Annotated in this window: 39 protein-coding genes, 1 pseudogene, 1 riboswitch and 1 other annotated feature (1 of these 42 cut by a window edge); of the genes and pseudogenes, 20 read left to right on the top strand and 20 right to left on the bottom strand. The window is 38.7% G+C overall.

Annotation, left to right across the window (positions count from 1 at the left end):
• The 3 genes and pseudogenes from QV04_RS11730 to QV04_RS02265 all read right to left on the bottom strand — a co-directional run.
• Positions 1-109: pseudogene (locus tag QV04_RS11730) on the bottom strand (TRAP transporter small permease); the annotation flags it as partial.
• A gap of 52 nt (positions 110-161) precedes the next feature.
• Entirely contained in the window at positions 162-1,145 is a 984-nt protein-coding gene (locus QV04_RS02270; RefSeq protein WP_065230682.1) for a TRAP transporter substrate-binding protein, read from the bottom strand.
• A 27-nt stretch (positions 1,146-1,172) separates the two neighbouring features.
• Positions 1,173-2,201: a zinc-binding alcohol dehydrogenase family protein gene (locus QV04_RS02265; protein ID WP_065230683.1), complete on the bottom strand. Its 1,029-nt coding sequence runs from the start codon at positions 2,199-2,201 to the stop codon at positions 1,173-1,175.
• Positions 2,202-2,363: 162 nt separating this feature from the next.
• Between QV04_RS02265 and QV04_RS02260 the strand changes: the two genes are divergently transcribed.
• Positions 2,364-3,116 carry a GntR family transcriptional regulator gene (locus QV04_RS02260; RefSeq protein ID WP_065230684.1) on the top strand — a complete coding sequence of 251 codons (753 nt, stop codon included), beginning with the start codon at positions 2,364-2,366 and terminating at the stop codon, positions 3,114-3,116.
• 24 nt (positions 3,117-3,140) lie between these two features.
• Positions 3,141-4,325, top strand: a complete 1,185-nt coding sequence (gene uxuA, locus QV04_RS02255; RefSeq protein WP_065230685.1) for a mannonate dehydratase — start codon at positions 3,141-3,143, stop codon at positions 4,323-4,325.
• A gap of 70 nt (positions 4,326-4,395) precedes the next feature.
• Here the strand turns inward: uxuA and QV04_RS02250 are convergent, their stop codons facing one another.
• The 3 genes from QV04_RS02250 to suhB form a co-directional block, all read right to left on the bottom strand.
• Positions 4,396-4,857 carry a toxin-activating lysine-acyltransferase gene (locus tag QV04_RS02250; protein WP_080733615.1) on the bottom strand — a complete coding sequence of 154 codons (462 nt, stop codon included), beginning with the start codon at positions 4,855-4,857 and terminating at the stop codon, positions 4,396-4,398.
• A gap of 35 nt (positions 4,858-4,892) precedes the next feature.
• On the bottom strand, positions 4,893-11,009 hold the full coding sequence (locus QV04_RS02245; RefSeq protein WP_065233135.1) for an RTX toxin: 6,117 nt from the start codon (positions 11,007-11,009) through the stop codon (positions 4,893-4,895).
• 308 nt (positions 11,010-11,317) lie between these two features.
• Positions 11,318-12,118 carry an inositol-1-monophosphatase gene (gene suhB, locus QV04_RS02240; RefSeq protein ID WP_065233134.1) on the bottom strand — a complete coding sequence of 267 codons (801 nt, stop codon included), beginning with the start codon at positions 12,116-12,118 and terminating at the stop codon, positions 11,318-11,320.
• A gap of 145 nt (positions 12,119-12,263) precedes the next feature.
• Here suhB and trmJ point away from each other — a divergent pair, with 145 nt between their 5' ends.
• The 9 genes from trmJ (at position 12,264) to iscX (ending at position 18,575) form a co-directional block, all read left to right on the top strand.
• Positions 12,264-13,010 (top strand): tRNA (cytosine(32)/uridine(32)-2'-O)-methyltransferase TrmJ, encoded by a 747-nt coding sequence (gene trmJ / locus QV04_RS02235; RefSeq protein WP_065230688.1) that lies wholly within the window; start codon positions 12,264-12,266, stop codon positions 13,008-13,010.
• An 89-nt stretch (positions 13,011-13,099) separates the two neighbouring features.
• Complete coding sequence (gene iscR / locus QV04_RS02230) at positions 13,100-13,576, top strand: Fe-S cluster assembly transcriptional regulator IscR (RefSeq protein ID WP_039172910.1); 477 nt, start codon at positions 13,100-13,102, stop codon at positions 13,574-13,576.
• A gap of 33 nt (positions 13,577-13,609) precedes the next feature.
• Positions 13,610-14,824, top strand: a complete 1,215-nt coding sequence (locus QV04_RS02225; protein WP_065230689.1) for an IscS subfamily cysteine desulfurase — start codon at positions 13,610-13,612, stop codon at positions 14,822-14,824.
• A 12-nt stretch (positions 14,825-14,836) separates the two neighbouring features.
• Positions 14,837-15,220, top strand: coding sequence for a Fe-S cluster assembly scaffold IscU (gene iscU / locus QV04_RS02220; protein ID WP_013746572.1), 384 nt, complete (start codon positions 14,837-14,839; stop codon positions 15,218-15,220).
• A 49-nt stretch (positions 15,221-15,269) separates the two neighbouring features.
• Positions 15,270-15,593, top strand: coding sequence for an iron-sulfur cluster assembly protein IscA (iscA, locus tag QV04_RS02215; RefSeq protein WP_039094099.1), 324 nt, complete (start codon positions 15,270-15,272; stop codon positions 15,591-15,593).
• A 32-nt stretch (positions 15,594-15,625) separates the two neighbouring features.
• Positions 15,626-16,144: a Fe-S protein assembly co-chaperone HscB gene (gene hscB / locus QV04_RS02210; RefSeq protein ID WP_065230710.1), complete on the top strand. Its 519-nt coding sequence runs from the start codon at positions 15,626-15,628 to the stop codon at positions 16,142-16,144.
• Positions 16,145-16,162: 18 nt separating this feature from the next.
• Positions 16,163-18,016 (top strand): Fe-S protein assembly chaperone HscA, encoded by a 1,854-nt coding sequence (hscA, locus tag QV04_RS02205; RefSeq protein ID WP_065230690.1) that lies wholly within the window; start codon positions 16,163-16,165, stop codon positions 18,014-18,016.
• A 24-nt stretch (positions 18,017-18,040) separates the two neighbouring features.
• Positions 18,041-18,379 (top strand): ISC system 2Fe-2S type ferredoxin, encoded by a 339-nt coding sequence (fdx, locus tag QV04_RS02200; RefSeq protein WP_065230691.1) that lies wholly within the window; start codon positions 18,041-18,043, stop codon positions 18,377-18,379.
• 1 nt (position 18,380) lies between these two features.
• Positions 18,381-18,575: a Fe-S cluster assembly protein IscX gene (gene iscX, locus QV04_RS02195; protein WP_155275162.1), complete on the top strand. Its 195-nt coding sequence runs from the start codon at positions 18,381-18,383 to the stop codon at positions 18,573-18,575.
• Positions 18,576-18,647: 72 nt separating this feature from the next.
• Here the strand turns inward: iscX and QV04_RS02190 are convergent, their stop codons facing one another.
• The 6 genes from QV04_RS02190 to typA all read right to left on the bottom strand — a co-directional run bounded on the left by QV04_RS02190 (position 18,648) and on the right by typA (position 26,349).
• A complete protein-coding gene (locus QV04_RS02190) occupies positions 18,648-20,003 on the bottom strand; it encodes a sulfatase-like hydrolase/transferase (RefSeq protein ID WP_065230692.1) in 1,356 nt (451 codons plus the stop codon).
• Positions 20,000-21,535 carry a tripartite tricarboxylate transporter permease gene (locus QV04_RS02185; RefSeq protein WP_039133962.1) on the bottom strand — a complete coding sequence of 512 codons (1,536 nt, stop codon included), beginning with the start codon at positions 21,533-21,535 and terminating at the stop codon, positions 20,000-20,002. Before QV04_RS02185 ends, QV04_RS02190 begins: the two co-directional genes overlap by 4 nt.
• 10 nt (positions 21,536-21,545) lie before the next feature.
• Entirely contained in the window at positions 21,546-22,001 is a 456-nt protein-coding gene (locus tag QV04_RS02180; protein WP_065230693.1) for a tripartite tricarboxylate transporter TctB family protein, read from the bottom strand.
• A gap of 20 nt (positions 22,002-22,021) precedes the next feature.
• Positions 22,022-22,996 carry a tripartite tricarboxylate transporter substrate binding protein gene (locus QV04_RS02175; RefSeq protein ID WP_039089720.1) on the bottom strand — a complete coding sequence of 325 codons (975 nt, stop codon included), beginning with the start codon at positions 22,994-22,996 and terminating at the stop codon, positions 22,022-22,024.
• Between the two features lie 293 nt (positions 22,997-23,289).
• Positions 23,290-24,291, bottom strand: coding sequence for a gluconate operon transcriptional repressor GntR (gene gntR, locus QV04_RS02170; RefSeq protein ID WP_039172900.1), 1,002 nt, complete (start codon positions 24,289-24,291; stop codon positions 23,290-23,292).
• 204 nt (positions 24,292-24,495) lie between these two features.
• The gene (gene typA / locus QV04_RS02165; protein WP_039145505.1) at positions 24,496-26,349 is read right to left on the bottom strand and encodes a translational GTPase TypA; all 1,854 of its coding nucleotides are present in this window, start codon (positions 26,347-26,349) and stop codon (positions 24,496-24,498) included.
• A 291-nt stretch (positions 26,350-26,640) separates the two neighbouring features.
• Here typA and glnA point away from each other — a divergent pair, with 291 nt between their 5' ends.
• The 9 genes from glnA to hisIE all read left to right on the top strand — a co-directional run bounded on the left by glnA (position 26,641) and on the right by hisIE (position 35,210).
• Complete coding sequence (glnA, locus tag QV04_RS02160; protein WP_065230694.1) at positions 26,641-28,062, top strand: glutamate--ammonia ligase; 1,422 nt, start codon at positions 26,641-26,643, stop codon at positions 28,060-28,062.
• Positions 28,063-28,210: 148 nt separating this feature from the next.
• Positions 28,211-28,858 (top strand): glutaredoxin 2, encoded by a 648-nt coding sequence (gene grxB, locus QV04_RS02155; protein ID WP_018345893.1) that lies wholly within the window; start codon positions 28,211-28,213, stop codon positions 28,856-28,858.
• Between the two features lie 107 nt (positions 28,859-28,965).
• Positions 28,966-29,085, top strand: a sequence feature (His leader region).
• A gap of 22 nt (positions 29,086-29,107) precedes the next feature.
• Positions 29,108-30,178: a histidinol-phosphate transaminase gene (gene hisC, locus QV04_RS02150; RefSeq protein ID WP_065230695.1), complete on the top strand. Its 1,071-nt coding sequence runs from the start codon at positions 29,108-29,110 to the stop codon at positions 30,176-30,178.
• Position 30,179: 1 nt separating this feature from the next.
• Positions 30,180-31,277: a bifunctional histidinol-phosphatase/imidazoleglycerol-phosphate dehydratase HisB gene (gene hisB, locus QV04_RS02145; RefSeq protein ID WP_065230696.1), complete on the top strand. Its 1,098-nt coding sequence runs from the start codon at positions 30,180-30,182 to the stop codon at positions 31,275-31,277.
• A gap of 76 nt (positions 31,278-31,353) precedes the next feature.
• Complete coding sequence (locus QV04_RS02140) at positions 31,354-32,367, top strand: PDDEXK nuclease domain-containing protein (protein WP_065230697.1); 1,014 nt, start codon at positions 31,354-31,356, stop codon at positions 32,365-32,367.
• A 15-nt stretch (positions 32,368-32,382) separates the two neighbouring features.
• Positions 32,383-32,976 carry an imidazole glycerol phosphate synthase subunit HisH gene (hisH, locus tag QV04_RS02135; protein WP_039133941.1) on the top strand — a complete coding sequence of 198 codons (594 nt, stop codon included), beginning with the start codon at positions 32,383-32,385 and terminating at the stop codon, positions 32,974-32,976.
• A gap of 104 nt (positions 32,977-33,080) precedes the next feature.
• On the top strand, positions 33,081-33,830 hold the full coding sequence (gene hisA, locus QV04_RS02130; RefSeq protein ID WP_065230698.1) for a 1-(5-phosphoribosyl)-5-[(5-phosphoribosylamino)methylideneamino]imidazole-4-carboxamide isomerase: 750 nt from the start codon (positions 33,081-33,083) through the stop codon (positions 33,828-33,830).
• On the top strand, positions 33,812-34,585 hold the full coding sequence (hisF, locus tag QV04_RS02125; protein WP_039133938.1) for an imidazole glycerol phosphate synthase subunit HisF: 774 nt from the start codon (positions 33,812-33,814) through the stop codon (positions 34,583-34,585). The genes hisA and hisF overlap by 19 nt, the downstream gene beginning before the upstream one ends.
• 7 nt (positions 34,586-34,592) lie before the next feature.
• Positions 34,593-35,210: a bifunctional phosphoribosyl-AMP cyclohydrolase/phosphoribosyl-ATP diphosphatase HisIE gene (gene hisIE, locus QV04_RS02120; RefSeq protein WP_065230699.1), complete on the top strand. Its 618-nt coding sequence runs from the start codon at positions 34,593-34,595 to the stop codon at positions 35,208-35,210.
• Between the two features lie 42 nt (positions 35,211-35,252).
• Here hisIE and thiE read toward each other — a convergent pair whose 3' ends face one another.
• The 8 genes from thiE to tkt form a co-directional block, all read right to left on the bottom strand.
• Positions 35,253-35,918: a thiamine phosphate synthase gene (gene thiE, locus QV04_RS02115; protein WP_065233133.1), complete on the bottom strand. Its 666-nt coding sequence runs from the start codon at positions 35,916-35,918 to the stop codon at positions 35,253-35,255.
• Entirely contained in the window at positions 35,911-36,729 is an 819-nt protein-coding gene (thiD, locus tag QV04_RS02110) for a bifunctional hydroxymethylpyrimidine kinase/phosphomethylpyrimidine kinase (RefSeq protein ID WP_065233132.1), read from the bottom strand. The genes thiE and thiD overlap by 8 nt, the downstream gene beginning before the upstream one ends.
• A 9-nt stretch (positions 36,730-36,738) precedes the next feature.
• A complete protein-coding gene (gene thiM, locus QV04_RS02105) occupies positions 36,739-37,539 on the bottom strand; it encodes a hydroxyethylthiazole kinase (RefSeq protein WP_065233131.1) in 801 nt (266 codons plus the stop codon).
• A gap of 12 nt (positions 37,540-37,551) precedes the next feature.
• Positions 37,552-38,502 (bottom strand): ABC transporter substrate-binding protein, encoded by a 951-nt coding sequence (locus tag QV04_RS02100; protein ID WP_065233130.1) that lies wholly within the window; start codon positions 38,500-38,502, stop codon positions 37,552-37,554.
• A gap of 20 nt (positions 38,503-38,522) precedes the next feature.
• Entirely contained in the window at positions 38,523-39,173 is a 651-nt protein-coding gene (gene tenA, locus QV04_RS02095; RefSeq protein ID WP_065233129.1) for a thiaminase II, read from the bottom strand.
• Between the two features lie 9 nt (positions 39,174-39,182).
• On the bottom strand, positions 39,183-39,938 hold the full coding sequence (locus tag QV04_RS02090) for an ABC transporter permease (RefSeq protein WP_065233128.1): 756 nt from the start codon (positions 39,936-39,938) through the stop codon (positions 39,183-39,185).
• Positions 39,938-40,666 carry an ABC transporter ATP-binding protein gene (locus QV04_RS02085; protein ID WP_065233127.1) on the bottom strand — a complete coding sequence of 243 codons (729 nt, stop codon included), beginning with the start codon at positions 40,664-40,666 and terminating at the stop codon, positions 39,938-39,940. Before QV04_RS02085 ends, QV04_RS02090 begins: the two co-directional genes overlap by 1 nt.
• A gap of 87 nt (positions 40,667-40,753) precedes the next feature.
• Positions 40,754-40,846: riboswitch (TPP riboswitch) on the bottom strand.
• 214 nt (positions 40,847-41,060) lie between these two features.
• Positions 41,061-41,735: the 3' portion of a transketolase gene (gene tkt, locus QV04_RS02080; RefSeq protein ID WP_039081653.1), read on the bottom strand. Its footprint extends 1,320 nt past the window's final position; only the last 675 of its 1,995 coding nucleotides appear in the window; its start codon lies off the right edge, out of view; its stop codon occupies positions 41,061-41,063.

Raw genomic sequence — 41,735 nt, 5'->3', positions numbered from 1 at the left:
CAAAAAAATAACGTAATACTGCGTTAAAAAACACTAGAGATATCATAGTAACTAATGCTAGTATAGATAAATATTTTAAAGTTTTATCCAGTATCTTTGATAATTTCATACTGCCTCCTAAAATATTCCGCTATTAATATAATATTAATAGCGGAAATTATTTATTTAGATTCGTTTATACGTTGAATGACATCTTTAGACCAGTCATACTTTTTATAGAATTTTTCATATAAGGTTTGAGATGCGCTTGTCATATCTTGTCGTAACTGCTCATTTGGAATAACTATAGAGATACCACTTTTAGATAAGAACTCTTTTACTTCTTGTTCTGTTTTTATAGCTAATTCCCATTCTTTTTCTTGATATACTTTAGCAGCTTCAAGGAAGATTTCTTGATCTTCTTTTGACATTTTATTCCATGTTTTTAGACTAATTTGCAATAGTCCAGGAGAAAAAATATGGTTTGTTTGTATTATATATTTTTGTACTTCATATAAACCAGAATCTTTAATAAGCATATATGGATTTTCTTGACCATCTATGACTTTTTGTTCTAAAGCAGTAAATACTTCACTTAGAGGCATACTTTGAGGATTCATTCCCATAGCATTAGCCCAATCTACAAATAGAGAATTTAATGGTACTCTTAATCGTAATCCTTTAAAGTCACTAAATTTTTCTATATTTTTATTTGAAGAAATTACTCTGAATCCATTCATTCCATAAGCTAATAATTTAATACCATAGTTTTCCATTTTATTTCCTATTTCTATGGCAATAGGAGACTCAAGAACTTTTTTTGCTTCTAGATTGTCTTTAAATAGATATGGCCATTCCCATACTCCAAAAATAGGATCAACATTTTGAAGAAGCAATCCTGTTATTCCCATTTCTATAGTTCCATTTCTTAATCCATTGACTATCTGATCTTCTCCTCCTAATTGATTATTTGGATAGATTCTAATTTCATATTTATTATTAGTCTTTTCTTCGACTATTTTTTTAAAATATTCTTTTAATATAATGTTTGAAGGATGGGTATCAGAATTATAATGTCCTAATTTAATGATGGTTTTTGCCCATACGGAACTGCTCATTAACATAGTAGGGATTAATAGTAATTTAGCGAATTTAGTTAATTTCATATTGAACTCCTTGAGTTAAGTTGTTAATTACAGTACAGCATTTATTTTTAGATAATTATCTGGTTCATTCGATAACTTCCTTATGTATTCAGGAATTTCATCAAATGAAATAGTTTTAGTGACAATATCTTTAGCATCAAATTTTCCAGATGAAATAATATTAAGAGCTTCTTCGAATTCCCCCTTGCTTGTTCTTGAACCATAAATATTTAATTCTTTAAAAGTAATGATGTTTGTTGGTAATAGAGTTTCTTTTTTAGGCCAACCGGTCAAAGCTATTCTTCCTGCAAAAGAAGCATACTTTAATGTGTTTTGAATAGATTCATTGGCACCAGAAGCTTCAATAACTACTTGTGATAAGAGAGAATCAGTAATTTTATTAATTTTTTCTTGAGGTTCTTCTTTTAGCGAATTTATAGTATATGTAATACCAATAGACTTTGCATATTCTAATCTTTTATCTAAGATATCTATTAATATAGGAGTTGCTCCGTATAATTTGCTTATTAAAGCTGCCATCAATCCTATTGCTCCAGCACCTATAATGGTGACAAATTCTCCTTGTTTTACTTTTGTTCTATGGATTGCATGTAAAGCTATTGTAAGAGGTTCTGCTAATGGTAATAAGTTAATAGGGATATTCTCAGGTACTTTTGTTATAAGGTGTGCTGGATGAGAAATTATTTCTTGCATACCTCCATCTATATGTACACCAATAACTTTAAGATTGGAACAACAATTAGTTCTACCTATTGAACAAGGATAGCAACTCCCACAATAAATATAAGGATCTACTATGACACGATCTCCAATTTTTATATTTGATGGCATTCCTATACCTGGTTCTATAATGCGGCCAACAACTTCGTGTCCTAAAATTCTAGGGTATGTAACTAATGGATTGGTTCCTCTATAAGCACCTATATCAGAGCCACAAATACCAACAGATTCAACCTTAATTAAGACTTCATTTTTGTTTTTTATTGGAAATTGTGTATTTTGTATGGATACCTGATTTGGTTTGTCTAATTTTACTGCTTTGATAAATTGTTTCATTATAATTCACCTTAATTTATTTAAGAAAAATAGTTCGACAGTAATTTGTCCAAGTGATACGCTAAATATTAATCTAATATTATTCACATTGGTATGCCAAAATTTTGAATTTGTGATCTAGATCTTATTTTTAATATTTTGGTATTCCAAAATGGAGGTTTTATGTATACCATTATCAATAGAACATATAGTAAAGTTGGAGAGTTACTTAAAAAAGAGATTTCTCAAGGTGTGTATAAAATAGGTGATAAATTACCAACAGAAAGAGAAATTTCCGAAAGGCTTGGTATTAGTCGAACAATAGTTAGAGAAGCTATTGTGATGCTAGAAGTTGAAAAATTAGTAGAAGTTAAGAAAGGTTCGGGGGTTTATGTAATAAATACACCTAGTAATATCAAGGGAGATGATAGGTTTGTATTACCAGATGTGGGACCCTTTGAATTATTACAGGCTAGACAATTAGTGGAAAGTAGTATCGCTGAATTTGCAGCTCATGTGGCAACTAAAAGAGATATTCAAAATCTTAAAGAAATTTTAACAGAAGAAAAGGCAATGTTATCTAAAAATATAGATGACTATACGGCAGATAGAAATTTTCATTTAGCATTGGCTGAAATAACGCAAAACGATGTATTAATAAAGTTTCAAGAACAGTTATGGGAATATCGTTTTAATAGTGCTATGTGGGCGCAATTGCATACTCGTATTTTAGAAAAAAATTATCATCATTTATGGTTGAAAGATCATCATGAAATATTTGTAAGTATTCAAAAAAAGAATGGTCTTCTTGCTAGACAGGCAATGTGGCAGCATTTAGAAAATGTAAAACAGAAATTGTTTGAACTTTCTGATGTAGAGGATCCTAATTTTGATGGATATTTATTTAATGTAGCACCGATGGGTATAAAAACGTAATATTTTAATTTAAAAGGAGTCCTTATGGAACAAACTTGGCGTTGGTACGGACCGAATGACCCGGTATCATTGGCGGATATTAGACAGGCGGGAGCGACCGGTATTGTGACTGCTTTGCATCATATTCCGAATGGTCAAATCTGGAGTATTGATGAAATTAATCAGCGTAAACAGTTAATTGAACAGGCTGGCTTAACTTGGTCTGTGGTGGAAAGTGTGCCGGTACACGAAGAAATTAAAACTCAAACAGGGAATTACAAGCAGTGGATTGAAAATTATAAGCAGACTTTGCGTAATCTGGCACAATGCGGTATTGATACAGTTTGTTACAATTTTATGCCGGTTTTGGATTGGACACGGACTGATTTGGCATACCAATTGCCGGATGGTTCTAAAGCACTTCGTTTCGATCAAATTGCATTTGCAGCGTTTGAATTACATATCTTAAAAAGACCGGGAGCAGAAACGGTTTATACCGAAGAAGAACGTCAAGCGGCAAAAGCCTATTATGACAAGATGTCAAAAGAGGAGATTGAGCAACTTACCCGTAATATTATTGCCGGATTACCGGGGGCAGAAGAGGGGTATACATTAGAGGAATTTCAGGCGCAATTGGATCGCTATAAGGATATTTCTCCAGAAAAATTTCGCACTCATTTGGCTTATTTCTTGCACGAAGTTGTGCCGGTTGCGCAGGAAGTTGGCATTAAAATGGCGATTCATCCGGATGATCCTCCACGTCCGATTTTAGGTTTGCCTCGTATTGTATCAACCATAGAAGATATGCAGTGGTTTGTGGAAACTGAACCTCTTCAAGCGAACGGCTTTACAATGTGTACCGGTTCTTATGGGGTACGTTCTGATAATGATCTTGTTAAAATGACGAAACAATTTGCTGATCGTATTTATTTTGCTCATTTGCGTTCAACTTGTCGTGAAGAGAATCCTTTGAGCTTCCACGAGGCGGCGCATTTAGAGGGCGATGTCGATATGTTTAATGTGGTAAAAGCATTATTAGATGAAGAATATCGCCGCTTGGGTAATGGTGAAAAACGTCTAATTCCGATGCGTCCGGATCACGGTCATCAAATGTTGGATGATCTGAAAAAGAAAACTAATCCAGGTTATTCTGCGATTGGGCGGTTACGTGGTTTAGCAGAATTTAGAGGGTTAGAGTTGGCACTGAAGAAAATTTATTTTCAAAAATAACATTATTTTTTGTTAATATGAAAAAAGACTAATTTGCTAAATGGCAAATTAGTCTTTTACTATCAAGTGGTTATGAATTTTCTTCCATAAAAGCAGCCTTGATTTCTTGATAAAAAGCTTCTTTCATTCTCCTGCTTTCATTCACATCAACACTTCCGCCCATATGCTCGAATACCTCTGCTTTATTGTTTTTTCGCAAACGTATTGAGCGAGCAAGATAGCTGTTGCCGTGAATTTTCCCCATCAATCGGCGTAATTTAATCGTATCACGAAAACTGAATGGCGCGATGAAGTCAATAAACCATAGTCGCTCTCCACTTTGCCAATCTTGGTAGCGTAATGAGTTAGGATCTAAGATATAGCGTTTTTCAGCTTCCGCACTTAACCACGCCCAACTGGCATAACCGATAGGCATTCCTTCCTTATTGACCAGCAGTCTACATTGCTGCTTTTCTATCGCCGGAATAATGTAATGTATCGCTGACTCAATTGGCCAGCGACGATGTAGCGTTGAATGGCTCCATAGCCACATTACTTTTCCTAAAGTTGAGAAGTTATCCATAATAATTAAACAAGATACATAGTGACCAGTTCATTAAATGTTTTGCTCGCATAATCTGTATGCCCCGCACCGGACAACGTAATATAGGTATTGCCGGAAGTAATATTAACATCTCCTCCTTCAACATCATAACCATTGAATCTTAATGTGGTGTCTGAGCTTAAATCGTTGCTGAGCAGTGATAATTGTAGCTTATCTTTACCAACTTCAAAGCCTTTAATATTAGTCTGCGTATTACTATAAATATTAATGTAATGCTGATGTTCGTGATCTAATATAATTTGGTTATCCTTGGCAGTAGCATGAACTTGAAGTTCTTCACCTTTATTAAAATGTAATGTATTTTGAGCTAAATCGGCATTGGAGCTTTCTCCGGATAAAATATACTTAAATTTGCCATCATTAAGATCTAAGTAATATCCATCACCTATTGAGAATGTGCCAAATTGGCTCGCTTTTTCTATAATGGTTTTACCGATAGTATTGCCATCTTTGTTGAAAGATAAGGTAACATTGTCATCGCTATCTTTAGTGAATTGAAGGTTAAGATCTTCTGAATTCTCTAATTTTGCTAAATTATTTTTTGTCAGATCGAAGATATAATTTGTGGCGTTGGTGGATAAGAGATAAATATCTGCTCCCTGTCCGCCATAAAGTTTATTTATGCCACTTCCTCCGGCAAGTACATCATTACCGCTATAGCCTTCTAAAATATCATCGCCATCATTACCGATTAAGATATTATCTTTATGATTTCCAATAAGGTTATCATTTCCTGATGTACCTATAATATTCTCTATATCATAGATATGATCAAAGATGGTTCCTTTATAAAGCTTCTCGGACTGGAGATCAGCAACAACACCGAGTCCTTCATCATTAATCACTAAATGACGAAGATCTAATGTATCAATCCCTTCATCGCCGAAGATAGTGTCGGAACTAAGAGCATCATCTTGAATAATGGTATCATTTCCTTCGCCACCATAAATTAAATCTTTGCCTAAACCGCCATTTAAGGTGTCGTTACCAGTTTCTCCATAAAGTTTATCATCACCAGCACCACCGAAAATAATGTCATCACCCTCTTTACCATAAACAAGATCATTACCATTTTGTGCGAGGAAGTAATCATTACCTTTACTACCATACATAACATCATCATAGTCACTGGCACTGATAACTTCGACGTTGTAAAGCATATCGCTTGCATCATAAGATTTTGTTTCAATATGTAACTCTCTATACTCAACTCGTTCTTGTCGTTTACCGTATTGATGATTTTTCACTTTAATATTTTCAACAGTTACTTCTGCATCAGCAATATGTTTTGTTACAGAATAAGTACCGGCATCTCGCCCATGAACAACAATGCCGTGAATATGTTCATTATTATAACTTACGCTATCGGTGCCATTGCCGCCATTAAATAGAGAATGGCCGTTATCCGCAATATAGGTATCATTTCCATCGCCGGCATTGATATTGAGGTTAATATGCTTCAATAATTTTCCATTTTCGTCATATAAAACAGAGGCATATTTATCATTAGAAATAAAAATATTATTACCTGCACCATCATTAATAGTATGTTCATTTGGACCGTTAATAATAAGATCGGTATAAAAATTATTTTTGCCAACCGCTTTTCTACGAGCTTCTTCAACACCCGGTGCAAACAAAGGACTATTAAATTTTATTAATGAGTTGCCGGGAGCAGTAATTTCTAATACGCCAGTTTTAGCGTCCATACTCAAATATTGAGCGCTGAGAGCTTTATCTATTTCACCGTTACGAATAAGTTGAGCATAATTATTTGCTTTATTCATTTGCTCAACTAATTTGGTAATAGCGGCTAATTCAATAGCACTATTTGAACTGGAAACGCCATCCAGAGTAATAATGTTATCAACATTATATAATTTGTGTAATTGCTTAAATGATTGAATCACTTCTTGGTTAGCATAGAATTTATTTAATGTCGCCTCAGTATTTTGATCAAAGTATTTTTGAATATCACCATACTTTTCAATTTGATCGACATAACGTTTAGCAATATGTTCCAATGCCGGTTGTTTGATCGCCGACATAATACCGCCGATAGCACCTCTGACTACACCTGCAATGGCTGCGATCGGTGCGCCAATTACACTTGCGGTTGCGGCTACGGAGATTGCTGTGGTAGCTAAATTTAATGCAATATCTGTGGCGGCATATGCGGTATTAAGCGCAAATTTCTCATTTAAAAGGCTGGCTAATAATTCATCGCCCTGATAACCATAGGTTTTTGTTTCTGATGCAAGAGAATCAATTTGTTTTACATATTTATGTTCGTCAACTAAGCCTTTTATCTCTAACGGACTTGCTGCCAGAGCGATTCCTGATACAGCAGCACCAATTTGTGGCAACATCGTGGTAGTGCCAATTATTTTGGCAATGGATTGTGCTGTTGTACCAACGCCGGTTGCAATCGTGCTTACCGCTTTCAATCCAATATCAAACCCCACTGCAATTTGATCGGCTTGGGTCATATTAGACCAATTATGAAGTTTAATTGATGAACCTATCAAAGAAGATAAATTAGTTAAAATACCTCCCGCAGAAGAACTTATAGCTTCAGAAACAGCAGTAGAGGCATTAGAAAGGCTTAACACATCGCTGACTAAGCCATTAATATTGCCAATTAATTTAATTGATCCTTCTGCAATAGCCGCTTTCCCGCTACTTGTATTAACATCCGATTGAATTAGGTTTGCGATAGAATGTCCCATATCAATAATGGAGTTGGATAATGATAGGGCTGACCCCACTTTAGGATTGCCGTCTTTGCCTACTGTTTTCACCACATCAGTGATAAAGCCATTTACATCGCTGGTGATGGCAAATGAACTGTCTACAATAATTTTCACGCCTTCTTTTGTGAGTTTATCGGCATTTGCCAATGCAGAAATATTATTTCCAATGCTTAATAGTCTGTCTTGGGATATAGACAAGATTTGATGAGCCGTATTCGCAATATTATGGCTTAATTCGCTTGAGCTACCGGATAAATCCATAATATATGAGACAATCTGGTTAGCGGATTTTGCCAATTCAAATGAGCTATCTGCGATAGAAAGCTTACCTTTATCTGTTGTTGGGTCAATTTGTACAACATAAGTTAAGGTTTTGGCAGTATCTAAAATAGAATTAGATAAACCTTGGATTGGTTTGGTTAACTCTTCTTTTATGCCAATTTGATTTAAGAAATCGGTCATTATGCCATTGGTTTTTGAGATTAAATTGAAAGATTCAATAGCAATCTCTGTTTTGCCCTCCGCTGTTGAAGCATTTGCGGCAGCGAGTTTCATCGCGATACTTTCTACTTGATCTAAATGATTTTTTAAAGATTGATATGCTGCATTACCAACTTTTGTTTCTGAATTGGTTATTGTAGTGATCGATTTTACAATCTCATTAATTTGTCCGATTAAATGTGTAGAAGCAGAGGCAATTTGCTGTTTGCCATCTACTTTATTAGTGTCAGCAGATGCTAATGCAGTTATCGTTTTCGCAGTATCTAATACTAAATCAGTTAAATTGTGAGCGAATGTAGTCTTAGCATTATCTAAGTTAGCCTCTTTCAACACCTCTTCAATTAAATGATTACTTTGTGCAATTAATGTTAATGAGTTTAACGCAATAGCAACTTTTCCATCACTGCTTGAGTTATCGGTATTCGCAAGGTTAATCGCTATTTTCTCAATCGGCGCTAAATGCTTAGCTGTTACATCGTGTACTGCCGTGGAGAGTGCGTTTTGTTTTCCAGATAAGGTTAAGATATTTGAAACAATTTCATTAGCATTATTAACTAATGAAACGGATAAACTGGCGGTATTCGCTGGGTTATCACTAACAATAATATTAGTTACTGATTTTGCTGCATCTAAGACAGAATGAGAAAGACTATTAACGTTATTCAGTAGTGTTGTATCTAATCCGGTATTAGCTGTTGTTAAGGTGTTGGTCGCTAAATCGCTTACTTGACTAATAAAATCAAAAGAGAGTTTTGCAATCTCAGCTTTATCAGAAGCAGAAGACGCGGTAGCTAATTGAGCTGCTACCTCTTTAATTTGAGAAACTGAAGCATCAAATGATTGATGAAAAGCTTTACTTAAAGAAGAATCAACGTTAGCCAACGTTAATACGTTATTGAGGATAATCGTTGCGCTTTGCACCAAATCAACACTAGCTTTAGCAATGTTTTCTGAAGATTTTGCGTCAGCTAATTGAACGATATTTTGAGCTGTCGCAAATAGTGAGTTAAATAATTCTAATGTTTTCGGAGCAATGACATTATTAGGGCTCATTCCTTGCATAATATCTTTCAACATATTACTTGCATCGGATAACAGACTTAATGAATGCGTTGCAATTTCAGCGCTATTATTTTCAGATGAAGCAAGTGCTATTGCTACCGCACTATCTTTCATTTCTGTTAATGTTTTATTTACTGCATTATGAATTATATCAATATGTTGTGTTGAAATAGATGTGCTTTTTAACACAGTAGACACAATATCACTTGCTGTTTTAGAAAGTTCTAATGAACTATTGGCAATCACGACCTTTCCTTGATTGTTATTAGCATCTACTTGTACTACGTTTGTGAGAATTTTGGCTGCATCTAGCGCTGAATTAGTCAAACTATGAACCGATTTACTCACATTAGTACTTAAACTCATATTATCCAAGAATTTATTGATAATATTATTTGCTTGTGCAATCAGCCCGAAAGAAGTAATGGCTATCGCAGTTTTACCTTGAGAAGAATCAAGATCACTATTTGATAATGCAATAGCAAGCTGTTTGATTTGAGATAATTGCCCATCAACTGCACTATGTAAGGCGTTACCAATATCCTCTTTACCGTTAAAAGTTGTAATGGATTGAATAAGATCATTCACATTGCCAATAAGATTTGTTGATGCAACGGCAAGTTGTTCCTTTCCTAACGGTGTTGAATTATTGCCAGTGGCTAACAATGTAATACTTTTTGCTGTATTTAATAATACATCTGTTAATTCACCAACAAACTGGGTTTTTGAGGTGCTTAAATTAGCTTCATTTAGCACTTGAGCGACAATTTTGTTGGTTTGCGATATTAATGTTAAAGAGTTAATGGCAATACTCACTTTTCCTTCTTGAGACAGTACATCAGCATTTGCAAGATTGACAGCACTTTCTTCTATATTCTGTAGATTTTTAGCAGTAACATTATGAATTGCATTTAATAATTCGGTGTCTTTATCCGTCATTACTAGAATATCGGAAATAACATCATTCACATTGGCTATTAATGAAATGCTATTTTTAGCGATTGAGGTTTTATCATTCATATCCATAGTAGCTATATCAGTAACTGTTTTAGCTGTGTTCAAAATAGAATGAGAAAACTGATTAATATCGGCTAAGAGTTGTGATTCGATACCTATATCACCTGAGTTTTTTAAGGCATTACTGATAACATCACTAACTTGAGATAACAGCTCAAAAGAGGCTTTAGCAATTTCAGCTTTATCTTCATTATGTGAATGTGTAGCAATATTGATAGCTGTTTTTTGAATATTTTGTAATGAGTTGTTAATAGAATGATAAACAGCTTCACTAATTGTATTATCTTTATTTGCTAATATGATACTTTTATCAACAATTAATGCCGCTTTTGCCGCTAATTCTGTCGCAGACTTAGTAATTTCGACACCACCTTTTGAATAGGCAATGTTTACAATATCTTTGGCAGCCTCAAAAAGAGAATCCAGCAAATCTAATGACTTATTAGAAATTTCGCTAATTGATGACATTTGATTGGTAATCTTTCTGAGTGTATTTGTAGCATCAGTAAGTAAGTCTAAAGAGTCTTTGAATAACACCGGTTTATTTTTAAAATCTGATGCAGCGATGGATAAAGCATTACTTTTTAAAGAGGATATATCTTCTTTTACTAGATTAAAATCAATGGTCGAAACAGTGTTTTTTAATGAAATCACTTTATCTTTGATTGAATTAAAATCTATTCCAGTAATTTTTTCTTTTAGTGAAAGCACTGTTTCTTTTACAGTTTCGACTCCTGAATCGAACATTAATACCTCCCAAGGTGAAAATAGTAAAAATAAAATGAATTTTACTTAAGTTATTGAAGTTTTGCGGTTAAAGAGATAAAAATTAAATTAGTGAAAAATGAATTTTTATATACTACCTATAAAGGGTGTGAAATAGTAACGTAACTATATCAGTAAATTGATTAATTTTCTACATTATTATATAGAGGGTGGTTTCTGGTCTAACCTCTAATAAGAAGGTAACTTTATGAGGTAGAAAGGTAGAGTGGAAAGCACTATGAATGGGAAAAGGCGTATTTTGGGAAATACGCCTTTATTGCGTGTTTAAATTATTTTTTTAATTCAGGGATTAAACAAGGCTGTAATTTAGTGAGGATTTGTTTTGTGATACGTGAACCTCCGGCGACAATGTTGCCTGATTTGAGGTAGCTATGTCCACCGATAAAATCGGTAACTAAACCGCCAGCTTCACGAACAATTAATTCACCTGCTGCACAATCCCAAGGTTTTAATCCCATTTCAAAGTAGCCGTCAACACGACCTGATGCTACATAACAGAGATCCAATGCTGCTGAGCCAGTACGACGGAAATCGGCACATTCTTTGATTAATGAACTGATCATTTCAAGATGAACAGGGATATAGCGTTTAATTTTGAATGGGAAGCCGGTGGCAATAATTGAGCCGTTTAATTCGGTACGGCTGTCCAAACGTAAGCGGTATTCGTTTAATTTTGCTCCTTCACCACGAACCGCAGTGAATAATTCATTGCGAATTGGATCATATACGACGCCGATTTCAGTGCGTCCTTTGACGAGAACTGCAATTGAAATGGAAAAATGAGGCAAACCTTTTACAAAGTTAGTAGTACCATCCAGCGGATCAATAACCCATTGTACTTCATTATCGCCTTCTAGCGCACCACTTTCTTCTCCAATAATAGTGTGGGTTGGATAAGATTTACGAATAATATCAATAATGGCAGCTTCAGAGGCGCGATCTATATTGGTGACATAATCATTAGCACTTTTTTCTCTGGTTTCGATTTCATCTCGACGCTCAAAACCTTTGGCAACAATGTTGCCTGCCTTTCGTGCAGCACGAATGGCAATATTTAACATTGGATTCATTATTTTCTCCACTGGATTTTAAAGAACGGATTTAAGTTTGATAAATTTCGGCGTGCATTATAGGGAATGTTGGTTTAAATTGCGAGTCATTTTCTTAAGGAAAATATGTTAAAATCCGCCATTATTTTTATCCAATCGTTTCATTATGTCATTAGATCAGATCAAAATTGTATTAGTTGAAACATCTCATCCGGGGAATATCGGCTCTGCGGCGAGAGCAATGAAAACAATGGGATTGTCCCAACTCTATTTAGTTTCACCGAAAGTCCTGCCTAATGAAGAGAGCATTGCTTTGTCCGCCGGTGCGGATGATGTGGTTAAACAGGCACATATTGTTTCTTCTTTTGAAGAGGCCATTGCTGATTGTTCCTTGGTGATTGGCACCAGTGCAAGAGCCAGACACTTGACCACTACTGCCGTAACACCGCGGGATTGCGGAGAGTTGGCGATTGTACGTTCAGCGCACGGAAAAGTGGCAATTGTTTTTGGTCGTGAACGGATCGGTTTAACCAATGAGGAACTGTTGAAATGTCATTACCATCTTAATATTCCAGCAAATCCTGAATATTCTTCATTAAATTTAGCGATGGCGGTGCAATTAGTCAGTTATGAAGTAAGAATGGCGTATTTGCAAAAACAGCAAGGTTATCAATTACGTCATTCACAAGTTGCAGAGATACCGGCAAAAGGCGTGGTAGTAGAGGAGTTAGAATATTTCTTTAATAAAACGGAGCAGGTTTATCAGCAACTTGGTTTTATTCAAAACAGTGCGGTAATGAAAAAATTACGCCGTTTGTATTTGAGAACAGCAATTCAACGTAATGAACTGAATATTCTGCAAGGAATGTTGACAGCAGTAGAAAAAGTGCTAACGGAAAGTCATCGGAAATAACAATAGCTAAAAACGGCGTGATAATACTTGACTGTTTTAGTAGGTTATGTGAGAATTTCCCCTGTTTTAACAAGGTTAGGGAATTTGCGATGAAACTTACTTCAAAAGGGCGTTATGCGGTAACTGCAATTTTAGATATTGCATTAAATGCAGGCAATGGCCCTGTTACTTTAGCGGATATCTCTGAACGTCAAAAAATATCACTTTCTTATTTAGAACAATTATTTGCGAAATTACGTCGCCACGGTTTGGTTAAAAGTACTCGTGGGCCTGGTGGTGGCTATCAATTGGGCTATGCTTGCGAGAATATTTCTATCGGTATGATCATTTCAGCAGTAAATGAAAATGTTCAAGCCACAAAATGTAAGAGCAAAGGAAATTGTCAGGATGGCGTTCAATGTTTAACCCATTCATTATGGCAAAAGTTAAGTGATCGTATCGAAGATTTTTTAAATGAAATTACTGTCGCTGAGTTAGTCAGTTCTCAACAAGAAAAAATGCAACAGCGTTATCGTGCTGAGATCAGCGTACAGCAACATCTCGAAAATGAAAATATAGATAGTTAAGTGGCTGGCTTAACGAATTAAATCGGAGTGAAAATGAAATTACCTATTTATTTAGACTATGCGGCAACTTGCCCTGTAGATGAACGTGTTGCAAAAAAAATGATGGATTATTTAACCATTGACGGAGCATTCGGTAATCCAGCATCTCGTTCGCATAAGTTTGGCTGGCAGGCTGAGGAAGCGGTTGATATCGCTCGTAATCATATTGCAGATTTAATTGGTGCGGATGCTCGTGAGATTGTATTTACTTCCGGCGCAACCGAATCTGATAATTTGGCAATTAAAGGTGCAGCACATTTTTATCAAACCAAAGGCAAACACATTATTACCTCAAAAACTGAGCATAAAGCAGTTTTGGATACCTGTCGCCAGTTAGAACGTGAAGGTTTTGAAGTAACTTATTTATCTCCGAAATCAGATGGTTTAATTGATTTAGATGAACTGAAAGCAGCAATGCGTGATGACACAATTTTAGTATCAATTATGCACGTAAATAATGAAATCGGAGTGATTCAGGATATTGAAAAAATTGGTGAAATTTGTCGAGAACGTAAGATTATTTTTCACGTTGATGCTACACAATCAGTTGGTAAGTTACCGATTGATTTATCAAAATTAAAAGTAGATTTGATGTCTATGTCTGGGCATAAGGTTTATGGACCGAAAGGTATTGGTGCACTATATGTGCGTCGTAAGCCACGTGTGCGTTTAGAGGCGATTATTCACGGTGGTGGTCACGAAAGAGGTATGCGTTCAGGCACATTACCGGTTCACCAAATTGTCGGTATGGGTGAAGCTTATCGTATCTGTAAAGAAGAAATGGCAACTGAAATGCCTCGTTTGACTGCGTTACGTGATCGTTTATACAACGGTTTGAAAGATATTGAAGAAGTTTATGTCAATGGTTCAATGGAACATCGTGTTGGTACAAATTTAAATATGAGTTTTAACTATGTTGAAGGTGAATCTTTAATGATGTCATTGTGTGATATCGCTGTGTCATCTGGTTCAGCTTGTACCTCTGCTAGCTTAGAACCTTCTTATGTATTACGTGCTTTAGGTTTAAATGATGAACTAGCACATAGCTCAATTCGTTTTACTGTTGGGCGTTATACTACAGAAGAAGAAATTGATTACACCATTAATTTAGTGAAAAAAGCAGTAGCTAAATTACGTGAACTTTCGCCACTTTGGGATATGTATAAAGAAGGCGTGGATTTTAGCACTGTTGAATGGTCTGCACATTAATAGGAGAAAATTATGGCATATAGTGAAAAAGTAATCGATCATTATGAAAATCCACGTAATGTCGGATCATTTGATAAAAAAGATCCGGCAGTCGGTAGCGGTATGGTTGGCGCGCCGGCGTGTGGTGATGTGATGCAGTTACAAATTAAAGTGAATGATAACGGCATTATCGAAGATGCTAAATTCAAAACTTACGGTTGTGGTTCTGCGATCGCTTCCAGCTCATTAATCACCGAATGGGTAAAAGGTAAATCATTGGATGAAGCGCAAGCAATTAAAAATAGTGATATTGCCGCCGAACTTGAATTACCGCCGGTAAAAGTACATTGCTCAATTCTTGCAGAAGATGCGATTAAAGCAGCAATTGCTGATTATAAAGCAAAAAATAGTAAATAAAATGTAGGTGCTATCGTTAGATAGCACTTTGCTCATTTGGGAGATTACGATGGGAATTTCATTAACCGAAAGCGCAGCACAACGTGTAAAAGATTTTTTAGTTAATCGAGGTAAAGGAATTGGGTTGCGTTTAGGTATCAAAACGTCTGGTTGTTCTGGTTTGGCCTATGTTTTAGAGTTTGTTGATACGTTGAATGATGATGATCAGGTTTTTGAAGATCACGGCGTAAAAATTATTGTCGATAATAAAAGTTTGGTCTATTTGGATGGAACACAACTTGATTTTGTGAAAGAAGGGTTAAATGAGGGCTTTAAATTCACTAATCCTAATGTCAAAGAGCAGTGCGGTTGTGGTGAAAGTTTTCACGTGTAAGTATTGATAGAATTCTAAGTTATTAAAATATGATGTTTAATCCATTTGAACTATTTTCATTGCCGGTAAGTTTTCAGGTTGATCTGACACAACTATCTCAACAATATTTGCAATTGCAAAAACAACTACATCCAGATAATTTTTCAACTGCAAGTGAACAAGAACAACGTTTAGCACTTCAGAAGTCAACACAAGTGAATGATGCTTATCAGATTTTAAAAGATCCTATTTTACGAGCAGAAGCAATTCTGGCATTAGCTTTAGATAAGTCGGTGGATAGTGAGAATACTACCCACGATCTTGAGTTTTTAATGCAACAAATGGAATTACGTGAACAACTTGAACAAGCACAACAAGAGCATAATCAGGAGTTGTTGGAACAACTTAATTCACAAGTGGAGCAAAGTTATCAAGAAAATATCGAGGTTTTATCGGACAGTATTGAACAACAGGATTGGAATAGTACTAAACAGACTATCGATAGATTAAAGTTTATCCGAAAATTACAACAAGAAATTGAACGTTTAGAAGAAAAATTTTTTGATTTTTAACAGTGGGAAACAAGGTAAATGGCATTATTACAAATTGCAGAACCAGGACAAAGTGCTGCACCTCATCAGGCTCGTTTAGCCGTTGGTATTGATCTTGGTACAACCAATTCATTAGTAGCGACTGTGCGTAGCGGTAAAGCTGATATTTTATTAGATGAGCAAGATCGAGCATTAATTCCCTCCGTTGTTTATTATGGAGCGAAAGAACCGATAGTCGGTTATGAAGCCAAAGCAAATGCAGGACAAGATCCACACAATACGATTATTTCCGTCAAACGTTTAATTGGTCGCAGTTTAGCGGATGTACAGAGCCGTTACCCGAATTTACCTTATCGTTTTCAAGCGAGTGAAAACGGCTTGCCAATGATCGTTACTCAAAAGGGAGCTATTAGCCCAATTGAAGTATCAGCCGATATTTTACGTCGCTTGAGTTCATTGGCTGAAAAACGTTTAGCAGGTGAATTAGTCGGTTGTGTCATCACTGTGCCAGCCTATTTTGATGATGCTCAGCGTCAGGGAACGAAAGATGCGGCGCGTTTAGCTGGTTTAAATGTACTTCGTTTATTAAATGAGCCGACAGCCGCAGCAATTGCTTATGGTTTAGATAGTGGACAGGAAGGCATTATTGCGGTTTATGATCTTGGGGGTGGAACTTTTGATATATCTATTCTTCGTCTAAGTAGAGGTGTTTTTGAAGTTCTAGCAACCGGTGGTGATACTGCGCTAGGCGGTGATGATTTTGATCATCTGTTAGCGGATTATTTAGCACAACAGACTAAATTTGTGGCGTCAACCGATCAAGAAAAACGCCGTTTATTAGAGCTTGCTACTCAAGTAAAAATCGAATTAACCCAAGCGGAACAAGTTGAAGTTAATCTAAATAATCATTCCATAATAGTGGAAAGAGCAACATTTAATAGCCTTATCCAACCATTAGTAAAACGTACTTTATTAGCGTGTCGTCGTGCATTGAAGGATGCTGGAGTTTCTGTTAATGAAGTGATTGAAACGGTAATGGTGGGTGGTTCAACTCGTGTACCGTTTGTTCGTGAACAGGTTGCCGAATTTTTTGGAAAAGCACCTCTAACTTCTATTGATCCGGATAAAGTAGTGGCATTGGGTGCAGCTATTCAAGCGGATATTCTAGTCGGTAATAAGCCAGATAGTGAAATGTTGTTGCTGGATGTAATTCCTTTATCGCTCGGGATTGAAACAATGGGAGGATTGGTGGAGAAAATTATTCCACGCAATACTACAATCCCAGTTGCTAGGGCTCAGGAATTTACCACATTTAAAGATGGACAAACCGCAATGTCGGTGCACGTTGTGCAAGGTGAACGTGAACTGGTACAGGATTGCCGTTCTTTAGCCAGATTCAGTTTAAAAGGTATCCCACCGATGGTTGCAGGTGCAGCACACGTACGGGTCACTTATCAAGTGGATGCCGACGGTTTGCTGAGTGTAACGGCGATGGAAAAATCTACCGGCGTTCACTCTTCAATTCAAGTGAAGCCGTCTTATGGTTTAACTGATGAAGAAATTACACAAATGATTAAGTCTTCGCACGAAAACGCTAAAGCGGATATGCAAGCGCGTGAATTGGCAGAGCAGCGTGTTGAGGCGGCACGTGTATTAGAAAATGTGTATAGTGCTTTGGCGGAAGATGCATCATTATTAGATGAGCAGGAGTTGGCGGAGGTCAGGATAGCTATAGAAAATTTGGAACAGTTGCAACAGCAGGATGATAGTCAAAAAATTGCGGAAGGTATCAAGCAATTGGATCGAGCTACTCGAAATTTTGCAGCTAAAAGAATGGATAATTCTATTAAACAAGCGTTGGCCGGTCATTCGGTTGAACAATTTACTGAATAAAATAATAAATAAAAGGAAAACAGTATGCCAAAAATTGTATTTTTACCTAATGAAGAACATTGTCCAGAAGGAATGGTTATCAATGCTGAAACTGGTGAAAGCATTTTAGATGCCGCATTGCGTTCTGGAATAGAGATTGAACACGCTTGTGAGAAATCGTGTGCCTGTACAACTTGCCACGTGATTGTGCGTGAGGGTTTTGATTCATTGAATGAAAGTTCAGATTTGGAAGATGATATGTTAGATAAGGCGTGGGGGTTAGAAATGGATAGCCGCTTAAGTTGCCAGGCAATTGTCGGTGATGAGGATTTAGTGGTTGAAATTCCTCGTTATACAATTAACCACGCAAAAGAGGAGCATTAAAATGAAATGGCAGGATTCACAACAAATTGCAGAAGCACTGTATGATCGTTTTCCTGACCTTGATCCGAGAACAGTTCGTTTCACAGATTTGCATCGTTGGATCTGTGAGCTGGAAGAGTTTAATGATGATCCGAAGAAATCAAATGAAAAAATCCTCGAAGCGATTTTTTTATGTTGGTTAGATGAATTTGAGTAGTTTGTTCTGACACAAACTGGAAAGTGTTTGGCATAGTAGAAAATATTATCTACTATGCCGATATTTTTGCGATTAATCTTCTATCACAGGGCGTTTTTCTCCCGCTTCTTCCATTAATTCACACAACCGCTCTCGTAAGTCTGCTTTAATTTCCGTATAAACAGGATCAGCGACAACATTAGTAAGTTCAAATGGATCTTTATCTAAATCATAAAGAAAATCATCGCGATAGTAATCGCTGCTAGCTTGTTCGCCGCCTTGCACATTAGGAGCATAGACGCTGTAGAGATATTTATCGGTGCGGATACAACGTCCGATGCGGCTTTCACTAATCTGAGCGAAAATTTCATTTGGGCGCTGTGGATCAGTATGTTCTACAACATCGTGTAAGTTTTCACCAATCATTTTATCGCCGACATTAATTCCAGCCATTGCAAGGAATGTTTTTGGCAGGCTTGCGGTGCTGACCAAATCTTTTATGCGCAAACCGCCGCGATAGCCGGGGCCGGCAATGATAAGCGGAACGTGTAATGCAGAAGAATGACAAGTACGCTTGTAATCATCATAACCGTTAAGATGTTCATCTTTATTACGCGTCATAAAATGCGAGCCGTGATCAGAGGCATAAATAATGATGGTGTTATCGAACAGATCTTTTTCTTTCAGTTTGTCAATGACGCGTCCTAAATTATCATCAAGGCTACGGCAGCAACCTAAATAATCAGGATACATTTCATCTGCATTGCCTTTTAGCACTTTGAGATCGTGTGGTAATTGATATTGGCTAAAACGCGTTTTCGATCCTTCAGGGCCTTCATAGGTTTGACGATCGTTTTGATGATGCGGTTCGATATGGGAAATCGTCATAAAGAAAGGTTTATCACCATTATATTGATCTAAATATTCCAAGGCAAAATCAGTAATACAATCAACACGATAGCCTTTGAATTCACATTTATTCATATTTTCGTCAAAAACAAAGCCATCATAGCCGTGAGAAGTAAATTCTAACACGTCCGCTGCTCGCCAAAAGCCTTTATAGCCACCACGGCGTTCAGGAGGAATGGCAGTGATAGTGTAATCTACTGTTGGAGCTTGCTCCAATTCGCCATCACTCGCTAAATGCCATTTGCCGATATAGGCGGTGTCGTAGCCGTTTTCAGTAAAGTAATCGGCTAAAGTTTTGGTATTTTTCGGCAGCGCAATATTATTGCGGAAACAACCTGTTTGGGTTGGATAAAGCCCTGTTTGGAAAATTGCACGGCACGGGCCGCAAACTGGTTGTGGGGAATAGGCTTCTTCAAACAGTACCCCTTGTTTAGCGAGTTCATCAAGGTGTGGGGTAACATCAAGCGGCTGACCATAAGCGCCTATGGTGTCCCAGCGTTGTTGATCAGAAAAGAAAAAGAGAATATTTGGACGGGTCATTTTACAAGCTCCTTGACCACTTTATAAGTGCGGTCGGTTTGTTTAGATTTTTTATAGTTAGTGTAAATAATCATTACTAATGCCAAAATGAGCAGAATAAGGAAAGCAAGGGCATAAGGACGAGTAACGAAAATATCCCAGTTACCGTCTGAAATCATCAGTGAACGGCGGAAATTCTTTTCTGTTAATGCCCCAAGCACTAAGCCGAGTAATACTGGAATGGCGGAAAATCCGAGTTTACTAATCACATAAGAGATGATGCCGAAAGCAATGATAGTACCTACATCAAACATTGAATTTTTGATGGAATAAGCACCAGCAAAGCAGAAAACCGCAATAATTGGCACAAGGATCACACTTGGAATTTTCACCACTTTGGCAAAAACACGGGTGAGATATTTGCCTTGGATAAGCATAAATAAATTCACAAAAATGAGCCCAATCATAATGGCATAGACTGTGCTGCCGTGATTTTGGAATAAATTAGGCCCAGGTGTTAAGCCATTAATCATTAAAGCACCAAGCATAATTGCCACGGCACCATCACCGGGAATACCTAGGGTTAAAAGTGGGATCAAGGTTGCCCCTGTCACCGCATTATTGGCTGATTCTGCTGCAGCAATACCTTCAATAGAACCTTTACCAAATAATTGTGGTTTTTTAGAGATTTTCTTTGCCACATCATAACTTAAGAAAGATGCCATTGACGCCCCTGTACCCGGGATAATCCCAATAATTGAGCCGATAATAGAAGAAAGTGTGAGTGGCTTACTAATGCTTTTCCATTCTTCACGGCTCATTTTTTCATTTTCAAAGGTAATTTTTTGCTCGGAATCTGACCGCACTTTTTCTTTTAAGAATAAAGCGCTTTTATTGATGATTTCCACCAAAGCAAACAAGCCAATAAGAACAATGACTAAATCGAAACCGCCATAGAGATACACATTATCAAAGGTGAAACGCATTGTGCCACCGCTGATTTGATCTTGTCCTACCGTTGCGATGAATAATCCTAAACAACCAGAAATAATACCTTTAAGCAAGCTATCACCACTGACGCCCGCAATAATTGTTAAGCCAAAGGCGCAAATAAGGAAATATTCAGGCGATCCCATTTTCATTGCCACCTTGGCAACTTCTGGCGCAAGGAAAAGTAGCACTAAGGCGCTAAATGTTCCCCCAATGAAAGAGGCATAAAGGGCAATATTCAAGGCTTTTTGCGAATGTCCTTGCACGGAAAGCGGATTACCATCCATCATTGTTGCCGTTGCGTGAGGCGTTCCGGGGGTACGGATTAAAATGGCTGAGATTGAGCCACCGTAGCTGCCTGCACAATAAATGCCAAGCAGAAACATAAAAGAATCGATAGCGCCTAAGTTATAAGTAAGAGGCAGAAGTAGCACAAGACAAAGCATTACAGTTAGTCCCGGCACAGCACCAAAAATAATCCCAAGGAACAGCCCGAGGTTCATATAAAAGAAGCTACTCCAAGAAAAGAAAGCTTCAAAGCCATTGACAAAATGTTCTAACATCAATGCCTCCTTAAGGCAGAGAAACCCCTAACACATATTCAAAAACCAAGCTAATCGCTAAAATTGTTAGCACAACAATGAGATAATAAAGCCATTTTCGACAATGACTTAAATAGAGGAAAATTAACGCGAAAATCAGTGATGCGCCTAAGAATGGTAATACATAGAGCAGTCCCCAATATAAAATCAGCAAACCAATGATTAAGAGTGAACGACTTTCTTCTTGTAGATCTAAGAGCATTACTTTGACAGATTTTTGGCGCACCATTCGCCATATTTCACGGACTAATAAAATCAGACTAGCAATCCACATTAGCCCAACAATCATTTTAGGGAAGGTTTGTGAATTAATAGCTTCTGCATTTTTACTTAATTCAATTTGAGAAGGGATAAGCCACCATAAGACGGTGGAAACACCTAAAAATAACACCGCACCAACAAATTCTTTATAAATTTTCATTTTCATTGCTTACCCCTTATTTGTGTTTATTTCACCAACTCAGCGTATTTTTTCGCTTTCACCATAGTGGAATCAATATAGCTTTTCACCCATTGACTATCTTGAATATCAATGTTCACGCCAATATTTTTTGCCACTTGTTGGAATTTCGGCTCCTGCATAATATTTTTTAGGGCGTTGTAGGCTTTTTCCACATTGGCAGGATCGGTACCGGCACGCATAAATACCGCACAGATATTGGTCATCCAAGTATCGTGCCCAAATTGGGTCACACTCGGCAAATCATACACATCATCTTTCAGCGGTTTATTATCGAAAGCAATGACCGGAATAATATTACCCGCTTTAGCAAATTCTTTCGCAAGAGAGGCGTGGGTAACCGCAAAATCAATTTCGCCAGAAACAACAGCTGCAAGGGCTTGGTTTGCGCCTTCATAAGGGATAATTTTGAATTTGCCACCCATTTCATCAATTAACGCCGCAGATTGTAATGCTTCTGAAGAATTGACACCATTTGCCCCAATTTTGATTTCCTTGCCTTCTTTAATGGCTTGGGCTAAATCTTGATAGCTTTTCACGCCAGTTCTCGGATTAGTCAGCAAGATGAAGGTAGAAGAATACACGTTAATAACAGGAACAAAATCTTCAAATTTGTAAGCTACTTTCATTGTCAATGGCGCAATGGCGAAGCTACCTTCACCACCAAAAATCATTTTCGTGGAATTTGGTTTTTCTTTGAGATATTCCGTCAGTGCCACCGCACCGCCAGACCCTAAAATATTATCCGCTAATAAAGGCTGACCAAATTGAGCCTTACCAAATTCAGACATCGCACGATTGACTTGATCCGCTAAACCGCCCACCGCCCAAGGGGTGATAATAGTCACAGGGCCTGAAGGCCATTCTTGCTGTGCTTTTTTATCTTCTTTACAGCCTGTTAATAGAGACAGACCAAGCACACCAGCTAAACTCACAGCTAATAGTTTTTTCAATGATTTCATCGTTTCCTCCTAGAAATGAACAAGATGAGTTGAAACTTAAGATTAGCTTAATTAAGAACAATACGCCTTGTTATGATGATTGTCATAAAAACAGAATGATCGGGATCACAAAATTGACAATTTTGTTAAAAATATTTAATGGAGCGATGAAATGCTGTGGGGCTTAGTTCCTTTAAACTACAGCGATGCTTAAATATATTTAATCATATACTTGGCTTATTTCTATGAGCATTTAATTACGGTTTTGTAACAAATAATTTATATGTATGGCAGGCACTTTCGGTGACTTACCGCTAAATACTTTCCCCAATATGAATATGATAGCCTAAATCAATAATACTACTTTGTTGTGGAATACCATTAATGCGATTAAGTAACTCTTCTGCTGCACGTTTACCTATTTCCAGACGAGGGGTGATAACGGTAGCCAGTTGAGGTGTCATTGATTGACCAACATCGTGTCCGTGGAAACCGGCAATACCAATCTGTTCCGGTACTTTAATTCCTAAACGTTGGCACTCAAATAATGCACCAACAGCAAGGTCATCATTAGTACAGATAATGCCGTCAATCTGAGGATACTGTTTTAATGCTTGGTGAAGCAGTTCTGCTCCTAATGAGAATGATGATGGCTGCTCAGTGATTAAGCTATGAGGCACTAAATTGTGTTTTTTCATTGCTATTTCATAGCCTTGCATTTTGAGATGGGTTCGTTTGTCCATTCGTGCAGTAAAATAGACAATATGCTGATGCCCACGTTGAATCATTGTTTCTACCATTGCTTGGGAAGCAACGTTATTATCAAAACCAATAACTTGTTGAATACCTAACTGATGGCTATCCATAATCTCAATTACTGGAATATTAGCTACTTCAATCATTTTTAAGGTTTTTTCGGAGTGGTGATTTTCTGAAAGGATTAATCCATCAACATTATAAGAAAGTAGTGATTCTACACGCTGTTCTTCTTTTCCCAGACTATATCCATAGTGAGCAAGCATTGTTTGATAACCGGCTTTATCGGTGATAGTTTCAATTCCTTTAATTACATCAGCAAAAACTTGGTTGGTTAATGAAGGAACTAAAACACCAATAGCCCGACTTTTAGCATTAGAGAGCATACTTGGTGCCCGATTCGGAATATAGCCGAATTGTTCTATCGCCGCCGCAATTTTTTTGCGAGTTTCTTCAGCAACGGAATCTGGATTGCGTAAATAACGACTGATAGTCATTTTAGTTAGACCTAAATGATCGGCTATATGTTGTAATGTCGGGCGTTTATGCGAAGTATTCATCAATAACTCTTTAATGGTTAAGATTTCACTGCTCACAGTGGTAGATTTCTCTTAATTTGGCAAGGTGTTTTTTCCAAATTAAGCTCAATTCATTGAGTAACATATTGCGTATTATATGTCGTTCTGTGAATTGGAACATTATGAAAATAAAGATAAAAAACTCCCGTTATTTTAGGGAAAATAACAGGAGGATAACAACAAAAATTAACGAGTACTGGTGCTGGTTGTAGTACGATTCGCTCTTCTGCGATCTATTTCTGTTAAGAAACGTTTACGAATGCGGATAGAACTTGGTGTAACTTCAACCAACTCATCATCGTCAATAAACTCTAGAGCCTGTTCAAGCGTGAATTTTACTGGCGGAACTAATACTATGGCATCATCTTTACCGGCTGCACGCATATTGGTTAATTTTTTCCCCTGCAAACAGTTAACAGTAAGGTCATTTGAACGGCTATGAATTCCGATAATCTGACCTTCATAGACTTCAGCACCGTGTTCAATCATCAATTTTCCACGCTCCTGCAAGCCGAATAGAGCGTAAGCTAATGCTTTACCGGTGGCATTAGAAATCAATACGCCATTTTGACGCTGACCAATATCACCAGGTTTAACATCATCATAGTGGCTGAAACTTGAGTAAAGTAACCCTGTTCCGGAAGTCATTGTCATAAATTCATTACGAAAACCGATCAAACCTCGGCTTGGAATAATATATTCTAGACGGGTACGACCTTTACCATCTGGTACCATATCACGCACTTCACCTTTACGAATCCCTAACGCCTCCATTACGGCACCTTGATGCTGATCTTCAATATCAATAGTAACTTGCTCAAATGGCTCCTGTTTACGACCATCAATTTCACGGAAAATTACTTTTGGACGAGAAACAGCTAGTTCGTAACCTTCACGGCGCATATTTTCGATTAAAACGGAAAGATGCAACTCACCACGACCGGACACTTTGAAAGCATCAGGATCTTCAGTTTCTTCAACGCGTAATGCTACGTTATGTACTAACTCTTTGTTCAAACGTTCTAAGATTTGACGAGAGGTAACATATTTACCTTCACGCCCACAGAATGGAGATGTATTTACACAGAAAAACATTGTTACGGTTGGTTCATCAACGGTTAATGCCGGCAATGCCTCCACATTATTGATATCACAAATGGTATCAGAAATGTTTAATTCGCCTAAACCTGTCAATGCAATAATATCGCCAGCATTAGCGACATCTTCTTCGTAACGTTGTAAACCTAAGTGACCTAGCACTTGACCAACACGAGCATTACGAGTTTTACCTTCACTATCAATAATAGTAACGGCTTGGTTCGGTTTAATTGAACCTCGTTTGATACGACCAATACCGATAACGCCGACGTAATTGTTATAGTCCAATTGAGAAATTTGCATTTGGAATGGTTGATCCAAATGTACTTCTGGTGGTGCTACATATTTTACAATCGCTTCAAACAGAGGTGTCATATCATCCGCTAATTGGTCGTGATCTAAACCGGCAACGCCGTTCAATGCAGAGGCATAAATAATCGGGAAATCGAGCTGTTCATCAGTTGCACCTAAATTGACAAAAAGATCGAACACTTGATCAACAACCCAATCTGGTCTTGCGCCTGGACGATCCACTTTATTAATCACCACAATCGGTTTTAATCCGTGCGCAAAGGCTTTTTGGGTAACGAAACGAGTTTGCGGCATCGGACCGTCAAATGCATCAACTAATAATAAAACGCTATCAACCATAGAGAGAACACGTTCTACTTCACCTCCGAAGTCGGCATGTCCTGGAGTATCTACAATATTAATGCGGTAATCATTCCAATTAATGGCGGTATTTTTGGCAAGAATAGTGATACCACGCTCTTTTTCTAACGCATTAGAGTCCATAACTCGTTCATCTGTTTCACCGGAACGAGATGATTCCAGTGTGCCTGATTGTTGTAATAGTTTATCAACGAGTGTAGTCTTTCCGTGGTCTACGTGAGCGATAATCGCAATATTACGCAATTTACTAATATCTAAATCGTTTTTCATGTAAAAATTATCTTGTAGTATTTTGAAATAGTTTGGCTATACTGAATATACTTGTTGCCTTTGAAGCCTTGTCATTTCAGTATAGCGAGTGAAAAGGTGGCAAATTATACAGCGTTTTAATGAAGACGGCTATTAAATAATGTAGTGTTACAATTTTTTGATTTAGATATTTTTTTATTAAAAATGAAAAAAATTGTTTTATTTTTAATAAAAATAGGATATTGTTTATCTGAATCTAAAAAACCAACATTATATTTATAAATTAACTAGTCAAATACGAGAGGATTGATTATGGCAAACACTCAAGCAATTGCAAAAGTCTTTGAACTTATTGAAGAACACGGAATTCGTTTTGTTGATCTTCGTTTTACAGATATCAAAGGGAAGGAACAACACGTTTCTGTGCCGGTCAGTGCTGTTGATGAAGATTTTTTTGAAGATGGAAAAATGTTTGATGGATCTTCTATTGCCGGTTGGAAAACTATCAATAAATCCGATATGGTATTGATGCCGATTCCAGAAAGTGCATTAGTCGACCCTTTCTTTAGCGTTCCGACACTCTCTATTCGTTGTGATGTTTATGAACCAACTACAATGCAAGGTTACGATCGCGATCCGCGTTCAATTGCAATTCGAGCAGAAGAATACCTTAAAGCATCTGGTATTGCAGATACTGTATTAGTTGGACCGGAACCTGAATTTTTTATCTTTGATGATGTACGTTTCAAAACAGGAATGTCAGGTTCTTTCTATGAAATTGATGATATCGAAGCGAGCTGGAATAGCGACAAAGAGTATGAAGGTGGAAACAAAGGTCATCGTCCGGCAACTAAAGGCGGTTATTTCCCTGTTCCACCGGTTGATTCTTCACAAGATTTACGTTCTGAAATGTGCTTAGTAATGGAAGATATGGGCTTAGTGATTGAAGCTCATCACCACGAAGTAGCAACAGCCGGACAAAACGAAATTGCTTGTCGTTTTAATACGTTAACTTTAAAAGCGGATGAAACACAAATTTATAAATATGTTGTTCATAATGTTGCGTTTGAACACGGTAAAACCGCTTGTTTTATGCCAAAACCACTTTTTGGCGATAACGGTTCAGGTATGCACTGCCATATCTCTTTAGGTAAAGATGGTGTGAATTTATTCTCCGGTGATAAATATGCTGGATTATCTGAACTTTCTCTCTTCTTTATTGGGGGTGTAATTAAACACGCTAAAGCATTGAATGCGTTTACCAACCCGACAACCAACTCTTATAAACGTTTGGTACCTGGCTATGAAGCACCAGTATTGTTGGCTTATTCAGCAAGTAACCGTTCTGCATCAATTAGGATTCCTACAGTATCAAGTCCTAAAGCGCGTCGTATTGAAGTTCGTTTCCCAGATCCAGGTGCAAACCCATATTTGGCATTTTCTGCAATTTTAATGGCAGGTTTAGATGGTATTATCAATAAGATCCATCCAGGGGATGCAATGGATAAAAACTTATACGACTTACCGCCTGAAGAGTTAAAAGAGATCCCGACTGTAGCAGGTTCTTTAGATGAAGCGCTTGCTTCATTGGCAGCAGATCACGAATTCTTAACTCGTGGTGGCGTATTCAGCAGCGACTTTATTGAAGCCTATATCGAATTGAAAAATAAAGAAGTTGATCGTATTCGTTTATTGCCACATCCGGCAGAATTTGAATTATATTATTCACTCTAATTGTTGCTAAAAATGAGCTAAGTCCAGCCCCGAGAATACGCAGTTTTCGGGGCTTGTTTTTTTAGATAAAAGCTGTCTAATCCTTGATAAAACAGCTGATTTGTATTAAAACTAACTAAAGTTACCAAACACAACTGAGGAGCAAATAATGAGACTTTATACTTATGAACATTGTCCATATTGTGTACGTGCCAGAATGATTTTCGGTTTAAAAAATATCCCGGTTGATGTCATTGTGTTGGCAAATCATCACGAAGACACCCCGATGCAACTAGTGGGGCGTAAAGTTGTGCCAATCCTTGCTGACAGTGATGGAATGGTAATGCCGGAAAGTTTGGATATCGTCCGTTATGTTGATAAAAAATATGGCGAGCCTTGCTTAAAAGAAAATGTTCGTGAGGAAGTGAGTCAATGGCTGCAAAAAGTAGGCAGTTATTACAATCATTTAGTGATTCCTCGATTTACACAAATCGGCTTAAAAGAGTTTGCAATGCCGGAATCAGTGGAATATTTCACTATGAAAAAAAGTAAAATGATTGGTAATTTTGCTGAAAATTTAGCACAAACCCCACAATATTTAGCAAAAATTAATCAAGATCTTAAAGAGTTGAACGATTTGATCGTCAGCCCGAAAGCGAGCTCCGGAGAGTTGTCAATCGAAGATATCGTGTTATTCCCGGTTTTGCGTAATTTAACAATTGTGAAAGGAATCGAATTTCCGAATAAAGTTGCCGCCTATGTGAAAAAAATGTCATTGATGTCGGGCGTAGAGCTTTATACGGAGAGAGCGGTTTGATAAATTTTTTATCAAAAAACCTATTGCATTTTTGTAGATGATCCAGTAGTGTAAATAACAGTTTTGACATTAAGGATACAACAAATGAAATTTTCTCGAATTGCTCATCATCACCATCATCAACCTGATTAATCTTTCAGGCGATGGTGCGTGGAAGATTAATAATCTTCCGAGCATTCGATATGAATCACAATCCTCTCGGAAGATAATTTCGAGAGGATTTTTTATTTTCAGTTATAGGAAAAAATTATGAGCATTACACAACTTTCTCGTAAAAATATTCAGGCATTAACCCCTTATCAATCTGCACGTCGGTTGGGGGGAAAAGGAGATATTTGGCTAAATGCCAATGAATACCCAATCTCACCGGATTTCTCATTAAGCGTTCAAAATTTTAATCGTTATCCTGAAGCACAACCACAGGCAGTGATCCAGTCTTATGCAAATTATGCTGGTGTGATTATGAACAATGTGTTAGTGAGTCGTGGTGGAGACGAAAGTATTGAATTAATTATCAGAGCTTTTTGTGAGCCGAGTCAGGATGCTATTTTGTATTGTCCTCCAACATATGGGATGTATTCAGTTAGTGCAGAAACTTGCGGAATTGCTTGCAAAAAAGTGCCATTGACTAAAGACTTTCAACTAAATTTAGCTGAAATTGAGTGTCAATTGGATAATGTGAAAGTTGTGTTTGTTTGCAGTCCGAATAATCCTACTGGGAATTTATTAAAACGTGAGGATTTAATTTCTTTGCTAGAGATGACAAAAAATCGTGTAATTGTGGTGGTTGATGAAGCTTATATCGAATTTTGTCCAGATGCAACAATGGTTTCTGAGTTAAAAAATTATCCACACCTAGCTATTATCCGTACTTTGTCGAAGGCTTTTGCTTTAGCTGGCTTGCGTTGTGGTTTTACTCTTGCTAATGAAGAGTTAATAGGTGTATTGCAAAAAGTTATCGCTCCTTATCCATTGCCTAGTCCGGTCGTTGATATTGCAGCCCAAGCACTTTCTACACAAGGAGTGGCATTAATGCGGCAACGTGTTAATGAGGTGTTGAATAATCGTGTTAAATTAAGTGAAGCGTTGGTTCAATTCCCAATTATTGATACTGTTTATCCAAGTGAATCTAATTATATTCTGTTTAAAGCACAAGACGGACAAAAATTATTTCAATATTTATGGGATAACGGCATTATTTTGCGTAATCAAAATAGTCAATTATTTTTAGAAAATTGTATTCGTATTACTGTCGGTACGGCAACAGAAAACAGCCGTACATTAGAAGCCATTAATCAATTTGTACAGCAAGGAAAATAATATGAAAAAACAACAATCTATCTTATTTATCGACCGTGATGGCACATTAATTGACGAACCGAAAACCGATTTTCAAATTGATAGTTTAGAGAAATTAAAATTTGAAAAAAATGTGATTCCCGCGTTGTTGAAACTGCAAAAGAAATATCGCTTTGTAATGGTTTCTAACCAAGATGGGCTTGGAACGGCTTCATTTCCGCAGGAGGATTTTGACAAACCGCATAATGCGATGTTGGAAGTTTTTCGCTCACAAGGCATTGAATTTGATGACATTTTAATTTGCCCGCATAAGCCTGAAGACAACTGCCAATGCCGTAAGCCAAAAACTAAATTGCTGAAAAAATATATTGAAAAACAGCTTTTTGATCCTGCCACCAGCTTTGTAATTGGCGATCGTGCCACTGATGTACAATTAGCTGAAAATCTGGGTATTCAAGCCCTGCAATATCACCCAGAAAAGTTGAATTGGGATTTGATCGCAGAAAAATTATTGACTGAACCCGTTACCAATATTGGCGAACGCACGCCACGTTATGCCGAAGTGGAACGCAACACCAAAGAAACAGACATCAAAGTGCAAGTGTGGTTAGACGAAACGGGCGTAAACCACATTCACACGGGCGTGGGCTTTTTCGATCATATGCTTGATCAAATTGCCACCCACGGCGGTTTTAGAATGAACATCAGCTGTAAAGGGGATTTGCATATTGACGAACACCACACGGTGGAAGACACCGCTCTTGCACTCGGCACAGCATTAAAACAAGCTATCGGTGATAAACGTGGTATCGCCCGCTTTGGCTTTGTGTTGCCAATGGACAAATGCAAAGCGGAATGTGCGTTGGATCTTTCTGGTCGCCCTTACTTTAAATTTAAAGCGAAATTCAAACGGGAAAAAGTAGGCGATTTCAGCACGGAAATGACCGAACATTTCTTCCAATCCCTTGCCTTTACAATGCTTGCCACCTTGCATTTAAAAGCCAGTGGCGACAACGATCACCACAAAATCGAAAGCCTGTTTAAAGTGTTCGGACGCACCTTAAGACAAGCCATTCGTATTGAAGGCAATGAAATGCCGAGTAGTAAGGGTGTGTTGTAATCACAGTATTTAAAAGTGCGGTGTGATTTTTGAATGTTTTTAATACATCGAAATCAAATTTAACAAGGAAGATAAAATGCTAACTGATACTCATATCATCACCGACATCAAACAAATCATCGCCCAATCCCGTGAAAATGCGGTAAGAGCGGTGGATTTTCAGCGTGTGCTGATGTATTGGCACATTGGCAAGCGTATTTTTGAAGAAGAACAGCAAGGGCAAGAGAGGGCGGATTATGGGGCTTATTTAATCAAATATCTTGCTCAGCAACTTGAACCTGAATTTGGCAGTAGCTTTTCTCATCGAAATCTGAATTGGTATCGCCAATTTTATCGCACGTTTCCAATTGTGAACGCACTGCGTTCACAATTAAACTGGACGCAATATCGCTTGCTTTTACGCCTCAACGATCCTGATAAACGCGAGTTTTATATTGGTGAAAGTATCAAAAATAATTGGAGTTCTCGCCAGTTAGAACGCCAAATCAACAGCAGTTTATACGAACGTTTATTATTGAGTAACGATAAAGAAACCGTGCTTGCAATGGCGAATAATCAGCTTGTTCCCAGTGATCCAAAACATATTATTAAAGATCCGATGGTGTTGGAATTTCTTGGTCTGCAACGTGAAAGTGCTTATTACGAAAAAGATCTTGAACAAGCCATTATTACTCACTTACAAGAATTTTTACTTGAATTAGGCAACGGCTTTTCTTTTGTGGCTCGTCAGAAACGTTTACATCTTGATGGCGATGATTTTTTTGTCGATCTCGTTTTATACAACCGACTGCTGCAATGCTTTGTGATTATCGAAATCAAAACCCACAAATTAACTCATCAGGATTTGGGGCAGTTGCAAATGTATGTGAATTATTTTGATCGCGTTGAAAAACTGCCACGAGAAAATCCAACCATTGGCATCTTATTATGTGCAGATAAAAACGATAGCGTGGTGAAATTTTCTTTACCCGAAAATCAACAGCAAATTTTCGCCAGCCAATATCAACTTTATCTGCCGTCAGAAGAATTATTGCTGACAGAAATACGCAAAGAAATCGAAAATTTTGAACAAAAACAACAAGAAAGCTAGGAAATTCAGAAAACAATGCAAACCATTACTATCATCAACACAGGCTGTGCTAATCTCTCTTCAGTGAAATTTGCGTTTGACCGTTTGGGCTATCAGGCGGAGATTACCGATGATTTAGCCAAAATCCAAAGTGCAAAAAAACTTATTTTGCCGGGGGTGGGAACGGCGTCAGCCGCAATGCAAAATATGCAATCTCGACAATTAACTGAAACAATTCAACAGCTCACTCAGCCTGTATTAGGCATTTGTTTGGGAATGCAGCTAATGACCGATTATTCCGCTGAAGGTGAAATAAAAACCCTTAGACTGATTAACGGCAACACGCAACGCTTGCCAAATAAAGGGCTGCCATTGCCGCATATGGGCTGGAATAAGGTGCATTATCAGGATCTCCACCCGCTATTTGAACATATCCCACAAGATAGCTATTTCTATTTTGTGCATAGCTATGCGGTGTTGCCGAATGAAAATACCATTGCAGCCTGTGATTATGGCGTGCCATTTTCTGCAGCGATTGCAAAAAATAATTTTTACGGCGTGCAGTTTCACCCCGAGCGTTCAGGCAAGGTGGGCGAGCAATTATTGCGGAATTTTATTGAAAATCTGTAATTTAAAAACGGTAAAATCGTTCATACCACCACAGGATTAAGCAGCCCATGGGGGTTGAAATTACGTTTATGGCTTAGTTAATAAAAACAAAAGAGAACACAACAATGAAAAAAACATCACAAATTATCCCCGCACTTGATCTAATTGATGGCAAGGTTGTGCGGTTGTATCAAGGGGATTACGCCCAGCAAACCCAATATAGCGACAATCCTATCGCCCAATTTCAGCATTATTTATCGCAAGGGGCGAAACAACTCCATTTGGTGGATTTAACGGGGGCGAAAGATCCGAGCCAACGCCAAACTAAACTTATTGGCGAAATCATTGCCACCACACAAGCCAATATTCAGGTGGGCGGGGGCATTCGTACAGAACAAGATGTGGCGGATCTATTTCGTGTTGGGGCAAACCGTGTAGTCATTGGTTCAACGGCGGTTAAGCAGCCTGAAATGGTGAAGCAATGGTTTCAAAAATACGGTGCGGAAAAATTCGTTTTAGCCTTAGATATTCATATCGTGGACGGTGAAAAACGCATCGCCATTCACGGTTGGCAAGAAACTAGCTCGCTCACTTTAGAGCAAGTGATTGAAGATTTCAGCCAAGTGGGCTTACAGCACGTGCTATGCACTGACATTTCTCGTGATGGCACATTGCAAGGCTCGAATGTGGCGTTATATCAAGAAATCTGCACCGCCTTTCCACAGATTGAATTTCAATCCTCAGGTGGTATCGGCTCATTAGCAGACATCGCTGCTTTAAAAAATACAGGCGTGGCTGGCGTGATTGTTGGTCGTGCATTACTAGAAGGAAAATTTGACGTGGCGGAGGCAATCCAATGTTGGCAAAACGCATAATTCCTTGCTTAGATGTTCGTGATGGGCAGGTTGTGAAAGGCGTGCAATTCCGCAACCACGAGATTATCGGCGATATTGTGCCGCTAGCAAAACGTTATGCGGAAGAAGGGGCGGACGAGTTGGTGTTTTATGACATTACCGCCTCGTCAGACGGTCGCACCGTAGATAAAAGCTGGGTGGAGCGGGTCGCCAAAGAGATCAATATTCCATTCTGTGTGGCTGGGGGAATCAAGACTATTGCCGATGCCGAGCAAATTTTCACCTTTGGCGCGGATAAAATTTCTATAAATTCCCCCGCACTTGCCGATCCTGATTTAATCTCTCGCTTGGCGGATCGCTTTGGCGTGCAAGCCATTGTGGTGGGGATCGACACTTGGTATGATGCCAAACAAGATAAATATTGGGTCAATCAATACACAGGCGATGAAAAATGCACCCGCCAAACAAACTGGCAAACCCTCGATTGGGTGCAAGAAGTGCAAAAACGCGGGGCAGGTGAAATCGTGCTAAATATGATGAATCAAGACGGCGTGCGTCAAGGCTATGATTTAGTTCAATTGAAAAAGGTACGGGAAGTCTGCAACGTACCACTGATCGCTTCAGGAGGAGCGGGCGAAATGGTGCATTTCCGTGATGCCTTTATTGAAGCCAATGTGGACGGTGCATTAGCCGCAAGCGTATTTCATAAGCGGATTATTGATATTGGGGAGTTGAAAAAGTATTTATGCAATGAAAAAATTGAAGTGAGAGGTTAGGAATAAAATGAGCAATAAATTATTAACAGAACAAATTAATTGGCAAAAAGTAGGCGGTTTGCTCCCTGTTATCGTACAAAATGCAATCACCTGCGAAGTGTTAATGCTGGGCTATATGAATGCGGAAGCTCTTGAGAAAACCCTTGCAGAGCGGAAAGTTACCTTTTATTCACGCACCAAGCAACGCTTATGGACAAAGGGGGAAACTTCTGGCAACTTTTTAAATGTTGTTGATTATACATTAGATTGTGATTGTGATACTTTGTTGATCTTGGCAAATCCGATTGGTGCAACCTGTCACGAAGGTACTGATAGCTGTTTTTCACCGGTTTCTGAAACACCGAATTGGATTTTCTTGAGTAAATTGGAAAAACTGTTGAATGCGCGTAAAAATGCTGATCCGAAGAGTTCTTATACCGCTTCACTTTATGCACGAGGCACAAAACGTATTGCACAAAAAGTCGGCGAAGAGGGGGTAGAAACTGCATTGGCGGCAACCGTGAAAGATCGCGAAGAAACCATTTGCGAGGCGGCGGATCTAGTTTACCATTTGACTGTATTATTGCAGGATGCCGATTTAGACTGGAGTGATGTTATTGAAAAATTAAAAGAACGTCATAAATAAACATCTGCAAACTAGTATTTATGGGGCGGTAAGCCCCATTTTTTATGCGTTTAAAATCTGTTTGACAGTCGCTGTTATATTGGCTGACTGCATAATGGTGGAAATCACCGCAACGCCGTCTGCACCGGCTTGTAAAAGCGCAGCAACGTGTTCGGTTCTAATGCCGCCAATAGCTACCAAAGGCTTATTGATGCCTTGTTCACGCAAAAATTGCACAAAGTTGATCCCCACATCTGGCGCAGCGTCCGCTTTGGAAAACGTCGGGAAAATCGGGCCGCAGCCATAATAATCCACGCCATTGAAAGCATTATGTTGCTGCGCTTGTTGCAAGGTATTTACGGATAAACCGATGAGCATTTTGCCTTGAATTTGTTGAGTGAGCTTATCCACGGCAAAATCTTTTTGCCCAACGTGAATGCCGTCTGCGTGCAATTTTTCTGCGAGTTGAACATCATTATTGATAATAAAAGGCACATTATATTGTTTACATAAATGTTGGCATTGGCGGGCAAGTTGCTCAATTTGTTGTGGATCTTGCAAGGAAAATTGCCCTTTTTCACGAAATTGATAACAAGTAATGCCAGCCTTTAACGCCTGTTCTAAACGAGCTAATAAGGTTTGTTGTGGCTGACTTGCATCATATTGTGGTAGATGACGACAATCTTGCGTACCTGCCACTAAATAACAGCGTAAAATTGATTTATCCATTTTTTTGCTCCTGTGAATAAGCCCAGTGATTGGTTGGGCCGTGTCCGTGTCCGATATTTAAAGGGTGCGTGATGGCGCTGGTAATAAAGGCTTTGGCAGTTTTGCAGGCTTGCTCCAACGATTGCCCTTTGGCAAGTTCAGCTGTTAAGCAAGCGGAAAAAGTGCAGCCTGTGCCGTGGGTATGCGGCGTGTTAAAACGTGGGCTTTCCAAGACAAAAGATGCTGTCGGCGTGAAAATAAAATCTTGGCATACCGCACTTTCGCTATTTTGCTGATGGCCACCTTTTATAATCACGGTTTTTGCGCCCATTTGTTGTAAATGTTCAGCAATTTGCGTAATACTGTGCTGATCTTCAGCTTTCAATCCTGTTAAGGCTTCTGCTTCAGGCAGATTTGGCGTTAGTACATCGGCTAAAGGCAATAGTTGCTCACGCATCGCTTGAATTGCCGATTGCTCCAATAAACTTGCGCCCCCTTTGGCGATCATCACCGGATCGATAACCACATTCGCAAATGGGTGCTGACGCAAAAAAGTGGCCACGGTTTGGATAATTTCAGCCGTGCCGAGCATACCAATTTTTACCGCATTGGGCGTGAAATCTGCCACAATTGCCTTGAGTTGCGCTTCAATAGTACTAAGGGGGATTAAATGAATATCCGTTACGCCTAAGGTGTTTTGTGCGGTGACGGCGGTGATCACGCTCATTCCAAATACATTACGCATTTGAAAGGTTTTCAGATCTGCTTGAATACCCGCACCGCCGCCGCTGTCTGAGCCGGCAATAGTCAGGGCTTGTGCAATATGAGTCATTGTTGCTCCTTATTTTTCTATGTGAACCTGTGCGAATTGTGCCACTTGTTGATCGCTCAGTTCGCCAAGTTGATCTAAAAGTGCGGTGTAAAATTGTCCATATTTTGTGCTTCCTAAATCTTTCGCAGCCAGTTGCCCTGCCACCGCATAGGCCGTACTGGCTTGCACTACTGCATTAAAAGGTTGGTTCGGGTCGACCGCTAAAAAAGCCCCTAACACCGCGCCAAGCAAACAACCTGAGCCCGTGATTTTAGGAAACATTGGCGTGCCGTTATCAATGGCTGCCACTTGCACGCCATCGCTGATGTAATCTACCGCACCGCTCACTGCCACAACACATTGATGACGTTGCGCAGCCAGTTTGGCAATTTGTTTTACATCGCCTTCGCCTTGCCCTGCGTCCACGCCTTTCGCCGCCCAATTCACTCCTGCTAGCTGGGCGATTTCCCCAGCATTGCCACGAATAGCGGTGAATTTTACCTTGCTCAGTAATTCAGCCACCACGTCCTTGCGATACTGTGTTGCGCCCACGCCGACAGGATCAAGCACCACAGGAATGCCCGCTTTATTCGCTGCTTTACCAGCCGCCAACATTGCTTTTACCTTGAAAGGATCGAGCGTGCCAATGTTAATCACCAAGGCTGCGCTAAATTGAGCAAGATCCGCCATTTCTTCTTCGGCATCTGCCATAATCGGCGATGCGCCCAAGGCTAATAGTCCATTCGCTACATAGTTTGCCACCACAATGTTGGTGATGTTGTGAATTAAAGGATTTGTTTGGCGAATTTTTTCTAATAAATTGAAGTTCATATTATTTCCTTTCTACTTAATTTGACGTGCATAATCGGATAAAAGCGGTACTTTTTTAATTAATCCTTGTTTGTGCATAAATTCCGCCATTGTTTGGTAACGGTGTTGATCCAATGCACGTGGCATTAAACTTAAACGAGGCAAAGTATCTTGCCACGCTGCACGATTCAGTGCGTTATCCAATTCTTGCGGTTTATAGCTCATAAATGTTTGCCACGCCTCTTGTGGATGATTGCTGATATAAACGGTCGCCTGTTCAATAGCAGTGAGAAAAGCGGAGAGTTTTGCTTGATATTGAGGGTTGTCTAATTTGTTTTTATTGGCTAATAAAATCAATTCATCATAAATTGGTACACCGTGTTCTTCCGGATAAAAAGCGATTCCCTGTTGTTTTTCTAAACTAAGCTGATTAAGTTCAAAATTACGAAATGCACCGACTACCCCATCCACCTGTTTGCTCATCAATGCCGGTGATAATGACCAATTTACATTGATCTTTTCCACTTCATTTGGATTAACGCCGGCGGATTTCAGCATTGTGCCGAGTAAAACCTCTTCAAAACCACTGACCGAATAACCGATTTTTTTGCCTTTAAAATCGGCTAATGTTTTGATATTGCTCTCTTTTAAGGCAACGATACTGTTTAATGGCGTTGCGATTAATGTGGCTATACGCACTAAAGGCAAGCCTTGATCGACATCTAAATAAAGTTGTGGTTGATAACCGACAGCCAAATCACTTTTGCCGGCAGCAACTAATTTTGGCGGCATAGAGGGATCGGCAGGTTCAATGATTTCCATCTCAATTCCATTTTTCGCAAAAAATCCTTTCTGTTGTGCCACAATGAGGGCGGCGTGATCAGGGTTAACGAACCAATCCAGTTGTAAACTTAATTTTTCAGCTTGCGCAAACCAAGCAAAAAATGAGAGTAAAAATGTAGTAAAAAATAGACGAGTTTTCATAAGATTTCCTCTGATTAATGTTATGAACGATCCAACCCCATTTGCCAAAAGGCAATTTCCATTCGGGTAGCGGTGGTAAAAATATGCTGCAATTTTTGCTGTTGTTGTGGAGAAATGCCGGCGCAAAGTTGTTCCAGCTGTTGAGCAATCGCATTGGCGGCAGCTTGAAACTCCTTGGCGGCATAGGTATCAATCCAAGTCTGATAAGGATTATTTTTCGCCTGTGGTAAAGCCGCTAGCCGTTTACCGATTTCTGCATAGCCTAAAGCGCAAGGCGCAATGGCAGTATAAAGTTCAGCTAAACCGCCTTGTAAACCGCAATCAAGCATATAACGGGTATAAGCTACACAAGCCGGCGATTCCGGTGTATTGTCCAGCTCAGATTTAGAAATTTGCCATTGTTGGCAATAATGAATATGTAATTGCACTTCTGCCAAAATATGCTGCAAATCTTGATTAAAAGCAGTAAGTTGCGCAAAGTGGTGAGATTTATACATCGCCAACGCTAAAGCACGGCTGTAATGCAGTAAATAGTGATAATCTTGAATCAGATAATGTTGAAAAGAGGCGAGCGGTAATGTGCCGTTGCCAAGCTGTTGCACAAAAGGATGTTCAACGTAATGTTGCCAATCCGGTTGAGACTGTTGCATAAATCGCTGTGTAATTGACATTATTTCTCCTTAACGTAATTGCGTCACCCAAGGTAAGGCGCGACGCAGTAATTTATCGGTAATAAAAAAGAGCAGTAGCGTGATTAACATTAATAAAAACAGGGCAGAAAACATTAAATCAACCTGCATACGTGCGTTGGCGTGTAGCATTAGATAGCCTAAACCTTGATTTGCACCGACCCATTCGCCGATGACTGCGCCAATCGGTGCAATGGAAACGGCTATGCGTAAACCGGATGCGAGCGCAGGTAATGCTGTCGGCAGACGAACTTTAAACAGCATTTGCCAACGAGTAATTTGCATGGTTTGTGCCAGTTCCAACCAAATCTTCGGTGTATTTCTCAAGCCGTCATAACAGGCGGCGGTAACCGGAAAATAGATAATTAGAATTGTCATTGCGACCTTTGAAGCCAATCCGTAACCGAGCCACAACACCAGCAGTGGCGCAATCGCAAAAACAGGAATAGCTTGCGAGATCAGTAGTAACGGCAATAAAAAAGTAGCAATCCGATTGGATATAGAGAGCAAAATGGCGGAAAACAAGCCGAAAATAAAGCCAAGAAACAAGCCAAGAAAAATTTCCAATAACGTAACCATGGTGTGCTGCCACAACAGCTGATGCCGAGAAGCGAGCTGTTGGAACACATCGGACGGTGTCGGCAACAGATAGTGAGGTAAATCCCAAACAAGAATTGCGCCTTGCCATAACGCTAATAAAAATAGACAGAGCAGCGTGGTTTTTAACAGTGAGGATAGCGAATACATTAAGATTCCTCCTGCAAAAGAGAGAATAACTGTTGGTATAACTGCCAAAATTGCGGTTGTTGCGGTGAATGAACAACGTCTGAAACTTTTTGTGAGAGAACAACACGATCAGTTTGTTTTTGCAGCACAAAAATATCATCACATAGCTGCAATGCTTCTTGCGGATCGTGTGTGACCAATAGGACCGTTTTCTCGGCTAATAAGGTGGTTGCAAGTTGATAGAGCTGTTGGCGTGTAACCACATCTAAAGCGGAAAAAGGTTCATCCATTAAGATTAAATCGGAAGATTGCATTAGCGTTCTCGCCAATGCTACACGTTGCCGTTGACCGCCGGAAAGTCGATAACAAGGCTTATGCTGATAATCCGCTAATTGCACTTGCTCCAGTAGTGATAACGCTTGTTGGCGGCTTGCTTGATTTTTTGTGCCTTGTAAATGCTGTGCCAGCTGCACGTTATCTAAAACGGATAACCAAGGAAACAAGCCGTCATTTTGTGCCATAAATGCAATTTTTTGCTGATGGTTCCGGCAATGTTTAAATGTGATTTTTCCTGATTTCAGTGCGTTTTGTTCCAATCCGGCAATGACACGCAATAAAGTCGATTTACCCACACCGGAACGCCCGAGAACAGCACTCCAACGAGCGTGGGCAATATCAAAATTAAAGTCGACAAACAGCGGCTTGTCAGCAAATGACAAGGTTAATTGTAGGATTTCTACCGCATTCATTATTGATAACCCAATATCAGCGAATGAATGATAAATAGCGGTAATGAGTAAAAATCAGAAAGGAAATGGGAATAGATAAAAAGTGTAAATGTTGCATAATTAGTTTCCTACGTCAGTGCTAACTGGATCAGGTTCAACGGGTATTTTCTCAGCTGTTAAACAGCACCCCGACTAATGGTCGATTACTTTACAGCGAAATTTTGGCAATGGCAACAGATAGGCAATGAGAAATTTAAGAAAATTGTTATTTTTATGTTACTCAAAACAAAATAAAAGCGTGATATGTAAGCGGTCTATTTTTAATTGAGTAGAGAATGACAAGATGTTTGCAAATAAAAACTCCCCCACTATCGACTAATGGAGGAGTGTTCAACATTAAATCACAACAGCAAAGTTATAGAATTTCTTTTGCTTTAGCGACAACATTATCCACAGTGAAGCCGAAGAGTTTGAATAACTCGCCTGCCGGTGCAGATTCACCGAAACGATTCATTCCGACAATACGACCTTCTAAACCAACGTATTTATACCAGAAATCGGCAATACCGGCTTCAATAGCAACACGTTTGTTGACACTGCTTGGTAATACGCTTTCTTTATAATCGGCATCCTGTTTATCGAAAACATTGGTGCTTGGCATAGATACAACACGTACTTTGTGACCTTCTGCGGTTAATTGTTCCGCCGCTTTCACTGCCAATTCCACTTCCGAACCGGTTGCAATAAAGATTATTTCAGGTGTGCCTTCGCAATCTTTTAAGATATAAGCACCGCGTCTTACGTTAGCAAGCTGTTCCGCATTTCTATCCATTTGCGCTAGGTTTTGACGAGTGAAAATTAATGCACTTGGACCTTCAGCACGTTCAACTGCCGCCTGCCACGCAATCGCAGATTCCACTTGGTCACACGGACGCCAGGTTTCCAAATTTGGAATTAAACGTAATGCCGCAGTTTGTTCAACCGGTTGGTGAGTTGGGCCGTCTTCCCCTAAGCCGATAGAATCGTGGGTGTAAACGAACAACACACGTTGTTTCATTAATGCTGCCATACGTACCGCATTATGCGCATA

The sequence above is a fragment of the Gallibacterium genomosp. 1 genome, assembly GCF_001678575.1.
Taxonomy (GTDB): Bacteria; Pseudomonadota; Gammaproteobacteria; order Enterobacterales; family Pasteurellaceae; genus Gallibacterium.
This window is presented reverse-complemented; position numbering and strand designations above follow the sequence as displayed.

What these genes read in the sequence shown, in the direction of transcription:
- hisC (WP_065230695.1), top strand. Translation starts at nt 29,108, where the DNA reads ATGAGCATTACACAACTTTCTCGTAAAAATATTCAGGCATTAACCCCT.
- thiD (WP_065233132.1), bottom strand. Translation starts at nt 36,729, where the DNA reads ATGACTCATATTGCACAAGCCCTGACTATTGCCGGCTCAGACAGCGGC.
- grxB (WP_018345893.1), top strand. Translation starts at nt 28,211, where the DNA reads ATGAGACTTTATACTTATGAACATTGTCCATATTGTGTACGTGCCAGA.
- hscA (WP_065230690.1), top strand. Translation starts at nt 16,163, where the DNA reads ATGGCATTATTACAAATTGCAGAACCAGGACAAAGTGCTGCACCTCAT.
- fdx (WP_065230691.1), top strand. Translation starts at nt 18,041, where the DNA reads ATGCCAAAAATTGTATTTTTACCTAATGAAGAACATTGTCCAGAAGGA.
- iscX (WP_155275162.1), top strand. Translation starts at nt 18,381, where the DNA reads ATGAAATGGCAGGATTCACAACAAATTGCAGAAGCACTGTATGATCGT.
- uxuA (WP_065230685.1), top strand. Translation starts at nt 3,141, where the DNA reads ATGGAACAAACTTGGCGTTGGTACGGACCGAATGACCCGGTATCATTG.
- glnA (WP_065230694.1), top strand. Translation starts at nt 26,641, where the DNA reads ATGGCAAACACTCAAGCAATTGCAAAAGTCTTTGAACTTATTGAAGAA.
- hisF (WP_039133938.1), top strand. Translation starts at nt 33,812, where the DNA reads ATGTTGGCAAAACGCATAATTCCTTGCTTAGATGTTCGTGATGGGCAG.
- QV04_RS02270 (WP_065230682.1), bottom strand. Translation starts at nt 1,145, where the DNA reads ATGAAATTAACTAAATTCGCTAAATTACTATTAATCCCTACTATGTTA.
- QV04_RS02245 (WP_065233135.1), bottom strand. Translation starts at nt 11,009, where the DNA reads ATGTTCGATTCAGGAGTCGAAACTGTAAAAGAAACAGTGCTTTCACTA.
- hisB (WP_065230696.1), top strand. Translation starts at nt 30,180, where the DNA reads ATGAAAAAACAACAATCTATCTTATTTATCGACCGTGATGGCACATTA.
- hisH (WP_039133941.1), top strand. Translation starts at nt 32,383, where the DNA reads ATGCAAACCATTACTATCATCAACACAGGCTGTGCTAATCTCTCTTCA.
- QV04_RS02175 (WP_039089720.1), bottom strand. Translation starts at nt 22,996, where the DNA reads ATGAAATCATTGAAAAAACTATTAGCTGTGAGTTTAGCTGGTGTGCTT.
- iscU (WP_013746572.1), top strand. Translation starts at nt 14,837, where the DNA reads ATGGCATATAGTGAAAAAGTAATCGATCATTATGAAAATCCACGTAAT.
- thiM (WP_065233131.1), bottom strand. Translation starts at nt 37,539, where the DNA reads ATGAACTTCAATTTATTAGAAAAAATTCGCCAAACAAATCCTTTAATT.
- hisIE (WP_065230699.1), top strand. Translation starts at nt 34,593, where the DNA reads ATGAGCAATAAATTATTAACAGAACAAATTAATTGGCAAAAAGTAGGC.
- QV04_RS02085 (WP_065233127.1), bottom strand. Translation starts at nt 40,666, where the DNA reads ATGAATGCGGTAGAAATCCTACAATTAACCTTGTCATTTGCTGACAAG.
- hscB (WP_065230710.1), top strand. Translation starts at nt 15,626, where the DNA reads ATGTTTAATCCATTTGAACTATTTTCATTGCCGGTAAGTTTTCAGGTT.
- QV04_RS02250 (WP_080733615.1), bottom strand. Translation starts at nt 4,857, where the DNA reads ATGTGGCTATGGAGCCATTCAACGCTACATCGTCGCTGGCCAATTGAG.
- iscR (WP_039172910.1), top strand. Translation starts at nt 13,100, where the DNA reads ATGAAACTTACTTCAAAAGGGCGTTATGCGGTAACTGCAATTTTAGAT.
- thiE (WP_065233133.1), bottom strand. Translation starts at nt 35,918, where the DNA reads ATGGATAAATCAATTTTACGCTGTTATTTAGTGGCAGGTACGCAAGAT.
- QV04_RS02260 (WP_065230684.1), top strand. Translation starts at nt 2,364, where the DNA reads ATGTATACCATTATCAATAGAACATATAGTAAAGTTGGAGAGTTACTT.
- suhB (WP_065233134.1), bottom strand. Translation starts at nt 12,118, where the DNA reads ATGAATCCAATGTTAAATATTGCCATTCGTGCTGCACGAAAGGCAGGC.
- hisA (WP_065230698.1), top strand. Translation starts at nt 33,081, where the DNA reads ATGAAAAAAACATCACAAATTATCCCCGCACTTGATCTAATTGATGGC.
- QV04_RS02180 (WP_065230693.1), bottom strand. Translation starts at nt 22,001, where the DNA reads ATGAAAATGAAAATTTATAAAGAATTTGTTGGTGCGGTGTTATTTTTA.
- gntR (WP_039172900.1), bottom strand. Translation starts at nt 24,291, where the DNA reads ATGAATACTTCGCATAAACGCCCGACATTACAACATATAGCCGATCAT.
- typA (WP_039145505.1), bottom strand. Translation starts at nt 26,349, where the DNA reads ATGAAAAACGATTTAGATATTAGTAAATTGCGTAATATTGCGATTATC.
- QV04_RS02185 (WP_039133962.1), bottom strand. Translation starts at nt 21,535, where the DNA reads ATGTTAGAACATTTTGTCAATGGCTTTGAAGCTTTCTTTTCTTGGAGT.
- QV04_RS02190 (WP_065230692.1), bottom strand. Translation starts at nt 20,003, where the DNA reads ATGACCCGTCCAAATATTCTCTTTTTCTTTTCTGATCAACAACGCTGG.
- tenA (WP_065233129.1), bottom strand. Translation starts at nt 39,173, where the DNA reads ATGTCAATTACACAGCGATTTATGCAACAGTCTCAACCGGATTGGCAA.
- iscA (WP_039094099.1), top strand. Translation starts at nt 15,270, where the DNA reads ATGGGAATTTCATTAACCGAAAGCGCAGCACAACGTGTAAAAGATTTT.
- QV04_RS02090 (WP_065233128.1), bottom strand. Translation starts at nt 39,938, where the DNA reads ATGTATTCGCTATCCTCACTGTTAAAAACCACGCTGCTCTGTCTATTT.
- QV04_RS02225 (WP_065230689.1), top strand. Translation starts at nt 13,610, where the DNA reads ATGAAATTACCTATTTATTTAGACTATGCGGCAACTTGCCCTGTAGAT.
- trmJ (WP_065230688.1), top strand. Translation starts at nt 12,264, where the DNA reads ATGTCATTAGATCAGATCAAAATTGTATTAGTTGAAACATCTCATCCG.
- QV04_RS02140 (WP_065230697.1), top strand. Translation starts at nt 31,354, where the DNA reads ATGCTAACTGATACTCATATCATCACCGACATCAAACAAATCATCGCC.
- QV04_RS02100 (WP_065233130.1), bottom strand. Translation starts at nt 38,502, where the DNA reads ATGAAAACTCGTCTATTTTTTACTACATTTTTACTCTCATTTTTTGCT.
- QV04_RS02265 (WP_065230683.1), bottom strand. Translation starts at nt 2,201, where the DNA reads ATGAAACAATTTATCAAAGCAGTAAAATTAGACAAACCAAATCAGGTA.